The organism is Dethiosulfovibrio russensis (genome assembly GCF_021568855.1).
GTDB classification, from domain to species: Bacteria; Synergistota; Synergistia; order Synergistales; family Dethiosulfovibrionaceae; genus Dethiosulfovibrio; species Dethiosulfovibrio russensis.
This window is the reverse complement of the sequence record NZ_JAKGUG010000006.1, coordinates 57,672-115,342: the sequence shown is the minus strand read 5'-3', so window position 1 is coordinate 115,342 and position 57,671 is coordinate 57,672. Positions and strand designations below refer to the sequence as shown.

Sequence of the window (57,671 nt, the reverse complement as noted above, 5' to 3'; positions counted from 1 at the left end):
ACTTGACGCCGAAGGAATCGGCTTTCCTCTGCATGTCATCTAAATTTCCCTCCATGACCTCGATATCCACCATCAGGGACGGCGTATCGGCTATAGAAAAACTTCTTATATCGCTCACCGCCTTTCGAATACAAAACTGTACATGGCCTGAGATAAAGCCTACAATTGTTTTATACCATATCGGAGGTGATGACCGTGACCCTGGATCAAGTTTCGAATCCCACTGTCCCATCCGCATATCCGTTAAACGACGTCAGAAGAGTGGGAAGGTTGGACCGCAGAGACCGAGATGACAAATCCAACAAAGCCTACGATAATCAGGAGAAGAAAGAGATCCTCCACCGGATAGAGGACAAGATAAGCTCCATGGAGAGCTCTCTGAGGATCCAGGGAAACGGATACATATCCTCAGTGTCCCGGCGATATATGGCAGATTCGGAGGGCAACAGATACGTAGTGGGCGCGGACATATCTCTGAATCCACCAAGACACCTCATGGAAGCTCTAAACACGGCCTCGGAGGAACCTCCGTCTACGGAGATATACGAAGAGGCAACCTATGGAGAATTCGAATCCTCCGAACTTCGCCCCGTCGAAAAAGAAGATGAGACGGATAATCCCCATGAAGAGGCTTACTCCAAGAGCATGAAAGTGGGGAGGGAAATGGCCAAGAGGGACGCACTTAAGGCCTACACCAACCCATTGTTGTCTATCTACAGAGGAGCGATCCTCTCCTTAGCCGCCTGAAAAAGGAGGTGAATCGATGTTTTTCGCCCACTGGGTGGCACCGATAATATTGATGTTGTGCGGTATTTTCATGATAAGGATGGGATCCAGATGGTACCGTTCCGGACGTCCTCTGAAGGGAGTCCTAGACCTGCTGGTAGGGATCGCTTTTCTCATAATAGCGGCCATGCTTCCTACCATGAAATAAAAATCCAAAAACGCAATGAGCATAAAGACCCATGGCACAAACCCCTTATACAGAGTATCCTAAAGCCGGAGACCACTTATATAGTGAGTCTCCGGCTTTATCCTGGAGGGAGCCTCTGGTATAATGGCTCTCTGTCTCCGCTCGAATCGGCGAGGATGAGGACAAGATAAAAGAAGAAAAGGACGTGAGTAAATGGTCGGGTACATTCGCAAAAGAGACGGCAGAGAGGTCCCTTTCGAGAAAGATCGGATCCGCAAGGCCGTCATGAAGGCCGCTGCAGCCGTCAACATACATGACCAGAAAATCGGAGAGGCGGTGACCCGACAGGCCGAGTCGTACCTGGACATATTCTTCAACCATGAAGGATCTCCTTCGGTAGAACAGGTGCAGGACCTGGTCGAGAAGATCCTCATAGAAAAGGGACACGCTGATATAGCCAAGGCCTACATTCTCTACAGACAACAGCACTCCAGATTGAGAGATACCAGACAGCTTCTGGGGGGAGCAGTAGAAATGGTCGGCCAGTACCTGCATAAACTGGACTGGAAAGTGAACGAGAACAGCAACATGAGCTACTCCCTCCAGGGACTCAACAACTATATAGCCTCGGAGATCACCGCCCAGTACTGGCTCAACGAGATCTACCCGCCCTCCATAAGGGAACATCACGTATCGGGAGATTTCCACATTCACGACCTGAGCAACCTATCGGTATACTGTTGCGGATGGGATCTACAGGACCTTCTGATAAACGGATTCACCGGAGTGAGCACCAAGATAGGGAGCCGCCCTCCCAAACATTTCAGGAGCGCTCTAGGACAGATAGTCAATTTCTTCTACACCTTACAGGGTGAGGCCGCAGGAGCTCAGGCTTTCTCCAACTTCGACACCTACCTAGCCCCGTTCGTACAGGCCGACGGACTGTCCTACAAAGACGTGAGGCAAGCGTTGCAGGAATTCGTCTTCAACCTCAACGTTCCCACCAGAGTAGGGTTCCAGACGCCTTTTACCAACATAACCATGGACCTCACTCCTCCAAGCTCCTTGAGGGACCTCCCCGCTATAATAGGAGGACGTCTCTGCGACAGAAAACTGGGGGATTTTCAGAGGGAGATGGACATGATAAACCGGGCCTTCGCCGATGTAATGCTGGACGGCGACGCCAGGGGTAAGGTATTCACCTTCCCCATACCCACCTATAACATAACCACCGAGTTCGACTGGGACAACGAAACGCTGGAGCCGATATGGGAGATGACCGCCAAGTACGGCATTCCCTACTTCTCAAACTTCATAAACTCGGACATGAGTCCCGACGACGCCAGGTCGATGTGTTGCAGACTCAGACTGGACAACAGAGAGCTTCGCAAAAGGGGAGGTGGTCTCTTCGGCTCCAACCCCATGACGGGATCCATAGGGGTGGTCACGTTGAACATGGCCAGAATAGGCTACCTGGCAAAGGACGAAGACGACTTCACGAAGCGGGTATACGACCTGATGAACTCGGCCAGGGAGAGTCTGGAGATAAAGAGGAAGGTGCTGGAAAGCCTCACCGAATCCAACCTGTACCCCTACTCCAAGTTCTATCTCAGAACGGTAAAGGAGGACTCGGGGAAATACTGGAACAACCACTTCAACACCGTAGGGCTCAACGGGATGAACGAGGCCATGCTGAACTTCCTTGGGAAGGACCTCACCGACAGTGAAGCGATCGAATGTTCGAGGAGAATAATGAACGCCATGAAGGACAGAATGGCCGATTATCAAGCAGATAAAGAGTCTCTGTACAACCTGGAGGCGACCCCGGCGGAAGGGGTGACCTATCGATTTGCCAAGGCAGACAGAGACCTGTTCGGAAGCAGGATAAAATGCGCCAATCACCAGTCGACCTTGGCAGGAGCCGATCCTTACTACACGAACTCGTCCCAACTACCGGTAAACGCCACGGACGACATATTCGACGCCCTGGACCTCCAGGACGAGCTCCAGACCGTCTACACCGGGGGAACCGTATTCCACGGATTCCTGGGAGAGAGACTCCCGAACGGAGATGGAGCGAAAAAACTTGTACGTAAGATCGCCGAGAACTACAGACTACCCTATTTCACCGTCACGCCGACCTTCAGCGTCTGTCCGATACACGGCTATATAGCGGGAGAACACGAGTTTTGCCCCCTCTGTGCAGCTGAAGCCGAGGCCGAAAGAGAGAAAGAAGAAGTGATTTTGTCTTGATAATCGGAGGTATAAGGAAAACCACACTGATCGACTATCCCGGACGGATAGCCTCTATGATATTCACCGTAGGCTGTACCTTTGCCTGCCCATGGTGTCATAACGGAGCCCTTCTCGACCAAGGGGACGGGCTGGACGAGAAAGATATATTCGACTTCCTGAGACGCAGAAGAAAAATCATAGACGGCCTGGTTATCTCCGGCGGAGAACCGACAGTCCACGAAGATCTGCCCCGATTTATATCGGAGGTCAGGAAGATGGGGATCTTGATAAAATTGGACACTAACGGCAGTCTGCCAGATCGCCTAGAGCCCCTGTTGGACGAAAAACTGGTCGACTACGTCGCAATGGACGTAAAAGCTCCTCTGGAGGACTACGCCACCGTGGCGGGCGTCGGAGGGTTCGAGGATGCGATAGTCCGCAGCATAGAGATAATCATGAAAAAAGCTCTAGATTATGAGTTCAGAACGACCTTCGTTCCGGGGTTACACGACGAGAGCTCGGCGGAAGGGATTGGCCGAATGGTAAGGGGAGCAAAAATTCACTATTTACAGTATTTCAGGCCTGTAGGAACGATCCTAGACCCCGAATACAGGGACAAAAGAAGATGCACCGAGGAAGAGCTCGATAGATACTCCGACATAATCGGACGATACGTGGAGAAAGCGGTATGCAGAATCTGAAAAAGGCACAGGAAAGGACGTGAAACAAATGGAAAAAGGCAAGACGAGATGCGAGGTCTATTCGCGGGTCGTGGGTTTTCTCTCCCCGGTATCCCAGTGGAACAAAGGTAAAAAAGAGGAGTTCAAAGACAGAATCACCTTTGACGAATCGACCGGCAACGACCTATCGAAAAATAGTTAGAGGAAATCTCTAAAAAGGTTAGTCCTCAAGGAGTAAACCGGGCCGCCCGTTTTTACGGGCGGCCCGACTGGCAGGAGGCTCTATGAGAAAGAATCTCAAAATTCTTCACGTGTTATCGCAACTACCGGAATACACCGGAAGCGGACATTACGTTCAGGCTCTTTTGGCCGAAAGTGCAAAAAAAGGACATCGATGCTTTCTCCTGTCGGCAGGAATCGATCGATGGAATCTGGGAGGGAAAGATCTTCCCTACATCGAGGAGAAAAATCAAGTCGTCGTACCTTTCGAATCAAGACGACTTCCGTTTCCGATACCCGGCATGAGCGATGTCATGCCCTATGAACACAGTAGATTTGGAGATCTTACGGATAGACAGATGGAGCTTTACGAAGAGGTCTTCCGAGAAGCTCTGATCCACAGCGTAAAAACGTTCGCCCCGGACCTGATACACTGCCACCATCTATGGCTGTTGACGTCCATGACAAGGCTTCTTTTTCCGGAAATTCCTGTAGTCGCCACCAGCCACGGAAGCGATCTGAGACAGATGAGAAACCTCCCGCGTTTCAAGGGGGAGGTCCTTGAAGGTTGTTCTAAATTGAACAGGGTTCTGTCGCTGAGCTCACCTCAAAAGGATGAAATACGGGATATATACGGCATCACCTCCGAGCGAATATCGATCGTTGGAGGAGGATACCGCTCCGACCTATTCACTCCGCAGGAAAAACCGGAAGTTCCTCCCGTTACCCTTCTCTACGGCGGAAAAATCTCGTCGGAAAAGGGGATACCCTGGCTGGCTCGATCTCTCGGAAAAGTTCACCTCCCCTGGAGGCTTGTCGTTGCGGGAAAGGGAACGGGGCAGGACGGCAAAAGGTGCGTCGATATGATCAAGGCCCTTGGCTCCAAGGTCCAACTGGTGGGGCAAGTACCCCCGTCTAAAATGGCTGCTTTGATGGGAAAATCCCACTTATTCGTCCTGCCGTCCCTTCACGAGGGTCTGCCCCTGGTACTGCTGGAGGCCCTGGCCTGCGGATGTAGAGTCGTCGCCACAGCCCTGCCGGGAGTTCTGGAAATGGCGGAGGGAATCGCACCCTCTACCCTGGAGACCGTGCCTATGAAAGTATCGCCCGACACCGTGTGGAACCCTGACCAGGAATCGCTATCCGACATGGCGTTAGCCATAGAGAGACAGATTGGAAGAGCTCTGAGCGGAGAATATCCGTCCATACCCCTGGAAAAACTGAAAAACTACACATGGGAATCGGTCTTCGAAAAAACAGAAAAAGCTTATTTTACGGCCCTGGAGGAAACTTCCCCGCTATAGGTCCAGCTCTGCCTGTAATCCGACGGGATGGGACAGTCCCATGATCGCCTGCATGGAGGCGGCGCTACGGACGGAATAGTCGGACCAACAGTTGTTGAACATCACGAAGGTCCTGTCCACACTGGAGGACATCTCGCTTATCCTCTCGCGCCACGGCCTGAGCTCTTTTTGAGAATAGAGATATCGAAACCGCTCTCCCACCGAGATACCCCTTCGCTCCCAAGCAGCCTCGTTTCTGCCATGAAATCTGACTACAGATCCCCAGGAAGCCGTTACGTTAACCTCCGGAGGCACTGTCCAGGAAAGCCGGGGCTCATCCACAACTACGTAGGCGACATCGTGGGCCCTGAGACGATCGAGAAAAACCGCCTTGTTGTCGCCGGAAAGCCAGCTCCCGTTTCGAACCTCGAAGGCTATCCTGAAGGGATGGGCCTCCTCCACGACCCGATCCAGATAACGTATCATCCTTTCAGAAAAAACAGCCCAAGGGGGGATCTGAAACAAAACGTACCCCAACTTGCCTATCTTGTGAAGTGGCATTATGGAGTCGGAGAACTGGCGCCACAGCTCAAGACGTATCGTTCTGGGAACCCTTTTGAAATCCACCCGGCTGTCTCTGTCTCCGACCTCGTCCCTCACCCATCTGGGCAAGGCGCTCCATTGGACCGAGTGGAAGGTGAAAAGCCCGTAGGCCTTTATGCCGAACAGAAAGTCAGGAGGGGTCCAGGACGCCCATCGGTACACGTCGGTTATGTCCGGTATAGCATAAAAGGTGCTGTCTACCTCTACGGTGTTGAAACGAGACGAGTAAAAACCTAACCTTCTCTCACCGTCTTTGGCCTCCGAAGGATACCAACCGCTGGATAGAAGCTGTCTGTCCGCCCATGAACAGGTACCGATTCTGACCTCCCTCATCTGCAACCTCCTAACGATATCCCATCAAAGCCGGTTCAGAAAGCGCCTTTACCCTTCGACACCAAACGTAGGTCCGCCAGGCCCTTATCAGACTGACAATGGAATAGGTCTCATCGGGGGAACTGCCACAGGCATCGGAGGCCATGCTCCTGCCGTATACGTGGTCGGGCATCTCGAATATCATATCCCCATCGTGAAGGGAGGTCCTGCCGTTGCCCTTACAACCGATAGCTATATGGCCCTCTCCGTTATCGTAGACCGTCACGACGTAGGAGATATCCCCTAACTGCCCCTGAGGTATATCGAATCGTCTCTTTCTGGAATAGCCGCGTTCCTTAAGATCTCCCTCGGAATCGTAATGTTCCCTGTATTCCAAGGCTTGAAGATAGGGCCAGTGACGAACCAAGGACACCAGGGCCATAGCCATCTTGGAGGCCTGTACCTTGGCCTGACCCTCCAGATCGTCGACCTTTCGCAAAAAGGATTTCTTGTCGTATCCCCTCCATAGAGAGTCGGCAAAATCTATGCTTTCCCCGCCGACAGCGGAAAATCCCATCAGAACTCCCATCGCCCCTATCTGAAAAGGCATATACCAACGGACCGGATCCACCGCCGTGAGCTTCGAGACTATGGAAGTGGATCTTATATCTCTTATGTCCGCTCCCTTGGGCAAATCCAGATAGAGCTCATCTCCGTTTTTGAGAAACAGCTCGGACTCCTCGTCGGTCACGTCGAAACAGGGAAGGAAAGCCCCGTTGTTCTTCCCATCGGACAGATCGGTCAGCCAAAGAGACCGTCTTTTTGTCTCCGGCAGCAGGGCAAAATCCTTTTTATCCATTACGACCTTCGGGACTATGGCCATATCCTGAAGCAGGACGGCGGTCCTCAGACACATAGAGCGAAATGTCAGATCCCTCGACATGGACTCAAGAAGTCCCCTGACGATCTTACATATGGAGTCCATATCGTACTCAGTGGATTGCCCACGACCATGCTGCATTTTCAAGACTCTAGATGGATCCTCCAACCATGAAAAACGAACCGGCTTCATCCTCTCTTTTGTCTTGTTGTATATTCCAAGACGGGGAGCTCCCTCTCCTCTCCAAATCTGAAGGGAGACATTATCGTCCAGATCCTGGGAGCAAAGTATCCCTCCGCTGCCTTGATTCCCCATAAAACATCACCTTTCTCCACCACCGAATATACTTATCTCTAAATTCTAAATCAGGAAAGAGATAAAGCCCTCCAGGTTCTCCTCGGAAAAAACCGTCACCCCCATATCCATAAGGGCGGAAGAGAAGATCCCTCGTCCCTTTATAACCCTTCCGGAAAAAGACCCGTCGTAGACCAGAGAGGAACCGCAGGAAGGGCTCTTCTCCTTGAGCAAGGCCACTGTAACGTTGAATTTCGACATCTCCTCGAGTGCCAGTGCTGCTCCCCTACGGAAATATCCGGTACGATCGATACCGTCCTTACCCATCACCACACCGTTTACTATCTCGCAGGGAGTCCTTGGGGTAGGAAGCCCACCGAGCTGCTCGGGACAGAGAGGCAGAACATCTCGTCCCTCCAGAATTTCCATTATGTCTGGGCGACGAAACCCTGATCCGTCGTATCTACAGGGTATACCCAAAAGACAGGAACTGACGACTATCATAAAACTGAGCCTCCAATTCGATTCTCGACCATATTATACATTGTACGACCGATAGCTTCCACGACACTTGTGAAACGGGGAAGTTGGGTGTATCATCACTTTTTTGGGATCTCAAGAAAACTAAGATCCTACATAGGAGTGGTATAAGTGCATGCGGTAGAAAAAATACGTAACGTAGCAATAATAGCCCATATCGATCATGGGAAGACCACGTTGATCGATTCTATATTCCGAGCTACCAGGGTCTTCCGTGAAAACGCCAGGATCGAGGAAAGGGTTATGGACAGCGGAGAGCTTGAGAGAGAAAGAGGCATAACCATAACCTCGAAACACTGTACCGTCGAATGGGCCGACTATCTTATCAACATAGTGGACACCCCGGGACACGCCGATTTCTCCGGCGAGGTAGAGAGGGTCCTTTCCATGGTCGACTCGGTCCTTCTATTGGTGGACGCCAACGAGGGGCCCATGCCACAGACCCGTTACGTTCTATCCAGAGCTCTAAGTCTGGGATTGAACCCCATCGTGGTCATCAACAAAGTCGACCGTCCCAGAGCTGTCCCCGACCAGGCCCTCGATAAGACCATCGACCTGTTCATCGAGCTTGGAGCAAACGAGCACCAACTCGAGTTTCCCGTGCTGTACGGATCTGGGCTGGACGGTTGGCTGGTGAAGGACCTGGATGACGAGAGGGACGAGATGAACCCCCTCTTCGAGACCATAGTGGAAAGCGTCAAGGCCCCTGAGGCCAAACTTGACGAGCCTTTCCGTATGCAGATAAGCACCCTGGGCTGGAACGACTATGTAGGCCAGATAGGCTGTGGAAAGATAACCTCGGGGATAATAAAACAGGGAGAACCGTTCCTCCAGACCAAGACAAAATGGAGACATCCGTCCGAGACCTCCGAGGGTTGGGACGTGTTGGGATCCTCTCAGGAAAAGGCATCCCATATATGGGTGACGAGAGGACTCGACAGGGTAGAGGTCGAACAGGCCTGTGCAGGAGATATCGTATGGATAACGGGGCCAAAGGGAATCGACATAGGAGACACCTTCGCTTCTCCCGCCTCGAAGCAACCTCCCTTTCCTCCTTTGATGATAGAGGAACCTACCGTATCCATGTTTTTCCTGGTCAACAACGGCCCCTTCGCCGGAAGAGACGGATCACCTTTGACCTTGAGACAGCTCAAGGCGAGACTTGAGAGGGAGACCCACAGCAACGTGGCCCTCAGGGTAGAGGACCTAGGGAGACCGGACGGAGTCAAGGTATCCGGCAGAGGCGAGTTACAACTGGCCATTCTGATAGAGGAGATGATCCGGGAAGGATCGGAGCTCTGCGTATCCAGGCCGGAGGTCATAACCAAAAAGGACGACCTGGGGCATAGACTGGAGCCGCTGGAACAATTGGTGATAGAGGTTCCTGAATCCTATCAGGGAGTCGTCATAGAGAAACTGGCCCAGAGAAAGGCCGACCTTACCGATATGGCCGTTTTGGACACAGGAGTCGTCAAGATGACTTTCGACATCCCCACCAGGGGGCTGATCGGCTACAGAGGTGAGTTCCTCACCGATACCAGAGGCCTTGGGATAATGGCCTCCAGGTTCGTGGGATACGGTCACTGGAAGGGAGACATAACCTCCAGGAACAGGGGGTCGATGGTCAGCATGGACACCGGCTCAGCGACGGGATACCAGTTGGAGAACCTCCAGGAAAGAGGAACTCTCTTCATCGCACCAGGAACGGAAGTATACAACGGACAGGTCGTAGGGGAGAATTCCAGACCGGGGGACATACCGTGCAACCCGACCAAGAAAAAACAGACCTCCAACCACCGTTCGGCCACCAAGGACATGGGCATAAAACTCGACGTGCCCAGATCGGTCACCTTGGATAAGGCTCTCGAATGGATCGGAGACGACGAGCTGGTGGAGGCTACGCCGAAGGAAATTCGAATCAGAAAAGCCATCCTCGACATGAACGAGAGGAAAAAAGCGTCAAAGAAAACAGCTTAGACTGAAGGGGAGGGCATATGCCCTCCCCTTCTTCATTTATCCCTCAAGGTCTCATCAAGCAATTTTATAAGCTCCCCAACGGACCCCTCATTTAACCTTAACCTATGCTGCATCCTTCCCAGGTCGTCCAACACGAACAAAACAAATTGCCTAGTTCCGTCCTCCTGATGCCTTACGTCCACGGTAAAAGACGCGTCGGGGGCGACGGGATGGCAGGCTCCGTCGTCCACGTTGACGGTGGAACGAGCTAAGAAATCCAAAGCCGACGCCTTATGAGTCATCGACGTCACAGATCTTCACCTCCTTTGAGAGGAATCGTCAACCTTACGACGGTTCCACGTCCGGGAGAGCTCTCTATAGACAAAGATCCTCCTGCCAACTCTGCCCTTTCGTTCATGCTCCTCAAACCGTAGGACCCCCTCCTATCCGCCTCCAGCCTAGCCTTCTCAACGTCGAACCCTATTCCGTCGTCGGAAAGCTGCGCCCTTAAGCACTCTTCTCCCACCGAAATTCGAAGTGATATACTAGACGCCTTGCCGTTTCTGATGGCGTTTATCATCCCCTGGTAGAGTATCTTGAATATGTTGGCCCTCATGTAAAGGGGGATCTTCCACCCCATACCCTCCACCGAGACATCTATCTCGACTCCATGCCTATCCGAAAGCCTCTCTGTCAATCCTCCTATGGCTACATCCAAGCCCTGATCGAGTCCAGGAGGGGTCAGCTGATGCAAAACGGCCCTAACGTCTCTATCCGACTCGAAGATAGCGTCCTTTAGGCTGGAGATTTCCTTAATGGCATCGTCGTAGGCCCCCTCGGATATATAACGTTCCACCAGCTCGCTGATCATTACAGCATCGGCAAACTTTTGAGCCGGCCCGTCGTGGAGGTCCCTGGCCATATGGGCGCTCTCCCTCTCCGCCATGGCGATAGCCGCAGCCAGGACTCCGTGCTGTTCCGGGGTCTCGACCTTCTTACCGCTATCGATGATCTCCATTGCCATTCGAAAACGGGATCCCAGTTCCTCCGTCCTCTTCAGCATGGCTTCCTTGTGTCGTATCTCCCTGGCCAGGTGGTCTCTCATAGCGCGGAGATTTCTCTCCCTCTCCTCCAGACTACCGTGAAGCTTCATCAAGTGCTCAACCCGAAAATAGACCTCTTTCTCGTCTTTCTCCAGGTTCCCCTTAGCAGCTACCACAAGCTCTTTTCGAGCTTTTCTGCACTCTTGGCCACAGTTTTCACAGGCCTCGACCACTTCCTCCACCTGCTTTTGAACCGATCCGAATTCCTTACGGAAGGCCAAATAGGCCTCGTACTCCTCCATTCGAATCTGGGTCAACTCGTCCATACCTTCCGAGAGAATATCGGTCACGTCGGTAAAGATACGGTCGATTCGATTGATCGAGTTCTGATCCATGTTCTCTAGCCTCCAAAAATGTGCAATCCACGTCCTTGTAGTATATTAGTATCGACCAGCATTCAGTCAAGTAGCATGAGGATGTTCGACGAAAGGAGGGCGACTTATGAGAGATGAAAGCCGACGCCCGAAACCAGTGAATATAACCGTCATGGGATCCGGAAGCTGGGGAACCGCTCTAGCGAAGGTGGCTGCAAACAAAGGACATTCGGTCGTTCTATGGTGTAGAGACGAAAAACAGGCCGAACTCATATCGAAATCCGGCAAAAACGATCGGTATCTTCCAGACGTAGATCTACCACCAAATATAACACCTACAAGCGATCTCGTGTCGGCAATGAAACACTCCAATATGTGGATAATGGCGGTTCCGACCCAGGCATCCAGATCGTTGCTCTCGAAACTAAGATCTATCGAGAACGATATGGACGAGATATCCATCTGTAACGTAGCCAAGGGAATAGAGATAAATACACTAAAAAGGGTCAGCCAGATCGTCCAGGAACTGACGCCTAAGTGTAAATACACCGTATTGTCCGGCCCTAGCCACGCGGAAGAGGTGGTAAAGGGGCTGCCTACCGCGGTCGTCGTGGCCTCCGACCATCAGGAAGAGACCTCTTTATGGCAGGACATCCTGACCGGAGAAACTTTCCGGATATACTCCAGCGAGGACGTATGCGGCGTCGAGACCGGAGGAGCGCTTAAAAACGTCATAGCCATAGCTTCCGGGCTAGCCCATAGAATGGAGATGGGAGACAACGCCACGGCGGCCCTGGTCAGTAGGGGCTTGGCCGAGATAATGAGATTGGCCGTTGCCATGGGATCTCACCCGATAACCTTGGCTGGTCTGGCGGGAATAGGAGACCTCATGGTGACGGCATACAGTCGACATTCGAGAAACTTCCGTCTCGGTATGGCCTTGGGAGAAGGGTTATCCCTGGAAGAGGCCATCGAAACTCTAGGACAGGTGGCGGAAGGGGCATACACGGTCAAGGCTGCAGTAGAGCTAGGCAAGAAGCTCAAGGTAGAGCTTCCAATATCAGAATCGGTATACCAGGTTCTTTACGAGGGGCTATCCCCTAAAGAAGCCATTCGAGAGCTGATATCCCGAGATCCCAAGCCAGAATACCCTCCACACATATTTCAAGAATAGTATTGAAAGAGAATATCAAAAGGGGGGGGTTGCTATAACCCCTCCATGTATTGTATAGTTTGGTGGGAGTTCAATAAACATGGAGGAGGGAATTTTCATGGCAGCGAAAGTAGATAAAGAAACCTGCGTAGGTTGTGAGAGCTGTGTGGGCACCTGCCCCGTAGAGGCTATCGAGATGAACGACGGCAAGGCCGTCGTCGAAGAAGGCAAGTGCGTCGAGTGCGGAGCCTGCGTATCCGCCTGCCCGGTGGATGCAATCAGCCTCTAAGATAGAGACTGCTTTTACGGGAGGCCACCTCTTTTAGAGGTGGTCTCTCTGTGTGTAGGTCCAGGAGGAGGATGCCGTTTATGTGGATAAAGATATGCGAGGGAATAATGTTGATATGTTTCGGCATGGCCTGGCCCGCCTCTATATGGAAAAGCGTGACGTCCAAAAGCACCAAGGGAAAAAGCCTGTCCTTCATGCTGATAATATTGGTGGGATACGCCGCTGGGATAGTTAAAAGTCTCATCGAACCTGAGATATCGTGGCCGGTTCTGTCTCTCTATTTGCTCAACACTGCCATGGTAACGGCCGACACAGCACTGTACTTCAGAAACAAAAGGCTGGAGGAAGGAGCCCTCCCCGCCTAGACCGGAATATCCCTATAAATTAAAAAGGTCGGAGAACCGTCTAAATAGACGAGCCTCCGACCTTTTTATCATTCGAGAAAATCCCTGAGCTTCTTGCTCCTGCTGGGATGACGAAGCTTTCTGAGAGCCTTGGCCTCTATCTGACGAATACGCTCTCGAGTGACGCCGAAACGACGCCCGACCTCTTCCAAGGTGTAGGATCTGCCGTCCTCCAGACCGAAACGATATCGCAGAACTTCCCTCTCCCTGTCGGAGAGGGCATCCAGCATATCCTCGATCTGCTCGTGGAGAAGATTGCAGGACGCGGCGTCTTCCGGGCTCGGCATATCTCGATCCTCTATGAAATCGCCTAACTGGCTGTCCTCTTCCTCGCCGATCGGGGTCTCCAAAGAGACGGGCAACTGGGCGATTCTACGGATTTCCTCGACCTTGGTGGACTCTATCTCCATGGCCTCGGATATTTCCTCGTCGGTAGGCTCTCTCCCCATCCTCTGGACTAACTGCCGGGAGACCCTAACCATCTTGTTTATCGTCTCAACCATGTGGACCGGTATCCTGATGGTCCTGGCCTGGTCCGCTATGGCCCTGGTGATAGCCTGACGTATCCACCATGTAGCGTATGTGCTGAACTTAAAGCCCTTACGGTAGTCGAACTTCTCTACCGCCCTTATAAGCCCTAGGTTTCCCTCCTGGATCAAATCCAAAAACAACATCCCTCGGCCTATGTATTTTTTAGCTATGCTGACCACCAGACGTAGGTTGGCGTCTATTATCTTCTGTTTGGCTACCTGATCTCCATCCTCCACCCTCTTGGCGAGCTCCACCTCTTCGGAGGCATCAAGAAGGTCTACCTTACCGATCTCCCGGAGATACATTCTCACGGGATCGGTCAGAGGGATATCGTCAAGTTTGCCCAGTTCGTCGACATAGACGTGCTCCTCGTCGGAGGAGGCAGCCGCCGATTTATCGGACTTCAGCCTGGGATCTCCGTCCTCTATAACCTCTATCCCTAACTCCATAAGGTTATCGAAGACGTTCTCCAGCACCTCTGTACTCCAGAACTCTATCGGTATGAACTTCTCGATATCCTTCTGAGTGACATAACCGTTCTTACGACCCTGCATTATGAGCTGTCGGATACGCTCCATGTACATCTTAAGGTCGTCACGGGAAATTTTCATCTTTTTAGGCGATTTACTCTTTGACCCAGCCATATATCCACTACTCCCCCTGCTTTTTATCAAACCTCGAGAGCCTGACGTCTAGTATCATCTTACATCAAAAAAGTCCGATCTCAATGGCTCATAGACTTTTTGAGACAAAACGAAAAGCACCACGACAAGAGAGAGGGGACGCATAACATCCCCTCTCTCCGATACCTAACACCTACAGGAACTCATATTGTAACACGACTACGTAAATTATCCAAAGAGATCATCCTAAAGCCAGACGAAAATCGAATATAGGAGGCATGGATACATCCGGAGGGGGGCCTACGACGTTTCTCGTCTCGCTCATCTCGAAGGAATGCAGTACCGTAGCGATTCGGAGGTCCATCACATCGTCGGTTTCGTAGGGCACCGAGGAGCGTCTGAATCCGAATTTCTCCGCATAGTAGGGAATTAAATGATCGACGGAGCAGTGACGCCCCATAGCAAACAACAGATCATCGATAAAACCGGCTTCATCTTTCAGGGGCAGAGGAGTGGCCATCATTATTATCTTTCTGGTCCCTCTAGGCATGGAGGAGCTCCTGAAAACACACTCTGTCACACCGGCTATAAGGGCACTGTCGCCGCTTTCCTCCCCCTCCTCCAATACACCGTAGACTACATCCTCCATCGCCGGAGAATATCCGAACATCAAGGTAAAACCCAGGGAAAATCCGGCCATCCCCTCAGGATCTCCGTCCCAGGTCATGGTACCGGCTATCCCGGAACCCAGACCACTGACGTAGAGGAACTCGCTCCCCAAGGCCAGGGCACCCTGAGCCAGCCCCACCATTTTATCCCCGTAAAAACTGTTCACCGAGACCGGACGCCAATCCATATCGTAGGGGAACAGGTCTGACACCTCGAAGTCGAGGTCGTTTTCCCAATAAGGTAGGCGATTCATCCTAGTCCCCTCCCCTCTGTGAAGTTCGTCCTATTCAAAAATGGCGGCCACCGACGTGACCGCCACGGAAATCGACCGATATCAGTCTGAAGACTTCCCGGAACTTCGTTCCAGGAGAAGTTCGCAGACCTTTTCAACCAGGCCGCCGATCTCCGGCTTGGTTATCTGAGCCTCAGCTCCGATGCTGGCGGCCTTTCGTCTTATGTCGTCCGCCATTATGGACGAGAATATCACGACAGGCATATCCCTCCGCTCCTCGTCCTGCTTTACCAGTCGAGTAAGGGCGAAGCCGTCCATCTTGGGCATCTCGATGTCGGATATCAACAGATCGAAGTGACCTGGATCCTCCTCGCTGATCCGATCCCAGGCCGCCTTTCCGTGTCCGACGCTCTCCACGTTGTGAAACCCGCCGTCTGCCAATACGTCTATGACCTGTCTGCGGATAAGGGGTGAATCCTCCGCTACAAGTATACGGTAACGGTCCAGGTCCCCCAGCCCAAGTGTCAATTTGGCCGCCTTGACCTCGTCGAGACGATATTGAGACATCAAGGAGGGATTCACCGTCTGGACTATCCTCTCGTAATCGAGAAGTATTATGTTTCGATCGTCCCTTTTTATGACGTAGAGGGAGTTCTCTCCCAGAAACGTCCCGGTAAGGGATGCATCCAGCTCGTCGGAATTGATCCGATATATCCGTTCCACTCCCTCGACGACGAAACCGAGCTTTATCTCGTTGAATTCGGCTATTATGATCTTGCTGTTCTCCAGTTCGACGTCCGTATCGATCTTGAGATATCTGCCCAGGTCCACCAGGGGGAGGACCTCTCCTCTGACAGTGGTGATCCCTATCATCGCTGGATTGGCGTCCGGAACGGGACGGCAACCGGTCCACCTTAAAATTTCCCGAGTCTTGTCGACGTTGATGGCAAAAGCCTGCTGGCCGAGGTAAAAAACCACGACCTGCCATTCGTTGGTTCCGACCTCGGTGAGGATCTTTTCGTTAACCCGCATAGTCACTACCCCCATTCACACAGGTCGTCTCATATTTTCTACAGTTTACCATAAAACCCATAGAACCGAACGCCACGAGACAAAAGGAAGACGGCGTGTTATAGTCTCGCCATGAATTTATACGACCCCTTCAAAAACGAAGTCAAGATCAAAGGGACCTTTATAGTTCGATCCAACCGTTTCGTCGTTAAATGCGACATCGACGGCGAAATCTTCGATTGCCACCTCCCCAATCCCGGACGCCTGTGGGAGCTTCTCTTCCCGGGGGTAACTCTTTTTCTCGTCGAGAACAGGGGCGGAAAGACCGCCTACACGGCGATAGCGGTGGATACCCTCGAAGGTCCGGTCTTGCTGCACACCCATAAGGCCAACGACCTAGTGGAAGAACTGTTGAAAAACAGGGAGATCCCGTCTTTTCGGGAAAAAAAACCGATCAAGAGGGAGATTTCCGTAGGTAAAAGCAGATTCGACTTCCTGCTCAAGGGAAACTCAAGACCGACCCTTCTCGAGGTAAAATCCTGTACCCTTTTCGGCAAACGAGGCTCCATGTTTCCCGACGCGCCGTCGGAGAGAGCGGTCAGACACGTGAAGGAACTGGAACATCTTTCTTCCGAGGGCTACGACGCCGCGGTGATCTTCGTCGTCCAGTCGAGAAAACCCGAATGGTTTCTACCCGATTTCCACACCGATCCCAAATTCGCCGACGCCATATACCACGCCAGAGACCGCATCGAAGTGGTGGCTCTCTCCGTACCCTGGAGGTCAGATCTGACCCTATCGGAAAGCCCGGTGGAACTCCCGATACCCTGGGAAAAGATGAGATACGAAAACGAGGACAGAGGAACATCCCTGATCGTGTACGACCTGACCGGGGCGGATGAACTGCCTCCGGGACATTACGTGCTCGTAGTCGAAACCGACGAGAATCTATCGTCAGCCACGACAAAGGCAGTCAGGAAAAGGCGGAGGATCGTGGACTTGGAGGACCGTCTGAACAGCCAGAGGCGATCGGTCAAGACCATACCGATAAGATCTTCGAAAAAACTGGGAAGACGGATCTACGAACAGCTCTACCCACTGTCCTCGATGGATGAAGGCATAGCAAAACTATCGTACGACGGACGGTGGCTGTTGAGATTCGAGGAGTCGCCCTTCTTGTTGAAAGACTTTGTGGACGTCGTCGTGGCAAACAGGATCGATAGACTATCCTAATTAAGAGGAGAGAGTGGATATGCTACACGAGATGATAACTTGGTTGGTCTCGACGGTGGGATCCATGGGATACCCCGGAATAATTTTTCTGATGTTTCTGGAGTCCTCGTTCTTTCCGTTTCCCAGCGAGGTAGTCATACCTCCGGCGGGATACCTGGCCCATCAGGGTGAGATGCATCTATCGCTGGTGATACTCGCAGGAATAGCAGGAAGCCTGCTGGGAGCCCTATTCAACTACTGGCTCTCCATAACGGTCGGGCGGTCGTTCTTCGAGAGATACGGTCGTTACTTTCTCGTCTCCCGATCGAGCCTGGACAAAGCGGAAGAATTCTTCGATCGGCACGGACACATAAGCACCTTCATAGGCAGACTGATCCCGGGAGTCAGACAATACATATCCCTACCTGCAGGGGTGGCCAAGATGCCTCTTCTGCCTTTTTGCGTGTTCACCGCCATAGGGGCCGGCATATGGGTCGTCATACTGGCCCTGGTCGGCTACTGGCTGGGCAGCCAAGGAGACCTAGCGCTCAAATATGTGCATAAGATCTCCCTGGCATTGATATCGATCTGTTCAGTAACGGTGATAATATACGTCGTCGCAGTAAGACGCAGAAACTCCGATAAAAATCGATCCTAAGGCAGAACCCTCGACAGTGCCGTCAGAAGATGAGAATAACCTCCGGGAACCCGTTTCACCCCGTCTCCGAAGGAAGTTATCACCTCGACGGCCCTGTCTCTATAGCTCTTTTCCTCGGTACACTCCCACAATGTAACCAGATTGTTCGCCATAACGGCGTTGCCGGAGGGATACAGACCGTCCCGTCCGTGAGACCGGGAGAATAGGATCCCCTCTCCGGCATTTTCTGAGAGGATATATCCCCTTCCTTCAAGGCCGAAAAGTTCCTCGCATCGTACTAAGAGTTTTTTCGCCCTCTCCCTCCAGACCATATTGTCCGTCGACCTATAGGTCTCCAGAAAAGCCCATATAACCGCGGCATAGTCGTCCAGAGTGGCAGGAATATCTCCTATATGAAATAGTTCCCCCTCGCTCCATATCCTGGAACACTCTCTCTCCGCGAGAACCACGTAATTTCTTCGGTCCATGACCCGTCCGCAACGAGCCAGAGCGGCGATAAAAAAGCCGTTCCAGTCCGACAGTATCCGTCCGTTCTTTTCGGGCTCCATCCGTTCCCGCCTGAGAGACGATAGGACCTGCCTCCCCTTGGCCAACAGGTCCTCAAGGTCCTGTTCGTCCTCCATCCCCTCATCCTCGGCCAGTCGATCCAGAGGTGTGGTCAAAAAAAGGACGTTCTTGCCGGAGGGACTACCGGTGGTCTCTTCGATGTAGTTCCCTTCGTCCGTTATGCCGTAAGCCCTCTTGAAAAGCCCGGCGTCTTCTCCCAGAGCGGAGTCTATCTCGTCGGACGTCCAGAGATAATAGTCCATATCGCCGTCTTCCGTCTCGTAGCTTTGAGATGCAAAAAAGCCCCTGCCCGGAGAATAAAGGTTCAAAAGGGTGTAGGCCAAGGTCTCGTCGGCCCCCCTCCAGTAGGACACCTTTCCATATCTGTCGAACCCCTCGGCGAAGGCCATGGCCGCCATGGCCTGGTCCACCAGTAGCTTTTCAAAACGGGGTCTACGCCATTCTCTGTCGAGAGTGCAGCTGTGGAAGCCTCCTCCGAGATGATCTCTGATGGCCCCCATGGACATACCGTCCAAGGACAGACGAAAAGCCTCGTCGCATCTCTTACATCCCGTTCGACGGTCGTATTCGGACAAGAACAGCAGCTCCTGGACGGAGGTAAACTTGCCCCCCTGGCCAAAACCGCCCCAAAGCTCGTCCAGATCGTTCAACAACTCCTCGGATGCGACCTTCAAGGTCGACTCGGGTATGTCGGATGTCCCGGTTACCGTCGATTTTTTTAAAGACTCCAAAACCTCCTCGGACGCCCGAACCAGAGCTTCGTTTTCGGTTAGCCAAAGCCACTTTATCCTTGGCAGACAGTCCAAAAAACCGGGACGATCCGGAGTCCCTTTCAGAGGCATGTAGGAAGATACGAAAAAAGGCTTCAGATCGGGGGTCAGGAATAGATTCAAAGGCCACCCTCCGGAACCGTTCATTATTCGATTGACCGACATAGCGCTGTCGCTCAAGATCGGGAAGCTTTCCCGCTCCACCCTGACCGGGACGAAGTCCTCGTTGAGCAACTTAGCCACCTCGTCGTTAGCGAAGCTCTCCCTGTATTCGATATTACAGAGACGACAGGTGGGAGATCCGATGTACAGAAAAAGCGGCTTATGCTCTTCCTTGGATCGCCGGACGGCCTTTTCTCCCCAGGAAGACCACCGGATCAGATCGTCGCATCCCGATCCACACATATCAGTCCCTCCTCCTCTAATAGCTCAGGCAAATCGCCTATCCCGTTCAAAGTCCTCCATGCGCCGGCGGCCTCCAGATCTTCCCTGGAGAAATTCCCGGAGGCCAGGCCGACTCCTTTCATACCGGCGGCCACTGTGGTTCTCATGTCTATGTCGGTATCCCCGACGTAAAGGGTCCCATCGGGGCTTCCTCCCAATTCTTTCATGGCCGCAAGGATCATGTCGGGCTCCGGTTTGGGACGATAGAGATCGCCCAACCCCATTACGAGATCAAAACGGTCGAAGAGCCCCACTGCCTTGACCACAGGCTCTGCGACATGCCTGTTGGTGGCTACCCCGACCCTAAGGTTCATAGCCCTGAGTTTTTCGATGGCGGGAATCGTTTCCGGGAACGGCACTATTCCCGCATACTCCGTCTCGCTGAAGATACGACGATATTCGGAGAGACAATTTTCGTCGTACTCCCCCCATAGGGAGTGAAGTCCCTTAGCCAGAGGAATGCCGATTATCCCCAAAACCTGCTCCCTCGTAACCTTTGGGAGCCCCATATTTTCGGCCACGGCGTTCATACAGTCGGTTATACCCTGACTGCTGTCGACCAGGGTCATGTCAAAGTCAAAAAGGACGACCTCGATCAAAAAAATCACCTATCTCTCAATTTGAATTATATATAACTCGAGGGGGAACCGGAAAACTCATCCCGGTTCCCCCGAAAACCCCTTCTACCCATAGATGGAGAGTCACAGAAAGGAACGCTTATTAATTGACAGACCTCAAAAACGCAGGCCCTCCGTGATTTTTCTTCAAACCCTAGAGGGACGGTAAAAATCCACGTGAACCGACTCCCGTAACACCATTCCTCCATCCATAGCCTCGTCCAAAAAGGATGCGAAATCATCCAATTTTTCCGGGGTGTCGACTATATCTATTACTATGGGAAGATCTTCGGAAAGACGGAGAACCTCGGCAAAGTGAATTTTGGATCCAGCTCCGAAACCAGCAAGCCCCTTGAAGACGGTGGCTCCTGCCAGACCCCTTCGCCTAGCTTCCTCGAGAAGATACCTATACAGAGGGCGACCGTTTCGATAATCGCTCTCGCCGATATAGATTCTAAAACGCTCCCATTCTTCGTGTCGAACAGTCATATCTCCAAACCTCCTCAGAGCAACCTAGCCAGGACGACACCGCCCCAAGCGGCACCGATGCCCAGGAGCTGACTTCCAAAAAGGTAGAAAAGGGCCGCACCGACTGCGGAGGAAGACAACAACCGGAAACCCTCGAAGGTCATGGTTGAAAAAGTCGTGAAGGATCCAACGAAACCGGTCAAGACCATAAAGGCCAAAGGACCGGACAAAAGATAACGTTCGTTGGCCAAGGTCCACAGAAACCCGAAGATCAGACACCCTATAACGTTAACAGCCATCGTCCCCAGAGGAAAGGTTCCTCCGAAACGTTCCTGAACCCACCCTCCCAGACCATACCGGCAGAGAGCTCCCAAAGCGCCTGCTCCCATCATACAGGCTATTTTCGACATCGTCATAACCACCTTTTCAGCATGCCCGAAAGAGGCCTCTTAACACCGGATCACAGTGTACCATAGCCAAGGGGGAACCGGAAAACTCGCTCCGGCTCCCCCCTTTTTACCTAACCTATATCTTATTTACAGAGCCCCGGATAAAGGGGCTTAGATCCACAGAGATCTAGAACCTCGGCTCTTACCGCCTCCAGATTAGAGGGGTTTTCGACATCGGAGATCACCCTACCTATCCAATCGGCGATTTTTACCATCTCGTCCGGGCCGAATCCCCTGGTGGTAACTGCCGGAGTCCCCACCCTTACTCCGCTGGTCACGAAGGGACTGAGGGTCTCGAAGGGAACCGTGTTCTTGTTCACCGTTATCCCCGCCTCGTCAAGTGCCAACTGGGCGGCCTTTCCCGTTACTCCCTTACTGGTAAGGTTCAAAAGCAGGAGATGGTTGTCGGTTCCGCCGGAGACGAGATGAAAATCACGTTTTTTCAATTCCTTCGCAAGAATAGAGGCGTTCTCGATAACTCGCCTCTGATAATCCTTGAAATCCGGCTTTAAAGCCTCGGCGAAAGACACCGCCTTGGAGGCTATCACGTGCATCAGAGGACCACCCTGCATCCCCGGGAAAATCGCCGAATCGATCTTCTTGGCGTGTTCGGCCTTACACATTATCATACCGCCCCTGGGCCCCCTGAGGGTCTTATGGGTCGTGGTGGTCACGAAATCGCAGAAGGGAACCGGATCCTTGTGGTATCCCGCGGCTATCAACCCGGCTATATGGGCGATATCGAACATTAGATAGGCTCCTACCTCGTCGGCAATCTCACGAAACCTCTCCGCGTCGATCTCCCTGGGATAGGCGCTGGCGCCGCAGACGATCATCTTCGGGTTGTGCTCTTTGGCCAGACGGCGGACCTCGTCGAAATCGATGGTCTCGGTTTCCTTGTCGACTCCGTAGGGTATCACGTTGTAAAGCTTGCCGGAGAAGTTCACCGGTGAACCATGAGTGAGGTGACCGCCATGGGACAGGTTCATGGCGAGAATCGTATCCCCCGGCTCCAGCACGGAGAAATAGACACCCATGTTGGCCTGGCTCCCCGAATGGGGCTGAACGTTCACGTGATCGCAACCGAAAAGCTCTTTGGCCCTCTCTATGGCCAGCTTTTCCGCCTTATCGACGATCTCGCAACCTCCGTAGTACCTCTTATCAGGGTATCCCTCAGCATACTTGTTCGTGAGAACCGACCCCATGGCGGCCAATACCGCAGGAGAGACGAAATTCTCCGAGGCGATAAGCTCTATCTGTCTTTCCTGGCGACGAGCCTCCTCACAGATAATCTCGGATATCTCCGGATCCACCTGGCGTATAACCTCTGCTCCATCGATAGTCATTTAAAAACCACCTTTCACCGTCAAGGTAAAGCTATTCTGAACAAACTCCTCGACAGACTTTCGTCTATTATAACAAAAAGCCTATAGGACAAGAAGAGATCTATTATTGAAGTTCCTGAGGTCTCCCATAAAAAAATAAAATCCTCCCTTACATTAGCGACAAAGTCGACTAGCTTTTCAGCCTTTTATGGATACACCTTCGCTTCAGTGTGCTATAGTATTGCAAGTCGACGCAGAAAAGCCAGAACCTGCGAGAAAAAAGGAGGGATCTCTCTTGGAACTGAATTCCATAAAAAGATCGATATGCGAAGCTATAGACAGTGATGCGGAGAGAGTCATATCCCTGGCAAAGGATATAGAGATGGAACCGGAGCTGGGATTCAAAGAACACAAGACCTCCGTCAAGGTGGCCAATTTCATGAAAGGGCTGAACCTAAACCCGATGGAAGGGCTGGCCGGAACCGGAGTGAAGGCCAAACTCAAAGAGGACTCCTCTGGCCCCAACGTAGCCGTCTTAGGGGAATTAGACGGAATAATCTGTTCCGACAGCCCTAAGGCAAACCGTGAGACCGGCGCCAGCCATACCTGCGGGCACCACCTTCAGATAGGCACCCTTATGGCTGTAGCCTCCGGTTTCGCTAAATCCGACGTGGCCCGACACCTAGGTGGTAACGTCACCTTCTTCGCAGTCCCCGCCGAGGAGTTCATCGAGATAGGCGAGAGAAGCGACATGAGAACCAGAGGGGAAATAGGCTTTCTAGGAGGCAAGCAGGAACTTATCAGGATAGGAGCGTTCGACGATATAGACATGGCCATGATGGTCCATGCCGGAACGGATATGCCAGAGCCCTCCATCGGAATAGGAGAGACCGGAAACGGCTTCGTGGCCAAGACGATAAGGTACCTGGGGAAGGCTACTCACGCCGCCGCTGCTCCCGACGAGGGCATAAACGCCCTCAACGCCGCGGTGCTGGGAATAAACGGAGCTCACGCCATGAGAGAGACCTTCAGGGACGACGACCACGTCAGACTCCATTTCATCATCACCAAGGGTGGAGACACTGTCAATAGCGTCCCGGCAGACGTTCGAATGGAAGCCTATGTAAGAGGCAAGACGTTGAAGAGCATAGACGACACCCACGGAAAGTTCGACAGGGCGCTGAGGGCCGGAGGTGACGCAGTAGGAGCCAAGACCGAGATAAACACAATACCGGGATACCTACCTCTGGCCTGCGACAGCAGGCTTAACGACGTATTCGCTCGAAACGCCGGATCAGTCTTGCCCGATTCGAAAATTCTGAGGGTAGGTCACTTCAACGCTTCCACCGACATGGGAGACATATGCCACATAATGCCGGCCATACACCCCTACACAGGCGGAGTATCAGGAGCTCTTCACTCCAAAGACTTTACCGTTCACGACTATCAGGCAGCGGTGATAGTTCCAGCCAAGATAATGGCCATGACCATAGTCGATTTGCTGGCAAACGGAGCTACTGAAGGGAGGGATCTACTGGACGGATACAGACCTTTGATGACCAAGCAGGAATATCTGGAGACGTTGCAGGGGTACTTCTCTTGAAGGAGGATCCCGGAGTGGAATCGATCGAGGAGGGACGAAGTTGAAAGAAGGCATAAAAAACGTCAAAATCCACGCCATCGTGCTGATATTGGTCGTGGTAAGCGAATTTATAGGTATTCACTCTTTTAAGATAGGCCCAGGAACACTTGTACTGCTGCCGATGCTCTACGCTCTGATCATAGGCTCTCTCATGGGACCCAAGTTCCTGAAGGTGGTCAAGCAGAAGGACATGGTAGACGCTGGAAGCCTAGTCGGAGTAACCTTGATGCTCCTGATGGCAAGATACGGCACCTTGGTAGGTCCAAACCTTCCTGCCATAATCAAGTCCGGTCCAGCCCTTATTCTTCAGGAATTCGGCAACCTTGCGACCCTGATGCTTGGAATTCCTCTGGCGGTGTTCCTAGGTCTCAAGAGAGAGGCCATCGGAGCAGCCCACTCCGTGGCCAGAGAGCCTAACGTAGCCCTTATAGGGGATATCTACGGCCTGGACGGTCCAGAGGGACAGGGAGTCATGGGCGTCTACATATGCGGCACCGTTTTCGGGACCATCTTCTACGGCTTGATGGCCACCACAGCTGCCGCTTATCTGCCCATCAGCCCCAAGGCATTGGCGATGGCGTCAGGGGTCGGAAGCGCCAGCATGATGACCGCATCTGTAGGATCTCTGTCGGCCATGTTCCCCGACATAGCCGGGGAACTGCAAGCACTCGGCGCGGCAAGCAACATGCTCTCCGGATTGGACGGACTCTACATGTCCCTATGGATGGCCCTACCCATGTCGGAATGGCTGTACAGGGTAACCTACAAAGCCAAATACGGAACTGCTCCGGAACGATTCGTCAGGAAGGGAGACGAATAGGATGAAAATCTCCGAAACCATAGCGGTATTGGTAATAGTTGCCGTAATGAGCCTCGTCGGCAACCTGGTAGGCTTCCACAACGGCATAATAGAATCCCTCCCGGGAATGATATTCCTTTTAGCCCTTTGCGTAGCGGGAGTGATTATGAGAAACGTCGTCCCGGGAAATATACCCAGCGTGGCCTGGATCGTCCTGATAGGCTGCATCGTGACATACCCCGGATTCCCCGGCTCTGCCCAGCTCAGCGCCTGGGTAGGCAAGGTCAGTTTTCTGTCCCTGACCACCCCCATTCTGGCCTATGCCGGACTATCCATCGGCAAGGACCTGGACATGCTGAAGAAAACCGGCTGGCGGATAGTAGTGGTCGCCATATTCGTCTTCGTGGGAACATATATCGGATCGGCTCTCATAGCTCAGGGAGTCCTCTCCGCCACCGGACAACTTTAAAGAATAGGCCCGTTCGAGTTTTCGTCGAACGGGCCTATTCTATACCGAAATCTTCCTTAGCTCCTCTATCTTCTCCCCGAAAAGCCTCAAGGCCGACCGAACAGGCTCGGGGCTCGTCATATCAACTCCGGCCCCTCTGAGCAAATCTATGGAATTCTTGGAGCTTCCGCTCTTCAAAAAATCTATATATCTCTCTCGCGACGGTTCTCCCCCGGTAAGAATCCCCTCGGCCAAGGCGGTGGCCGCCGCATAGCCAGTAGCGTACTGATATACGTAGAAGGGAGAGTAAAAGTGAGGTATCCTGGCCCATTCGACCTCTATCTCCTTGTCCACCACTATATCGGGACCGTAATAATCCCTGTTGAGCTCTCCCCAGAGGGATGACAACGTCTCCGGTGTCAAGGGGATTCCTTCCTCCGCCATACGGTGTACCTTCAGCTCGAACTCGGCGAACATAGTCTGCCTGAACACCGTCGTACGAACCTGCTCGAGATAATAGTTCAAGAGGAAAGACCTGTCCTTAGGCCTGTTCTCCAACATATGCTCCATGAGCAACACCTCGTTGGTGGTGGAGGCTACCTCGGCGACGAATATGGTGTAATCGCCGTAAACAGGGGGCTGGAACTTATGGGAATGCCAGGAATGCAGGGAATGCCCCATCTCGTGAGCAAGGGTGAACACGTCCCTTAGGGTGCCGTTGTAGTTGAGCAATACGAAGGGATTGGTCCCGTAGCTACCCCAAGAATAAGCTCCTTTTCTCTTCCCCTGGCTCTCGTAGACGTCTATCCACCGTCCATCGAACCCCTCTTTCAAAACGTCCAGATAGCCATCCCCCAAAGGAGACAGCCCGGCCAGCACCGTCTTCTTGGCGTCTTCCCAGGATATATCCTCATCCGGTTCCTCCACTATGGGAACGTAAAGGTCGTACATATGGAGCTCGTCCAACCCTAGGGAGCTCTTTCGCAACGATACGTAGTCGTGCAACAGAGGCAGGCCCTCCCTGACGGCCTCTATGAGATTATCGTAAACCGACAGGGGGATGTCACCTCCGTCCAACGCGGCCTCCCGACTCGATCCATATCGGTGCACCCTGGCGTCGAAGACGCTCTCCTTGACGGCAGATCCGAACGAGGCAGCCAAGGTATTTCGAAAGCTTCCGTAGGTATCGTGAATTCCCTTGAAGGCTCCCTCTCTGACAGAACGGTCCTTGGACCTTATGAGACGATAGTAGCGTTCCTCCGAAAGCTCGACGGGCTCCCCACTCTCATCCTGGATCGAGGGGAATTTCATATCTCCGTTGGTGAGCATCGAGAAAATAAGCTCAGGGGCATTGGCTATCTCGCCCATTCCCGAGAGGAGCTCCTCCTCCCTGGCGCTCAAAACATGAGTCTTCTTACGGATTATCTGTTCTATATGGTATCTGTACATCTCCAACTCGGGCAAGTCGTCGAAAAACGAGGCAAGTCTCGACTCCTCGATTCCGAGGATCTCGGGAACCACGTAAGCCAACGCGGTAGAGAACCTTACGTGGAGTGCCATAGCCCTATCGGCCATGGCTTTCGCCTCTCCATCGGACGCATCCTCGTGACTTTTCATCGTGGCATAGACGAAAACCTTTCCCAGCTCCAGGCTAACTCTGTCTATTTCCTTAAGACACCCCAAAAGACAGGAAGCCTCGTCTCCCAACTTTCCTGAGAAGGATTCCAGAGGCTCTACAGACTCAGCGACCCCTCGCCAAGCGTTTTCCCACTCCTCTATTCCACCGTATATAGAGCTCAAATCCCATTTATAACTGTTCTCTATCTCCGACCTGACCGGGATAGACCTGCTACCGGATGCCATTCGATCAACTCCTTAAAAAATCCGCCATCAGGATATACCGGATATCCTAAGGACCTCCGGTTCTCCTCTATGTTCGTCGAAAGCGACCACCCGACCGTTGCCGAGGTCGGCCACATACACAACACCGTCTCTGATCGCCACGTCCGACGGAGAGAAAAGTCTCTGCCATCTTCTGTCACCATATACGGTCGAGACCTCCATAGTTCTTACGTCCAGGGCCCTAATCCTGTCGTTGTAGCTATCGGCTATATAAAGGGAGCCTCCGGATAGACACATCCCCAACGGCCTCTGTAGTAAGGCTCTCGAGGCGATCCCGTCCCTACATCCGTAAAGAGACGGTCCCTCCCCTATCAAGGTCGTAATTTTTCCCGTAGATGGATCGATACACCTTATAGAGGAAGAGCCGCTATCGCTGAAGAAAAGCAGATTACCGTATGACAGCAATGCCTCCGGCTGCCCCATCGTCGCCGTGTAAGGAGGGCCGTCGTCCATCCCGCCTCCTCCGTTTCCCGCAAAGGGCCTCGCCCCTCCTCCAGACATGGACTGAACCCAGATCTGCCTTGTGCCGGGCGATGCCAAATATAACATATCGTCACGGCAAACCACGTCTCTGACCGCTCCAAAAGATCTGGGGCCCACCAGATTGGACTTTGAAGGCTTTCCCGAATACGAGGAAATCTCCCTTCCGTTTCGGTCGAAGATCCTAACGGTCTCGGCCCCCCTGTCGGCGACGTAGATTTTTTCCGGATCGATCGAAAACCCAGTTGGACAGGATCTAAATCCGGGACGGTCCATAGGAATAGACCTTTTAAGCACCGCCGATCTTCCATCGGGATCCAGCTGGGCAAGGAGGAGCCTCCTCTCCCTGCCGTCCAACACGGCCAAGGTATCCCCCTCTACAGCCAGACGCAAGGGCAAAAAGCTCCGTCCGCTCCACAAAAACCTCTGCTGTGCCCCGGGACGGAGATCACCTGTTACCCTGGCGGTCCTCCCCATGGATTTTAAGACGGGACGGACCAACTCAGGAGGCAGTATCCCTTCCCTGGCCCAGGTCAAAGCGCCGGTGGGGTCCACAACCACGGTGGAGGGCCACCTATTTATGAGATAGGCCTTCCTTATGTTCTTCCTGGAATCGTCGTAAACCGGAAAATCTATACCGGCACAGTCGAGGACGGACAGAATTCGACGAGACTCCTTTTCGGCAGGAAAACGGGGACAATGGACCCCTATCAGATCGACCGCATCCCTGTCCTCCTCTCTGAGCCTCATCAGTCCGTCCACGACGGAGAGATCGTCATCGCTCATGGCATTGAAGAAGACCAACACCGTGACCCTTCCGACGCCGGGCAACCTGATCGAGGTTCCATCGACTATCCTATCGGGCAAATCCGGAGCCGGAGCGGCTCCTCCGTAGATCGTGACCATATGGCACCTCCTGTACTCCCGGGATTATACAACCTAATCGAGCACGCCTCGATTAGTATACCAAATACAAAAAACAAACTTCATCTCTTGGAATTGACAGAGAGACAAGGCTTAGAGTATAGTAAACTAGTGTACATATATATAGCGTCCCTCAGGGGAAGGATTGGAACGAAACATTTTAAGGAGGGGATAAGATGAAAAAATTTCTTTTAGCTTTGATGGCTCTTGCACTGATAGTGGGTACGGTAGGTACGGCCATGGCGGAGGATCCGGCACAGCTCAGGTTCATGGCAGGACCTCCCGGCGGAAACTGGTTTGCCCTAGGAGGGTCTCTTTCCGATATGTGGAGCAAGAACGGACTGCCCACCACCAGCGGAACCGGTGGCGGGGTCTCCAATATAGTCAATGCCGACAGGGCCAAGGGTGACATGGGCTTCTCGGTCACATCCATGGTGGGAGCCGCGACCAAGGGCGGAGAACCTCCCTTCAAGGACCCTCTTAGCAACGTATCCGTATTGGCAAACCTCTATACCCAGTACACCTACTTCATCGTCCGCAAGGACTTCGCGGAGGAAAACGGAATAAAGACGGTGGGAGATATCGTCGAGAAGAAGCTACCAGTCCGTTTCGCCACTTTGAAGCCTGGAACGTCCTCCGAGTTCGTCATCCGCAACGTCTTCAGCAAGGGATACGGCATCAACTACCGTAAGGCCATAAACGACTGGGGAGGAAAGGTAGAGTTCTCCTCTTATTCCGACGGCTCCAACCTCCTGGCTGACAACCATATCGACTGCTTCGCCTTCTCCGTAGGCAGAGTCGCCTCGGTGGTCATGCAGATAGAGAGCCAGACAGACATAGTCATTCTGCCGGTAGACGAAAAAGCCCGTCAGGCCATGACCGAAGCCTTCGGGACGGTCTCCTTCACCATCGAGCCCGGCATATACAAATCCGTGACCGAGCCGGTGGAGACCATCGGAGACTACACCTGTGTCGTCGTGAGAAACGATCTATCCGAAGATCTGACCTACAAGCTCGCCAAACTGATATGGGAAAACAAGGAAACCCTCGCCAAGGGAGTTAAGGATATGCAGGAACTCAGCCCCGAATCGGCGGTTCCGGCAGCAGTTCCCGCTCACCCCGGCGCCGCTAAGTTCTGGAAAAGCGTCCAGTAAAGAGAGAGACAAACCGATACGAGATCGCGGGTGACGACAGTCGCCCGCCTTTTTGTTTGACAGAAACACATCCCCTTAAGGAGAGTTGATTTCAATATGAGAAAACTGCAAGGGACCACGGCCAAGCTGTTCTACCTTTACGTCTTGGCCATGGGTTTTTTCCACCTCTACACCGCTCTCTTCGGAACCTACGAAGCCTATCTTCAGAGAGCCATACATCTGACCTGGGTCCTGCCTATGGCGTTCATCCTCTATCCCATAGGAGGCAAAAAAGAAGGCCAGGAATTGACCGACAACTCAATACCTTGGTACGACTGGATCCTTGCCGCAGCTTCCCTGGCACCGGGAATCTACATCATGGCCAACTACACCGACATAACCTACAGGATGGCACAGGTCGACCCAGTCACCACGGCACAGCTTATACTGGGATCCCTGTTGACGGTGCTCTTGCTTGAGGCCACTAGGAGGGTAGTCGGATTGCCACTGGCGCTCATCGCCGCCTTCTTCACCGCCTATATGTACTACGGAAACTACATGCCAGGCATAATGAAGGGACTTTCCTTCTCTTTCCACGAGGTCATAGAGCAAATCTACCTCATCGACGAGGGAATATTCTCGATACCTCTGGGCGTCTCCGCCACTTTCGTCATGATATTCCTCATCTTCGGAGGATTCCTGGAAAAAAGCGGCGTCGGAGCCTATTTCATGGAGTTCGCTCAGGCATTTACCGGAACCTCCCCGGGAGGACCGGCCAAGATAGCGGTCGTAAGCTCGGCTCTCTTCGGGTCCATTTCCGGAGCTGCCGTAGCTAACGTCTACGGCACGGGAACCTTCACGATCCCTCTCATGAAGAGGATCGGCTATCCTCCTTTCTTCGCAGGAGCGGTAGAGGCGGTAGCAAGCACAGGAGGACAGATAATGCCTCCCATCATGGGGGCCGGAGCATTCATAATGGCCTCCTTCCTTGGGGAACAGTTTCGCACGATAATGATAGCGGCGGTCCTTCCGGCCCTGCTCTATTATGCGGCGGTTCTGCTTATGGTCCATCTGGGAGCCCTTAAAAACAACCTGAAGGGGCTCTCTCCGGAGGATCTTCCGGACAAAAAAGTAGTCATCAAGAAACTTTACATGATGTCCCCTATAGTTGTGCTCATCTACCTGCTATTGACTGGCTACACTCCCATGCTGGCCGCGGTGATAGGCATAGGAGCGGCCTGGCTCGTTTCGATGCCCAACAAAGAGACCAGGATGGGACCCAAGGCGATCCTGGACGCTGTCTACACCGGGGCCAAGAACATACCGGTGGTCTGCATCGCCTGCGCCGCCGCCGGACTGGTGGTCGGATCGGTATCTCTGACCGGGATAGGGTTCAAGTTCGTAGGGCTGGTGTTCTCCCTCGCCAACGGAGCACCCTTCATAGCCCTCATCCTTATAGCACTGGTATCTTTGGTGCTCGGCATGGGGCTTCCCACCACCAGCGCCTATATACTCGGCGCCGCCTTGGGAGTTCCGGCCCTGGCGAAACTGGGATTCGACCCTTTGGCAGCCCATATGTTCGTGTTCTACTTCGCCATAGTATCGAACATAACCCCTCCGGTGGCTCTGGCCGCCTACGCAGCCAGCTCCATAGCTGACGCAAGCCCCAACAAAACGGGCTTCCAGGCTATGAAACTGGGAATATTGGCCTTCATCATCCCCTTCGCATTCTGTTACGACCAGGGATTGCTGCTTTCCGCCGGATTGACTAACAACGTGATCTCCGTCTTGGGAGGGATAGGAGCCCTATTCTCCATGGGGTACTCAATGTTGGCCTACACCAACCACAGGATCCACCACTGGCAGAGAGCGGTATTTCTCGTGGTAGGAGTTGCCTGTTTATGGCCTATGTTTACCGTGAAAATTGCCGGGATTATCGCGACCATCGTATTCGGATGGCTATGGAGAGCAAAAACTACTGGCTGAGCTAATCACGAAATCGTAAAAACAGGAGGAACCAGCTGGTTCCTCCTGTTTTTTTGCGAAAAAAGCTCAAAACAAAAAATAAGAGATCCTGTCTCTCCCTAAACGTAAATATAAAGCCTCGACCAACCTTGCCTGACCAATGCTGACGTATATAATAGAAGCACGGACCAAGATCAGCTAAGGTCAAATAACTTTATGGAGGTGGATCGTATGAGACGGTATTTGGTTCCTCGCAGCACAGGAAGGTCTGTCATGGATCCCTTTTCCTTCATGGACAACGCGATGAGGACGATGTTCAGGGACTTCGACGAGACATTCAGGGGAGAGGAGAACAGATCACTGGCCCCTAACATGGACCTTTATAGAAAGGAAGGCAAGATCACGTTGGTGATGGACCTTCCGGGAATCTCAAAAGAGGACATCGACCTTAAGGTCTATAAGGACAGAATAGAGGTCAGGGCACAGAGAAAGGAATACTGCACCGACGAAGAGGACTGTCTCCACAACGAGAGATTCTACGGATCCCTGGCCAGGATGATAACCCTTCCGGCCGAGATAGACTCCGATTCCGTACAGGCAAACTACACCGACGGAGTTCTCAAGATAGAGGTCGACGAGCTTAAGACAGGCGGAGAGGGAAAGACGATAGCGATCGAGGGATAGGAAATACAGAGCCGGGAGCAGCTGCTCCCGGCTCGGCTTTTTCAGTAAACCAGATTTCTAGGGTTACCGGATATCCAGGCGCAGACGTTATCGAACGCCATAACGGCCCTCTTCTCCAACGCCTCCGGAGTGGCGAAGGCCACGTGAGGAGTAAGAACGCAGTTGGGAGCTTCCAGCAGAGGGTAATCCTTAGGGATAGGAGGTTCCATGTCGAACACGTCTATCCCGGCTCCGGAAAGCCTCCCCGACGTCAGGGCCTCGGCCAATCGATCGTTATCGACTATAGGGCCTCTGGCGGTGTTGATCAGTATCGCCGAGGGCTTCATCATAGCCAATTTTTCCTCTCCGATCAGGCCGACTGTCTGATCGTTGCATGGAACGTGAATCGACACGATATCGCTGGAAGCCATAAGTTCTTCCAGGGTAACGTAGCTCACTCCCAACTCTTTGAGGTCGTCCCTCTCGGTTCGACTATACGCCAAAACCGGGCACCCCAAAACGCGGAAGATCTTCGCTACTTTACAGCCGATAGCCCCGGTTCCGACGATCCCCACGGTTTTGCCGGCTATCTCGTTGCCCAGAAGCCCCGCTTTAGTTGCACCGTCACGGACTGCGCGATCGCAGGGCAGGATGTTTCTGCATACCGCTACGGACAGCCCTAAGGCCAACTCCGCAACGGAGTCGGTGGAATATCCGGCACAGTTGGACACAGTTATGCCTCTTTCCATGCAAACCCTCATATCGACGTGGTCGTACCCTGTAAAGGCTACGGAGATCATCTTCAATGAATCGGCGCCGGCTATGACCTCACCGGGAAGGGGCATGTTGGCTATGATAGCCACGTCCACGCCGGAAAGCCTGGATATGTTTTCGTCTCGATCGTCTGACCTCGGAAAAGACGAGAAATCGTGTCCGTCCTTCGTAAGCGAGGCCGCCAGCCTTTCCAGGGAGTTTTCCGATATCCCCAGCGGCTCGAGAAGAGCTATCTTCATCTCTCGTAAACCCTGGGGGATTCCTTACCTGACATAACCCTGTAGGCTCCGTCGGCCAAAGCCTTCAGCTCGTCCTCACCGGGATATACCTTCACCGGGGCAATGAAGGCGACCCTACGTCGGATTTCATCGACGAAGACATCCGAGTAGGCTAGCCCCCCGGTGAGCAGGATGGCATCCACCTCTCCCTCCAGGGAAGCGGCTCTGGAACCTATCTCCTTGGCCACCTGATAGGCCATGGTCCTGAAGACGAGATCGGCCTTCTCGTCTCCATCCTCCATCCTTCTCTGGACCTCCCGCAGATCGTTGGTACCCAAATGGGCCACCAGACCGCCTTTTCCGCTCAGTTTCTTGCGAAGCTCCTTTTCCGTCACGGTTCCCCCGAAACAGAGCTTTACGAGTCCTCCGGTGGGAAGGGTTCCCGCCCTCTCCGGGGAAAATGGACCATCTCCGTCCAGAGCGTTGTTGACGTCTATGACCCGACCTCCTCTGTGGGCTCCTACGGATATGCCTCCACCCATATGAGCGACAACGAAGGAACAGTCTTCGTACGCTTTTCCCATCTCGTCCGCGGCGGTCCTGGCAATAGCCTTCTGGTTGAGGGCGTGAAAGATGGAACGACGCTCTATCTCGGGCAGACCGGACAGTCTGGCCTCGTCGACCAATTCATCGACCACGACGGGATCCACGATGAAGGAGTTCTCGGGGCAACCTGCCTCCTCGGCCAGACGCCTGGCGAGAGCCGCTCCGAGGTTGCTTGCGTGAGAACCGTATCTGGCCTCTTTCATGTCCTCCATCATGGCCTCGTTGACCCTGTATGTGCCACCGGGGATGGGTCGAAGAAGCCCTCCCCTTCCGACTACGCCATCCAGGTCGGATAACTCCGCACCCTTATCCTTCAACGCCTTTTTGATCTCGTCAAGACGAAAATCCTCCTGAGCTTCGACCGACGGGAATCGACCTATGACGTCGGAGTCGTATCTCTGGGTGTCGTCCCAAAGCTGAGTCCCGTCCTCGAATAGAGCTATCTTGGTGCTGGTAGAGCCGGGATTGATAGCCAACAGTCGCATCAGACAATACCTCCCTACATCGAGAAAAGGGGCCGACTGGCGGCCCCTCGACAATAGTTATTATGACCGACTACTTGCCGAAATCCGCATGGACCACGGCGGCGGCGATGGACATCAGTTTGGCTCTGGGCGAGTCGGCCCTGCTGGTGAGGATGACTGGAGCGGCGGCTCCCAGGATCATTCCGGCGGTCTCGTTCTCCGAGAAATAGACGATCGCCTTTGCCAGCATATTGCCCGCATCTATATTGGGAACCAGGAACACATCGGCCTTACCGGCCACAGGAGAGGAGATGCCCTTGGTCTTGGCCGATTCCTCGCTCACAGCGTTGTCCAGGGCGAAAGGACCGTCTACGATGCAGTTCTTTATCTGGCCCCTGGCGTTCATCTGAGCCAAGGCGGAGGCGTCCAGGGTGGCTGGCATATCGGGATTGACGACCTCTACCGCGGCGAGAACCGCCACCTTGGGGCACTCCACTCCGAAGGCCCTGGCGAGGTTGACCGTGTTCTGAACGATCTGAGCTTTCTGGGAGAGATCTGGATACATATTGAAGGCCGCGTCGGTGATGAAGAATATACGGTCGAATCCCTTTACCTGATGGAAGTAACAGTGGGAGATGGTGTTCTTTCCTCTGCGCAGCCCGACCTCTTTGTTGAGCATACCGCGAAGGAAATGATTAGTGTGGATCTGTCCCTTCATGTAGACATCGGCCTTGCCGGAGGAGACGAGCTTTACCGCCTCGAGGGCTATCTCCGGTTCGCTACAGGCATCGACGATCTCGTAGTTTGCCATGTCGACTCCGACCTTTTCGGCCGCCGCCTTTATGGCTTTCTCGTCTCCCACCAGATAGAAATCGGCTATGCCGGAAACCCTGGCTTCTTCCAGCGCGGTCAGAAGACCGGGATCGTCGGCCTTGGCCACGCTGATCTTTTTCTTGCCCTTCTCCGCACCGATTTTCTTGGCGTACTCCAACAAGGCACTCAACGAACGAAGCTGTTCCATGAGAAAAAAAGCCCCCTCTGAGATATTTGATATGACGTCTCTCTGCCCCACTTTCAGGACCTAACGAGAGACTAAACCTCCATACATTATACACCGTATCGAGAAATTCTTCAGGAAATCGCGGCTCCTAAAGCGATGGAAAGAAGCTTTGTATCCATGGAGTCGAAACGACTGGTCATAACGATAGGACGCCTAGCTCCCAGTATGACCCCTGCTGTCCTGCAACCGGCCAAGAACATGGCGGTCTTTCCGACCAGATTCCCCGCCTCTATGTCGGGAACGACCAGCAGATCGGCCTTTCCTGCCACGGGAGAATCGATTTTTTTGATTGCTGCGGCCTCGGGGCTCACCGCATTATCCAGAGCCAGAGGGCCATCTACGAGACATCCCTCGATCTGTCCTCTGGCGGCCATCATGGTAAGGGAGGCGGCATCTATAGTGGCCGTCATATCCGGATTGACCGACTCGACAGCGGCAAGCACCGCCACCTTCGGGCACTCGACCCCGAGAGAATGATAGCATCCTACGGCGTTCTTTATGATTTCCGCCTTAGCGCTGAGATTCGGGTACATATTCATCCCGCCGTCGGTTATACCTAAAACCCTGCCCAACGGTGGAACCTCTACGAATACCAGATGGGACAGCAAAGCTCCGGACCGAAGTCCCCACTCCTTGTTCAATACCGCCTTGAGCAAAGTAGCGGTCTTGACCAGTCCCTTCATGAGGAGATCGGCCTTCCCGGAAGAGACCAGCTTGACCGTCCTCTCTGTGGCGGAATAATCGTCACATTCCTCGACGATCTCGAAACCGTCCAGAGAAAGCCCAAGCTCGGAAGCCTTGGCCCTTATCCTATCGGAATCGCCCACGAGGATCGCCTGGACAAAACCTCTCCTTTGGGCCTCACAGACGGCCTCCAAAGTGTCCTCTCCATAAGGACAGGCCACGGCTATTTTCTTCACCCCCGAATCGGTACAAGCGTCGAACAAAAAATCCAGATTTTTCACGATAGATCACAGAACTCCTTTCACCGTATCTGCATAGGACCTGGCTTTCTCCTCGTCCTTCAAAACCCTCAAGGCCCCCTCCGCAAGGGCCTCCATCTCTCCCTCTCCGGGATAGACGAGACAGGGGGCTACCCACTGGACCCTTCTCTGAACGGAGGCGACGAACTCGCTGTCGTATGCTACCCCTCCCGTGAAGAGAATCGCCGACACATCTCCCGAAAGAGCGGCCGCCATAGAGCCGATAGCTCCGGCTATCTGAAACGACATGGAGTTTCGGACGAGCTCCGCCTCCCTGTCTCCGGAGCCTGCTCTCTCTGATACCTCCCTCATGTCGCTGGTGCCGAGATAGGCGAAGACCCCACCCTTGCCAGCCAACCTCTTTTTGAGATCGGACATAGGGATCTTTCCTCCGAAACAGAGTCCTACCAGGTCCCCCGCCGGCATGCCTCCGGCTCTCTCGGGAGAGAAGGGACCGAAATCGTTCCCGCTGTTGAAATCGATCAATTTGCCATCGCTATGGGCGCAGATCGTCATGCCGCCTCCCATATGGACCACGACGTACTTACTGCTTTGCCAGTCGACGCCGAGATCCTTCGCTGCCCTTCGAACCGTGGCTTTTACGTTCAGAGCATGGTTCAAGGGGATCCTTGGCAGCTCGGGCAAGCCACTCAGACGAGCCAGATCGTCCAGTTCGTCCACAGAGACCGGATCCACTATGAAAGCTGGAATGCCCCTCGAAGACGCTATGGCGTCGGCCAAGATCCCTCCCAGGTTCGAAGCGTGGTCCCAGGGCTTGCCGCTTCTCAACCTCTCCAAAAGCGCCTCGTCCACCTCGTAGGTTCCTCCGGGAATCGGATCTATTATCCCTCCCCGGCCTACCACGCAACTGAGATCGTCCAGAGAACTGCCCTTGGCCTCCACCGCTTTTTCTATCGTCTCCATACGGAAAAGATATTGATCGGCGGTCTTCGAGAAAGAGGCTATTCTATCCGCGTCGTGACGAACGGTCTCGGACCACCTCTCTGAACCATCGTCGAACCAGGCTATCTTGGTGCTGGTAGAACCAGGGTTTATAGCTAAAACCTCGTAGGACATAAAAACACCTCTCTCCGCTATCGCGATTTGAACGATAAAAACAAAAAACCCTCACGTAAACCTTACCATAAAAGTCAATGCCAGCGTTTTTCTCCCTTGGACGGTTCGGCGCAAGCCAGTATCTCCGCCTCCAGGCGATCCAGCTCCTCTATCTGATCCGGCTCCAGCATCGCCCTTACTTCCTCTCTCATGGCGGCTCCCATGGAATTTCTATCGGAGTAGGCTCCGGCCGCCACGTCGGTCCAGCTGATCTTTCTCTTCGTCTCGTAAAGATCAAAATCGGCGAATCGATCGGTTCCCTCGACGTATTCCAAACCGACTAGGGCCTTCTTAACCACCTTGGCGTCGAAAAAGGAGAAAAGTCTGATGCAGTAGACCGACACCGGCATGAGGATATGAGCGTAATCCTTACCCCATCCCTCGCCTACAAGCAATCCCAACTCCAGATCGTCCAAGGCTTTGGTAAGACGCTCCACGTGCAATCCGTACCTGCCGAAAGCATCGTATATCCTTATCTCCAGCTGTCTCCATTCGGACTTTTCCATGCTCCTGTTGAAAAGATACATGGCCCTGCGACGAAGCCTGGTTCGAAGTGTCTCGTGAGGCATGGAGACCAGGACAACGTCCTTCTCCATGTCGCCCATGGTCAAGGGTCTAGCAAGCGATTTGGACGTAAAGGATATTATGACCCCGCTGTCGGAATCCCAATCCCATATAGACTCCAAAGACGATATCTGTCCGCCGAAATCCTCGGCGATTTCCTCCATAACCGGTCGATAGTCCCCGTGAACCCTGAAAAGGATCGACCGAGGGAGCCGTCTTACCGACTTGATCATCGAACAGACCCCTTCGGTCAACATGGCCGCCAAAATCACGTCGGGGAAGCTGTCCACCGCGACATACCTTTCGCGGCCTCTCTCCCCCAGGACCAAGACCGTGCTGTCCTCCCCTATACCGTCGAACACCCTCTCCCTGGGAGATTCCGAAAAGGAAAAACCTCCTTCCAGCCAATGAAGTATCTCGGAGACATCTCCCTCCATTCTCACGACCCTGGGGCCACTCCTGACTATGGATAACATCGTCATACCTCCTCACTAAAGACCTATCCTTCTTTTAAGTTGCCTCTGATCGTCTATGTATCCAGGATAGGGGATCCTGTAAACACCTCCAGTCTTCAACGAAAACAAATGTATATCCTCTATGCCGTTGAGACAGCGAATCTCCCCGGAAGGATAGGACAGATCGTGTCCGCATAGCCCCACCATATCAGGAAGATCGGGAATCCTCCAGGAATAGTGGCTAACGACGAAATGCCATCCGGAAGAGGAGAAAAAACCGGTGCCTTCCGCTATATGGCAATGAGGAAACATCTCCTTCACCGAATAAAGATCGTCGTGATTTCCCATACATATCATGGCCTGAAAGTCCCCTCTGGCCACTGCACCATCTAAAATTTTGGACAGAGTCCTGAGTTTATTTCTATAGCATTCGATACGGGCGGGATAGACCTCCAGTTTTATCTGATCCACCAGGTCTCCCGTATGGACCACCCAGGCCGGCCTGATCTTAGATATGATCCTCCTGAGATCGGAAAAAAAGGAGGAGGGTGTGTCGGATATGTGCAACAAAAACTCCCCTGGACGATCCATAACCTCCTCCGGAACGTAAACCGTCCCCAGGAGCCTGCAGGCACCTGCAAGCCAACGCTTCATGAAAACACCTCTTTCGAACCTAAACCTAGGCATACTCGTTCATTTTAATATGAAAGATGCAAAAAGACACGTCCTATCGCTACAAATCGCCTTGACAATCGGAGGACACACTAGGATAATGCTTCCTCATGTGTCGAGAGGAAGCGAAACGTTGTTGTCATCGGTGGTGAAGACGAAGACGTTTCGTGTCGACCCACTGAGGAGGAACGATATGGGTAACACTTTAACCGCAACCGCTTTTGATCGCTACGAACTTAGAGAAGAACTGCTGAACGCACTGGCCGCAAAGGGATTCGATTCGCCCATGCCGGTACAGGAAAAGGTCCTGGAATCGGAAAACAGAGACGGAGACCTGGTCGTACAGGCCCGTACGGGAAGCGGGAAAACCCTTGGTTTTCTACTTCCCCTTCTGAACGAACTGCCCCGGGAAACAGCTACCCCTAGGATACTGGTACTGTCACCCACCAGGGAGCTGGCCCAGCAGATCGCAGGAGAAGCCGAATGGATAGGCAAATACATGGGAATAACCACCGCATCTCTGGTCGGGGGCATGGACATGGAGCGCCAGATAAAAGACCTCCGAAGAGGCTCGGCCCTCGTAGTCGGAACCCCTGGCAGAACGATGGACCACATACGGAGAAAGACCCTCAAGACCGACACAATCCAGACCATCGTCCTAGACGAAGGAGATACTATGTTGGACATGGGCTTTAGAGACGACATAGAGGCTATCCTCAACACCCTGCCCGATCCCCACAGGACATGGCTCTTTTCCGCTACTATGCCGGACGAAGTTGCCTCCCTTACGAAAAGATACCTGGACTCTCCCAGCTGGATAACCCTATGCCACGACGAGGACCAGCACGAGGATATAACCCACAGGGCCTATCTTGTCCCTTCCGGGAAGAGACAGGAAGGACTCGTGAACGTACTCCTTTGGGAAAACCCCGAGATGGGTTTGATCTTCTGCCACACCAAGGCTGGAACGGTTGAGACAATGGAGCGGCTTCAGGAAGAGGGGTTCGCAGCCTCGGCCCTTCACGGAGACATGAGTCAGCTGGAGAGAAACAGCGTCATGAACGCCTTTCGGCAGGGAAGAATCCCCTACCTGGTGGCCACCAACGTCGCAGCCAGAGGACTTGACGTACAGGGAGTGTCTCACGTCATACAGATAGGTCTGCCGGACAACCTGGAGACCTTCGTCCACAGAAGTGGTCGAACCGGAAGAGCCGGTCAGGAAGGCAGAAACATCCTCGTACTGACCCCCAGGGAGAAAGGCCGTTTCAAGGCTATGCTCCGGGCTTCGTCGATGGACCTTAAATGGGCCAATGTACCCGATGTGGCCGAAATAGCCAAAGCGCAGAGAGGACTCAGAGAAAGCGCACTTCTGGGCGGAGACGAGCCGGATCAGGAGATCCAGGCCTGGGCGGACGAGCTTCTGGAGATGATGGCCCCGAGAGACCTGGTAGCCAGATTGCTGGAAAGTTACGTCAACGGCTTACCTAACGGCTACGACCTCAGAAAATCCCTTCAAAACGAGCTCGAAAACCGCCGCTCCGGCAGGGACAGAGGGGACCGCTTCTCCGGGAGAGACCGGAGTAGATCCCCGAGACGGAACGAAAACAGAGGCAATAGAAGCTCTTTCCGTGGAAGAGCCAAATCCATAAAACTGTCGAAGGGACGGATAGATCAGGATTGGTCCGTAGGAAGAATCCTAGCGACCGTCTGTCAGGCCCTCGACGTGGACAGGAACGAGATCGGGAATATCCGCATGAGAGACAACCACACGGAGGTAGAGCTAGGACCTCTCGCTGCAGACAGGATGAACGGCAACGGAGCCAACAAACTCTCCAAATGGGGACTCATGGACGGATCTTCGCAAAATCAGGAAAGAAATACCAAACCTTCGCAAGGCCGGAGACGTTGGGAAAGATAGCTAATAGAAAAAATATAAAGAGAGGGGCGATCGCAAACGCGATCGCCCCTCTCTTTATAATATTTTACGGAGAACGCCCCCTCTATCCGTCTCTCGCAGTAGAGAGATATCCCAACATCTAGATAGCTACCTACCGATGCGATGAAATTGTAGGGTAAATTCAGGTTTTATTTGACAGTTTGAAAAAACAGATGCTAGAATGGTTCAAGTGGATCACTTCGTTGTGTTGTTTTTGTAAAATGGCCACTATACCAAATACTTAGGGGAGGCAATAAGCAAAATGAACAATGTCGTTAAAATCAACGGTCACTCCCTGACCCTAAGGGACCTTGTCAACGTAGCGAGAAACGGTTATGCCGTAGAGATCGAGGAAGAGGCCATCAAAAAGGTCAACTACGCCTCGTCTCTGATCCAAAAATGGGTGGAGGACAACAGGATAATATACGGTGTCACCACCGGATTCGGAGATCTGGCTACGGTGAACGTCGACAGGGAGAAATGCACACTTCTTCAGGAGAACCTCCTGAGGAGCCACGCGGTAGGAGTAGGAGATCCTCTTCCAGTTGAGACCGTCAGAGCTATCATGCTACTAAGGCTCAACGGACTGACAGCCGGACATTCGGGCATCACCCTTGAGACCCTCACCCAGATGGTCAACTTCCTCAACTTGGACATCATCCCCCACGTCCCCTCTCAGGGATCGGTAGGAGCCAGTGGAGACCTCTGCCCCCTCTCGCACATAGCGGTCTCGATGCTAGGAGAGGGAGACGTCTTCTACAAAGGCGTTCGCATGTCCGCCCTGGAGGCGATGAGCAAGGCCGGACTCAAACCGATACACCTCCATCCTAAAGAGGGACTGGCCCTCAACAACGGAACAGCCGCCTTGACCGGACTGGGAGCTATGGCTCTCTGGGACGCCCTTACCGTAGCGAAGACCGCCGACATAGCCGGAGCCCTCTCGGTGGAGGCCCTTCACGGAGTACCCTACGCTTTCGACGAGAGAACCCATGCCATCCGACCCCATCAGGGACAGATCGACGTGGCTTCCAACATAAGAAAGCTCATCCAGGACAGCCAGATCGTGGAGAAGTTCAAACACGAGAGGGTACAGGACGCCTACTCTCTTCGCTGTATCCCCATAGTGCACGGAGCCAGCAGAAACGCCCTTCGTTTCATAAAGGAGACCATCGAGCTGGAGATGAACTCCGTCACAGACAACCCGCTCATCTTCCCCGATTCGGAGGAAGTCATTAGCGGAGGCAATTTCCACGGTCAGCCCATAGCCCTTCCGATGGACTTCTTCGGCATAGCGGTGGCCGAGCTGGGAAGCATCTCCGAGCGTCGAGTCTCCAGGATGGTGGACAAGAGCCTCTCCAACGGTTTGCCCCCTTTCATCATCGCCGACAGCGGCGTGAACAGCGGCTTCATGATCAGCCAGTACACAGCTGCGGCGGTGGTATCGGAAAACAAGACACTGGCCCATCCCGCTTCGGTAGACTCCATTCCTACCTCGGCCAACCAGGAAGACCACGTATCCATGGGATACTGGGCCTCCCTCAAGGGAACCAGGATACTGGAGAATGTCCAGAAGGTCCTGGGAATAGAGATACTCTCCGCCTGCCAGGGAATAGACTTCTCCAAGCCTTTGACCCCTGGTAAGGGAACCAAGGCGGCCTACGATAGATTCCGGGAGGAAGTTCCCTACATAGAAAAGGACGTATTCCTCTATCCCCTCATGGACCAGGCCATCTCCGTCGTGAAATCCGGCGCCCTGGTGGAAGCGGTCGAGAAAGCAGTGGGAGAACTGGCCTAGTACAGACCAAAGAACGGCACGATGACGTTGGAACGAGACACCTCTACGGTGACTCTTATACGGTTCGTCTCAAAAAGAAAAAAAGACTAAGGGGGACGTCACCATGCTATTGCTCAATCCCGTGGTACTTTCAGTCAGCACCATGATAGTCCTGTGTCTTCTCAATCTGAACGTGATATTAGCGCTTATAATCGCCGCCCTGGTGGCGGGGCTAACCGCAGGAATACCTATAGGCGAGACCATGAGCGTCCTCATAGGTGGAATGGGCGGTAACTCCGAGACGGCGTTAAGCTACGTCCTCCTCGGAGCCCTGGCGGTAGCCATCAGCAAGACCGGACTGGCCTCCCTTCTCAGCGTCAAGCTGACCAAGGTGGTCAAGGATAAAAAACACATGCTGCTCCTCATCATCGCCGGTGTAGCCTGTCTTTCTCAGAACCTGATTCCGGTCCACATAGCCTTCATCCCCATACTGATTCCGCCCCTGCTCGGACTGTTCAACAAGCTCAAGCAGGACAGAAGGGCGGTAGCCTGTGCATTGACCTTCGGCCTCAAGGCTCCCTACATCGCGCTTCCCGCGGGATTCGGACTTATCTTCCATGGGATCATCGCCAGGGAGATGACAGCCAACGGCATAACCATGGCTGGCGGAGACATATGGCACTCCTCCTGGATACTTGGGGCGGGAATGGTCATAGGCCTTCTGGTCGCTATATTCATATCCTACAACAAGGACAGAGACTACGAGGACAGGCCTGTGGCCGGTCTGGAGGACGTCAAGGAAATACCCGAGCACATGACCACCTCCCACTGGATGACCCTCGTCGCCGTCGTGGTAGCCTTCGTCATCCAGCTCAAGACCAGCTCTCTGCCCCTGGGTGCCGTAGCGGCACTGGGCATAATGGTCGCGACCGGTGCGATTAAGTGGAAGAGTCTGGACGAGGTCATGTCCGGCAGCCTCGGCATAATGGGCATGATAGCGATAATCATGCTCGTAGCGGCCGGTTACGGCTCGGTCATAAGGGAGACCAAGGCGGTCGACCTCCTGGTCGAAAGCGTCGTGGGAATGGTAGGTGGCAGTAAAGCCTACGGAGCCCTTCTCATGCTTACGGTCGGCCTTCTGGTCACGATGGGCATCGGAACATCCTTCGGCACCATTCCGGTAATAGCCGCAATCTACTGCCCTCTGGCCATAAAACTGGGATTTTCTCCGGCCGCGACGGTCTGCCTCATAGCTGCGGCCGCGGCACTTGGAGACGCAGGATCTCCGGCCTCCGACTCGACCCTCGGGCCGACCTCGGGACTCAACGCCGATGGACAGCACGACCATATCTGGGACACCTGCGTACCGACCTTCCTGCACTACAACATCATACTAATCATCTTCGCAATGATCGGATCGCTGTTTATATTCTAATTTGAGATAAAAACGTACAAACGAGACGAACCTCTCCAAGAAAAAGCCCGGACCTTTAAAGGTCCGGGCTTTTTGGCAGACCGTCCTTATTGACAAGATATCGGGAATGGGCTAATTTATGGGTAGTCACATTTGAGACAATCTGTCCCATTTTTGGAGGTCCTCATGACAGAACGCAAAGAGAGGCTGGACGCCGTCGGGAAAGTAGCGAGAATAATGGACCTGCTCTGCTCCTCCCAGCACAACCTAAGCATAAGGGATATAGAGAGGGAGACCGATATTCCCAGAAGCACCGTCCACCGCTTTCTGGCCTCTCTGGAGGAACAGGAATGGATCTACCGCGACATAGACACCGACCAATATCGCCCGGGAATAAAGTTTTTTCTTCTTCATAGAAACGTATCCTTCTACGACGAACTTATCCGAATCTCCGACCCCGTAATGCGCAACCTGGTGGAAAAAACCTCCCAAACCTCCATAATGAGCGTCATGGAAGGTAAAGAGGGGCTCTGCATTCACACGGTGGAACCGACCATGTCGGTTAAATTCGTCGCCCACAAGGGAATGAAGATCCCCCTTCAATCGGGAGCGACCGGAAAAATTCTTTTGGCCTACTGTCGAAAGGAAGCTCGCGAGAAAATACTGCACAAATCAGGGTATGAAAAAGCGGCCAAGCTCAGAAGAGATATCGACGAGATCAGACTTAGAGGTTACGCCATAAGCAAAGAGGAATGGATCGAACACGCAGGGGACATCAGCGTGCCTCTGTTCGACTCTAAAGGTTCTTTCGTAGCGCAACTGGGCATAGCAGGTCTGGCGACCAGTTTCGACGGACGAGAGGAAGAGCTGCTCGAGGAGCTCCAAGAAGCGGCTAGAAAAATAGGGCGATCCTTGTAGAGATCGAGCCCTAAAATATCAGGAGGGAAAACCATGGCAAAACAGTTGATCGAGTGCGTACCCAATTTCAGCGAAGGCAGAAGACAGGACGTCATCGAGTCTATAGTGAAACCCTTCAAAGAACAGAAAGGCTGCTATTTATTTGACTACAGAGCCGACGAGGACCACAACCGTCTGGTGGTTAGCCTGGCCGGAGAGCCTCAGGCGATCTCCGACGCCGTGATGGCAGCATCCAAGGTCGCAGTTGATAACATAGACCTGAACACCCACAAAGGAGCCCATCCTCGCATGGGGGCCATCGACGTCATACCCTTTACTCCCATCAGCGGCATCTCCATGGATGAATGCGTCGAGCTGGCCCGTTCCTTCGGAAAAAGGTTCCACGAGGAACTGAACGTCCCGGTCTACTACTACGAGGACGCGGCGATCCGCCCCGACCGCACCAGACTGGAGGTAATACGAAAAGGACAGTACGAGGGCCTCAAGGAAGAGATAACTAAGCCCGAACGCCATCCCGATCTGGGAGAGCCCAAGCTGCATCCCACCGCAGGAGCCACGGTCATAGGGGCCCGTAAATTCCTGGTCGCCTTCAACGTCAACCTCAACACCACCGATGTCGAGATCGCCAAGACCATAGGCAAGAGGGTCCGCGCCTCCGGCGGAGGCTTCACCGCCGTCAAGGGAATCGGACTCGCCCTGGAAGACAAGGGTATGGTCCAGGTCAGCATGAACATAGTCGACTACGACAAAACCGCCATATACAGGGCCCTGGAATTCATCCGTATGGAGGCGGCCCGTTGGGGAGTCACCGTAAACGGCACCGAGGTATACGGAATGATCCCGGTAGCCGCCATGCTGGACAGCGCGGCCTACTACATGCAGATAGACGACTTCGATCCCAACCAGGTACTGGAGCTCAAGCTGCTGGAGCTTATGAGAGAGGAGAATTAAAGATGACGGCCACCCTTTTCCGCAACGCCCGTATAACCACCCCCACCGGCGGCGACGCGCCCCTGGCCGGATCCGATCAGGGCCGGGTCGCGACCTATGAAAAGGGCGCCCTGCTCTGCGAAAACGGCCTCATCGCAGCCATAGGAGACGAGAAAGATATCCTGATCAAGGCAGAGGATATGGACGTGGACATGGAGGTGGACTGCGAAGGGACCTGCATGATTCCTGGTTTCGTCGACCCCCACACACACATATGTTTCGCAAAACGCAGGGAGAACGAGTTCTCCATGAGGCTGGCCGGAACACCCTATCTGGAGATACTAAAGGCAGGAGGAGGCATCCTCTCCTCGGTGAAATCGGTCCACGAGGCCACCGAGGACGAGCTCTTCGAGACGACCCTGGACAACGTCCTCTCCGCCCTCAACTTCGGCACCACCACCCTCGAGATAAAGAGTGGCTACGGACTGACCACCGAATCGGAACTCAAGATGCTCTCAGTGATAGGTCGAATCGCCAGAGAAACCCCTCTGGACATAGCTCCCACCTTCATGGGAGCCCATGCGGTGCCCACAGAGTATAAGGAAAATCCGGACGAGTTCGTGGACATCATGGTAAAAGAGATGCTCCCTGCCGTAAAGGAACAGGGAATAGCGAAATACTGCGACGTCTTCTGCGAAGAAGGGGTTTTCACCGTGGACCAGAGCAGGAGGATCCTAGAGAAAGCCAGAGAGCTGGGCTTCCTGCTGAGGATTCACGCAGACGAGGTCCACGATACCGGAGGAGCCGGACTTGCGGCCGAACTCGGGACGGTCTCGGCGGAACACCTGCTGGCGGCCAACGAGAAAAACCTGAGATCCATGGCGGTAAACGGCGTTATAGCCGACGTCCTTCCCGCCACGGCCTACAGCCTCAAGAAACCCTACGCTCCTGTAAGAAAGATGATCGACCTGGGAGTACCGGTGGCTCTCGCCACCGACTGCAATCCCGGATCCTGTTTCACCGAGTCCATACCCTTCGTCTTCGGCCTCGGGGTTATGAACATGGACATGACCGTCGAGGAAGCTCTGGTCGCCACCACCCTCAACCCTGCCTGGTCTCTGGGACTACAGGACAGGGTGGGAAGCCTGGAGGTCGGCAAGCAGGCGGACTTTTTGCTCTTGGACGGCGAAAGTCCCGCCATACTGGCCTATCACGCAGGGGTGTCTCCCGTAGTAGAGGTCTACAAAAAGGGCGTACAGGTAGCCTAAAAACGAAAAGAAAGGGGTCTTTTAAATGAAACTCTCCGAACTCACCGTGAAGGAATTCGTGGAGGAACTAGCCTCCGACTCTCCCGCTCCCGGGGGGGGCAGCGTAGCGGCCCTGGCCGCATCTCTGGGAGCCGCCCTCAGCTCCATGGTCGCCAGTCTCACCGTCGGCAAGGAAAAATACAGGGACAATTGGGATGCCATGGAGAAGGTCCGCTCCGACGGCAACGAACTTCATCGGGCCTTCCTGAACCTGATGGAGAAAGACACGGATGCCTTCAACCTTTTCATGGCGGCACTCAAGATGCCAAAAGGAACCGACGATGAGAAGGCAGCCCGTTCGGAGGCCATTCAGCAGGCAACGAAGAAGGCCATAGAGGTTCCCTTCGAGACCATGACAAAGTGTCTGGATATGATGGAGCTGGCCAAGATCGCCTGCGAAAAGGGCAACTCCAACGCGATCACCGACGCCGGATCCGCCGCCGTCCTCGCCAGAGCCGCGGCGGTAGCGGCCTCCTACAACGTCAAAATCAACCTGATGGGCCTCAAAGACAAGGGCTTCGCCGACAAGACCAAAGTCGACATGGAGAAAACCCTGAAGCTCATCGAGGAGGGGTCTGCGTCGATAGAGAAAGCAGTCGAGGCCGCCATAAGCTAAATAACAAATCGCCGGAGCCCCGACCAAGGAAACTCCGACGACGACATTGAAGAACTTGGAGGTATTCTAACATGGACTATAACCAGATGACAGAGAAAACCATGACCATAAAGCTTGGAAACGAGCTTCCCGAGTATCCCGATTTCGCCAAGGGTATCCGCCGTGCCCCCGACAGGGGCTGGAACCTCAGCAAGGCCGAGACCGAGCTGGCTCTCAAAAACGCCCTCCGTTACGTCCCCAAGGAGCTTCACGAAAAGCTGGCTCCCGAGTTCATGGAGGAGCTTCGCACCATGGGACGGATATACGCCTACAGATACCGCCCGGCCGGAGAGCTCCACGGCAAACCCATAGACGAGTACAAGGGCAAGTGCACCGCCGGCAAGGCATTCCAGGTTATGATAGACAACAACCTGGACTTCGACGTGGCCCTCTACCCCTACGAGCTGGTCACATACGGAGAGACCGGACAGGTATGTCAAAACTGGCTACAGTACAGGCTCATAAAGAAATATCTCGAGGAGCTTACCGAGGACACCACCCTCGTCCTGGAAAGCGGCCATCCTCTTGGACTGTTCAAATCCAAGCCCGATGCCCCCAGGGTAATCCTCACCAACGGCCTCCTGATCGGCATATTCGACAACCAGGCCGAATGGCACAGGGGAATGCAGCTGGGAGTTACCAACTACGGCCAGATGACCGCCGGTGGATGGATGTACATCGGTCCCCAGGGAATCGTCCACGGAACCTTCAACACCGTCCTCAACGCCGCCAGACAGAGGCTGGGAGTCGGCCCCAAGGAAAACCTGGCCGGCATCCTGTTCGTCTCTTCCGGACTGGGTGGCATGAGCGGAGCCCAGCCCAAGGCGATCGAGATCGCCGGAGGGGTGGGAATCGTCGCCGAGGTGGACTACTCCCGCATAGAGACCCGCCACAGCCAGGGCTGGGTCAGCCGAGTCGCGAAAACCTGCGAGGAGGCCTTCTCCATGGCCAAAGAGGCGATGGAGAAAAAGGAACCTCTCTCCATCGCATATCACGGTAACATAGTGGATCTGCTGGAGTATGCGGATAAAGAGGGCATAGAGATTCCCCTTCTCTCGGATCAGACATCCTGCCACGCTCCCTACGACGGAGGCTACTGCCCCGCGGGCATGACCTTCGAGGAACGCACCGCCATGCTCCACGACGCTCCGGAAAAATTCCGCGAGAAGGTGGACGAGACCCTGCGCAGACACTACGAGGTCATAAAGAAGCTCACAGCCAAGGGGACCTACTTCTTCGACTACGGTAACTCCTTCATGAGAGCCGTCTACGACGCCGGGGTAACGGAGATATGCAAAAACGGCAAGGATACCCACGACGGCTTCGTATGGCCATCCTACGTCGAGGACATCATGGGACCGGTCCTGTTCGACTACGGCTACGGCCCCTTCCGTTGGTGCTGCCTCAGCGGCAACCCCGAAGACCTTCGCAAGACCGACAAGGCCGCCATGGACTGCATCGACCCTAACCGCAGATCACAGGACTACGACAACTGGATCTGGATCAGAGATGCGGAGAAGAACAAACTGGTGGTGGGAACCCAGTGCAGGATCCTCTACCAGGACGCCGAGGGAAGAACTAAGATAGCCCTCAAGTTCAACGAGATGGTACGCAAGGGAGAGATAGGTCCGGTCATGCTCGGGAGAGACCATCACGACGTATCGGGAACCGACTCCCCCTACAGGGAGACCTCCAACATAAAGGACGGCAGCAACATCTGCGCCGACATGGCCACCCAGTGCTTCGCCGGAAACGCCGCCAGAGGGATGACCCTCTGCGCCCTTCACAACGGCGGAGGAGTGGGAATAGGAAAGGTCATCAACGGAGGATTCGGAATGGTCCTGGACGGATCGGAGAGAACCGACGAGATCCTCAAGTCCGCCATGATGTGGGACGTCCTCGGCGGAGTGGCCCGAAGAGCCTGGGCCCGCTGCGACCACGCCATAGAGGTCGGAGGAGAGGTCAACGAAAAATACAGTGGAGACTACCACATAACTCTGCCCTACATCCCCGACACCGACCTGATAAGCTCGGTGGTAGACAGCGCCTGGAAGAAGAAGTAAAGTCCAAGACATACGAACATAGAAGGAGAGGTGCCCGACCGAGGGTGCCTCTCCCTTTTTGAAAACGAAAAAAGATCGGAGGAAAAGGACATGTTATCGATGATACCGCCGGAACCGGAGCTTTTCTACAGCAGAGACGACCCCATGGACCCTAGACTGGGAGACCTGGTAAAACCGGTTTCAAGAGATATCGACGAGGCCCTGAAATCGGCCCAGATAGCCCTGTTGGGAGTACCGGAGGACAGGGGAATAAAGGCCAACGGAGGCAAGCAGGGAGCCGCCCTGGGCCCGAAGGCCATTCGCCGGTCCTTCTATCGCCTGACCCCGGGGTTCGGGCTGGACGTCAGCGACCTCTCCATGGTGGATCTGGGCGACGTCCCCACAGGAGACGACCTGGCCGGAACCCACAGAAACCTCACCGAGACGGTAAAAAAGATCGTCTCCGCCGGGGTGTTCCCGGTGGTCTTAGGAGGGGGCCACGACCTCACCTACCCAGGGCTGCTCGGCCTGGTGGAGGGATCGAGCCTTAGGGAAGGACAGCTGGGAGTGATAAACGTGGACAGCCACCTGGACGTCAGGGATATGAGCCACGGCATAACCAGCGGAACCCCCTTTCGCAGGGCTCTCGAGGAACTGCCCGACAGAGCCTTACTTGGGCGATCCTTCGTCGAGTTCGGCATACAGGAGCAATACAACTCGCCCCATTACTACAGGTGGGTTAAGGACAAAGGAGCCACCGTGCTGACCCTCAGCTCCGTCGGGACTAGACCGATGGAATACTTTCTGGAGGCCAGTCGGGTAGCCTGCGACGGCACCAGAGCGGTGGCCCTGTCTATAGATATCGACTCGGTCCGCAGCCACGAGGCCCCCGGAGCGTCGGCCAGCAACCCCAGAGGTTTCAAGGCCCCGGAGCTGGAGAAGGTAGCCTATCTGGCCGGCAGGACCGACAGGATAAAATATCTGGACATAATGGAGATGTCCCCTCCCCTGGACGAGGGAGGTAGAACCGCCGCCCTCTGCGCCTCAACTCTGTTTTGGTTCTGCAAGGGATTCAGAGAAAGAGGCTAATACCGGCAAGAGTAATTCCCAGCGGGAGCGTTGACCCTCATAGCGGCGATCTACAACGTCAACTCTCAGCTCAACGTGCTTGGAATGCCCTCTTTGAGCGATAGACCTCTCCCTGGAAGCACCAGGGTGGAAATTCCACTCGAGCCGGAGATCGAACCTTCTAAGGTCCAGCAAATCACCATGGAAGCAGGGGCCCGATCATACAGCCCCAACTTCTTCCAGGTAAAAGCGGGAATACCGGTTATATGGGAGATAGTGGACAGGGGGTTCAACGGCTGCACCAATGCGGTGATGGTCGCAGGAACAATCGAGGTTATCCCTTAATAAACGGGCACCGACAAGGACTAAAGCAACCAATTCACCAATAAACAAACTAATTTACCTATCGATCCCATCCGATATAAAGAATGAAGGAGGGATCTTCAATGCATATAGACGGGACCAGATTAGGGTTAAGAACCTTCGCCCCCTGGAAAAAATCAGTTACAGAACAAGCTCGGCAATTTGCAGGATGCGCTCCATTAGGAACCTTTGGCGACTCACTGAAGATCTCCGACCTAGGGAAAAGACTTCAGATAAGGAGTGAGGAAACCACTCTATGTAACGATAAAACATCCTCAAACAACGCCGACCCGGCTCTCAAGCTCATGGACGAGACCATCTCCAAGCTGGGAGAGACCCTGGAAGAGATGAGAAAAATCTCCGTCCTGGCCGAGGATACAGATCTATCCGACTCCGACAGGATTCGATTGCAGATGAGGATGAGGGGGCTTCAGGAAAACGCCAAAAAGGATATATGGTCCATGGGACTGAAGATGGCGGGAAAAAGTGGCTCAGAAGCGGAGGCCTTGGCGGCGTGCGCCTCTAACCTGGTGTTCGAACAAGGCGGCGGCTATTACGGGATGCCTACCACCATGGAGGGACAGGAAAACCCCGACATGCTCCAAAGGGCCCTGACAAGAGCCAAGAATGGGCAGGAGTGGGACGTTGCCGAGGTGATGGAGTCGGTGGACCAACTATCGGAGGTCAAGGTCATACAGGGCCCGTCCATATCGGTGGAAGGATCCTGGGACGACTCTCAGCTGCCGGATGAAGTCGATCCAGATGCCCCTAGGATGTACGTAGCAAAGGCGTGGAAGACCCGTTACAAGGTGGTAGACGACCCAGAGGAACTCACGGTCCGACAACGTCTTGAGGCAGACCCAAGGGTCATCCTGATAATGGATCCAAAGTCGGCCGTAAAGGCCACGGAACGAATCGACCGGGAGATAGAGACCCTTAAAGAGTTGAGGAAGGATCTGTCGTCGGTCATAGCCTATGGTTCAACGATAGGGGGAGAGACCGAAGGGAACGCCAACCAGCCCGAATCCCGATTCCGGGTTTCAACCTCTTTAGGTATCATGGTGGCAACTCAGGATAAGCCCGGCGATTTCAGACTTACCGAACCCATCGGAGCAGCAGGAAACATGTTCGCTCACTTGGACTCGACCTTAAAAAATCAGATCGCCAGACGGTTGGGAATAGTGGCACCAGACGGCTATAGTCCCGAGCTATACAGAACCGTTCATACGTTCGTATAATGCCCAAAGGGTAAGAGAGCGGCTCTCTAGAGCTTCGCTCTCTTACCCTTTTTATAACATCATCGATCATAGCCAATAGCTAAAACTGATAGATCGGAACCTTTCGACACGAGTCTTACATATAGGTATGGAGTACACACTTGAGAGACCGGGACATCTGCCCTATACTACTTTGACAAACTAACGTGATCACAGCAACACCAAAGGGGGCTTCGAGGTGAAGATACTTAAAAGGCCAACAAAAAAAGGACAAGAAGAGAACGAATCGCTTAGAACAACGGTATCGAGAATAGTTCTATCCGTGCAGAATTCAGGAGACGAGGCCCTATTGGACTACTGTCGTCGCTTTGACCTGTCCACGAGGGGAACTCTTCGGATATCTCAAGAAGAAACGGATGCAGCTCTAGCATCCACCGATCCAGAGCTCCTGAACTATATAAAGACCGCCGCACACAACATAAGGGCTTTCGCCGAAAGGCAGAAGGAGACCTTGACGGACCTACCGGAGCAGGAACTATCGCCCGGCGTCTTTCTGGGACACAGGGCCATCCCGGTTGAATCCTGCGGCTGCTACGTCCCGGGAGGGGGTTATCCCCTCTTCTCCACCGCCCTCATGCTGGCCATACCGGCCTCGGTCGCAGGGGTTAAGAGAATCGTGGCCTGCTCTCCTGTCATGAAGGGCACCGATAAAATCCACCCAGCGACCCTGTCTGCCCTTTCCATAGCGGGAGTGGACGAAATATACGCGATAGGCGGAGCTCAGGCCATAGCCGCCATGGCGTTCGGCACCGAGCAGATAGCCCCGGTGGACGTCATAGCCGGCCCCGGAAACCGCTACGTCACGGAAGCGAAAAGACAGTGCTACGGCCAGGTGGGTATAGACTTCGTGGCGGGCCCCAGCGAGGTGCTCATAATAGCCGACGAAAGCGTCGATCCGGAGATACTGGCGGCGGACATACTGGCACAGTCGGAGCACGACCTCAACGCCAGGGGAATTCTTCTGTGTACAGACGAGGAAACCGCCAATGCCACAGCATCGGCGGTGGAGAGACAGCTGGAGGAACTCGCCACCGCCGAGATGGCAGGAAGAGCCTGGCGGGAAAACGGCGAGATCGTCATAGTAGACTCGCTGGAACAGGCCTGTGAGATATCGAACCGCTACGCCCCGGAACATCTGGAGCTGGCCATCCGAGACCCGGAAACCCTCATACCGGCACTGACGAACTACGGAGCCCTGTTCATCGGGGAGATGTCCGCCGAGGTGTTCGGAGACTACGTATCCGGCAGCAACCACACCCTGCCCACCCTTAGGGCGTCTCGCTACACAGGCGGGGTCTGGGTCGGGACATTCACTAAGATCTGCACATCTCAGAGGATGACCCCAGAGGGAGTAGCCCGGCTCGCTCCAGTCGCCGAAGCCATGGCCAAGGCCGAAGGGCTTGAGGCTCATGGTAAAGCCGCATCGATAAGGCTCAAAAACAAATGACCCTATAAAAAAGCGGAGGCCGCTATGAAGATCGACGGTCTCCGCTCATCTTTTCTATCTCCACCAGCAGATGTAGAAGATAGAGCAAGGTAACTCCGTTCAGGCTCAAGATAATCCCGATAACCGTTCCGGGCAGAAGCCGGGATATCAGCATAGAGGCTCCGAAGAGTATCGAGAACATGTTCACCGCCACCTGGACTCTACCCAACCTCTTCAAGATCGCAAAATCGGGGCCTCTTCCCCTTATCGACCACAGCTTGAACATGCCGATCGCCCCGCCGAACACGTTCAGGATCCCCACAGCCACGGTCAAGAAGGGCACCAGAAGCTCGGGAACCATACAGGAAGCCGTTCCCAACACGGTGAACAACAACCCAACGAGAATGACTGCCGGGGTTCTGGAAAAAGAGCCCACCGGAGTGTTGCCGAAAGCCAGCATCTGTACGGCGAATATAACCATCAGCAGACCTAGCTGAGCTCCTGCGGAAAAGGGCAGTAACCCCAAGCTCACCGGAATCAGCAGCACCCCAAGCAAAACCATGAAGACCCCCACCAGGAGGATCATTGATTTATCCGGTGACAGATTTCCGGTACGAGCGGGGGGATGATCCCGATAGACCGGCACCAGCACGAATGCCAGATATACCAGAGAAGCTCCATAGGCCATCAGAAGTACCGAATACTGCTGAGCGGAGAGCAACTCCCGAGACCACAGGGACAGACCTATCGACATGGAGAGCAGATAGGCGGCCCCGCAGGCCGCCGCCAGATGGACGAACACCCCCCCTAGCCTCAACCAGGTAGCCAGCCTCCTAACGTCCAGACACAGACGGACGAACATGGCCGCTCCGCCCACCCCCATCGAGACCAGAAGCACCAACCTGGGAACGACGCGAAACAGACCGGGGATAAAGCAGGTCACAACACCTATCCCGGCCAGGACTACCCCCAGGACGGTCCATAGAGGTCCGCGCCCCACGTCTCCGAAAGGGGCCTTCCCCAAAGTGATGATCTGCACCGCCATGACGAACATGAGCAACCCCAGAAGACCGTTCTCGTAGTAGGGCAGAGTTCCTTTAGAAATGGGAAACAGCAGGGCCGACGCGGTAAGGGAAATAATCCCGGCCGTCAATAGCACCGCGGATTCGGTGGAGACTGCTATCTCAGCCCGTAAAAAATCTCTCATATCCATCGGGAAAATCCACCCATGCTAAAAATAGGTTCCCTTCGTCCTGTAGTTCTCCCTACGAACCGAGGCCAACTCCCTGGCCAGTTTATCAAAATGATCACGGTCCTCCCGATAAAGACGATCCACATCCCTTATCGACTGGGGGAAAACGATCAACAACATTTTATCTTCCACCTCCTGAAGGACGTAGTCCACAGCTTCGTCCACCGAGATGGAATCCGGCGGTGGCTCGAGACCGTCGAAAATAGCGGTACGAACGTTCCCTGGACAGAACACGCTGAAACTCAGTCCTTCGCACTCCAGCTCGTACTGTAGACACTCGGTCATCGATATGACCGCGCTCTTGGTAGCGGCGTACACTGCCTGATATGGTATCGGAACCTTCCCGGCCACGGACCCCGTGTTGACTATATGTCCGAAGCCCTGAGACCTCATGATAGGAATTGCCGTGTAGGTTCCGTGCACCACCCCCATGAGGTTCAGATCCACGACGGACCGCCACATCTCGAAGGTAACCTTCTCCACCGGCAAGGTCAGACCGACACCGGCGTTGTTGAACAGAAAGTCCAGATGTCCGTCCAGATCCCTGGCCCTTTCCAGAACGAGCCTCACCTGATCTAGAGACGTGACGTTCGTAAGGGCGGAGAAGACCCGCCCCGGATACCTGTCGTCCAGTTTACCCGACTCTCTGCTGAGGTTCTCCTCGTTGAAATCGGCCATGAAGACCGCCCTCGCCCCTCTGGAAAGAAGCCCCTCCGTCAGACCGAGTCCTATGCCGGAAGCCGCCCCCGTAACTACCGCTACCTTGCCCTCGTAATATCCGTTCATGACAACACCCTCGAATCGGCCACGTTTAACCTGGCGGATCCCTGAAACATGGAGGCTTCCATCCATCGGACCACCGGCAACCGGGCAAGTTCGCGAATTATGGGAAACTGCCCCGGATGTCGTTCTTCTCCTAAGTCGGTCCAGTTAAGGCTTCCCTCTCCGGTCCACATACGCACCACATCCATCTCCTGAGGATAGAGAGTCGCCTGGCTGAGGGCGGCCCCTCCCTTTCCCAAATCGGGAATATATCGCCAGCCCAAGAAGTTGATCTCCCGATGACTCTCGACAGCACCGGATTTCAATTCCACCTCTTCTTGCCTGTGAAAGTCCATGGAGAGAAAGGTACAGCCCTCGTAGGAAGCTCCCGTGTACCAATGCTCTTCCTTGTGCCGCTCCGACGGGATATCGGCGTAAAGCTTGGGCATACCGTCCTCCTCTCTGCCACCTATGATGGGACAGGCCTTGTTCTCCCATATGACCAGGACGTAGTCTCCCTCGAGCCCCTCTCCATTTCCCATATATCTCACGGGAACGGAGGCCTGGATCAAACGGTATTCCCCTCCGGCCATCCAGTCCACGTCGCGGCAATTTGAATACTGGACGTCGACCCTGGGTTTCAACAGCTCGAAAGCCTCCGGAACAAACCGGGCGATACTTTCCGGATCGGTCTCGAAGGGCACGGAGATACAGGTCATATCCCCATAGACCACCCTCACTGGATAGAACGGATGGCCGGAGAAATGAACTGGCATCTTATACACAAAGTCATCCTTGAAACGAAACTGACCTCTCATGACTCACCTCCATACGGCAAAAAAAATAGACCGACTTTAAGAGTCCAACAGAGCTACCGCCCGAACAGGTGCCCCGTCGGAATCGGCTATTTTCAGAGGAAGACAGC

General features: G+C 53.9%; 57 protein-coding genes (2 of these 57 cut by a window edge). 30 read left to right on the top strand and 27 right to left on the bottom strand.

From position 1 onward, the window contains the following. Nucleotides 1-118: the beginning of an alanine racemase gene (locus L2W48_RS08450; RefSeq protein WP_236099675.1), read on the bottom strand. 1,004 nt of this gene lie to the left of the window's left edge; the window shows 118 of its 1,122 coding nt (coding positions 1-118); the start codon lies at nt 116-118; its stop codon lies off the left edge, out of view. A gap of 77 nt (nt 119-195) precedes the next feature. Between L2W48_RS08450 and L2W48_RS08445 the strand changes: the two genes are divergently transcribed. The 6 genes from L2W48_RS08445 (at nt 196) to L2W48_RS08420 (ending at nt 5,351) form a co-directional block, all read left to right on the top strand. Continuing rightward, nucleotides 196-747, top strand: a complete 552-nt coding sequence (locus L2W48_RS08445; protein WP_236099676.1) for a hypothetical protein — start codon at nt 196-198, stop codon at nt 745-747. Between the two features lie 16 nt (nt 748-763). Next, nucleotides 764-934 (top strand): hypothetical protein, encoded by a 171-nt coding sequence (locus L2W48_RS08440; RefSeq protein WP_236099677.1) that lies wholly within the window; start codon nt 764-766, stop codon nt 932-934. Between the two features lie 192 nt (nt 935-1,126). Continuing rightward, entirely contained in the window at nt 1,127-3,166 is a 2,040-nt protein-coding gene (locus L2W48_RS08435) for a ribonucleoside triphosphate reductase (protein WP_236099678.1), read from the top strand. Further along, the gene (locus L2W48_RS08430; protein WP_236099679.1) at nt 3,163-3,849 is read left to right on the top strand and encodes an anaerobic ribonucleoside-triphosphate reductase activating protein; all 687 of its coding nucleotides are present in this window, start codon (nt 3,163-3,165) and stop codon (nt 3,847-3,849) included. Before L2W48_RS08435 ends, L2W48_RS08430 begins: the two co-directional genes overlap by 4 nt. 28 nt (nt 3,850-3,877) lie before the next feature. Continuing rightward, nucleotides 3,878-4,030 (top strand): anaerobic ribonucleoside-triphosphate reductase, encoded by a 153-nt coding sequence (gene nrdD, locus L2W48_RS08425; RefSeq protein ID WP_236099680.1) that lies wholly within the window; start codon nt 3,878-3,880, stop codon nt 4,028-4,030. Between the two features lie 82 nt (nt 4,031-4,112). Then, nucleotides 4,113-5,351, top strand: coding sequence for a glycosyltransferase family 4 protein (locus tag L2W48_RS08420; RefSeq protein WP_236099681.1), 1,239 nt, complete (start codon nt 4,113-4,115; stop codon nt 5,349-5,351). On the opposite strand, the gene L2W48_RS08415 is transcribed toward L2W48_RS08420, so the two are convergent. Genes L2W48_RS08415 through L2W48_RS08405 form a run of 3 tightly spaced genes read right to left on the bottom strand, consistent with a single transcriptional unit; the run spans nt 5,346 to nt 7,923 of the window. Beyond that, nucleotides 5,346-6,266 carry a DUF72 domain-containing protein gene (locus tag L2W48_RS08415; RefSeq protein WP_236099682.1) on the bottom strand — a complete coding sequence of 307 codons (921 nt, stop codon included), beginning with the start codon at nt 6,264-6,266 and terminating at the stop codon, nt 5,346-5,348. The two genes, L2W48_RS08420 and L2W48_RS08415, sit on opposite strands and share 6 nt — an antisense overlap. 10 nt (nt 6,267-6,276) lie before the next feature. Beyond that, nucleotides 6,277-7,440 (bottom strand): hypothetical protein, encoded by a 1,164-nt coding sequence (locus L2W48_RS08410; protein ID WP_236099683.1) that lies wholly within the window; start codon nt 7,438-7,440, stop codon nt 6,277-6,279. 45 nt (nt 7,441-7,485) lie between these two features. Further along, on the bottom strand, nt 7,486-7,923 hold the full coding sequence (locus L2W48_RS08405) for a 2-thiouracil desulfurase family protein (protein WP_236099684.1): 438 nt from the start codon (nt 7,921-7,923) through the stop codon (nt 7,486-7,488). A gap of 147 nt (nt 7,924-8,070) precedes the next feature. Between L2W48_RS08405 and typA the strand changes: the two genes are divergently transcribed. After that, the gene (gene typA / locus L2W48_RS08400) at nt 8,071-9,936 is read left to right on the top strand and encodes a translational GTPase TypA (RefSeq protein ID WP_236099685.1); all 1,866 of its coding nucleotides are present in this window, start codon (nt 8,071-8,073) and stop codon (nt 9,934-9,936) included. Nucleotides 9,937-9,968: 32 nt separating this feature from the next. On the opposite strand, the gene L2W48_RS08395 is transcribed toward typA, so the two are convergent. After that, nucleotides 9,969-10,226: a hypothetical protein gene (locus L2W48_RS08395; protein ID WP_236099686.1), complete on the bottom strand. Its 258-nt coding sequence runs from the start codon at nt 10,224-10,226 to the stop codon at nt 9,969-9,971. After that, nucleotides 10,223-11,353, bottom strand: coding sequence for a sensor histidine kinase (locus tag L2W48_RS08390; protein WP_236099687.1), 1,131 nt, complete (start codon nt 11,351-11,353; stop codon nt 10,223-10,225). The genes L2W48_RS08395 and L2W48_RS08390 overlap by 4 nt, the downstream gene beginning before the upstream one ends. 106 nt (nt 11,354-11,459) lie before the next feature. On the opposite strand from L2W48_RS08390, the gene L2W48_RS08385 reads away from it, so the two are divergent. The 3 genes from L2W48_RS08385 (at nt 11,460) to L2W48_RS08375 (ending at nt 13,139) form a co-directional block, all read left to right on the top strand. Continuing rightward, nucleotides 11,460-12,506: an NAD(P)H-dependent glycerol-3-phosphate dehydrogenase gene (locus L2W48_RS08385; RefSeq protein ID WP_236099688.1), complete on the top strand. Its 1,047-nt coding sequence runs from the start codon at nt 11,460-11,462 to the stop codon at nt 12,504-12,506. Between the two features lie 97 nt (nt 12,507-12,603). Continuing rightward, nucleotides 12,604-12,774: a 4Fe-4S binding protein gene (locus L2W48_RS08380; RefSeq protein ID WP_236099689.1), complete on the top strand. Its 171-nt coding sequence runs from the start codon at nt 12,604-12,606 to the stop codon at nt 12,772-12,774. A gap of 80 nt (nt 12,775-12,854) precedes the next feature. Beyond that, nucleotides 12,855-13,139, top strand: a complete 285-nt coding sequence (locus L2W48_RS08375) for a hypothetical protein (protein ID WP_236099690.1) — start codon at nt 12,855-12,857, stop codon at nt 13,137-13,139. 68 nt (nt 13,140-13,207) lie between these two features. Here L2W48_RS08375 and rpoD read toward each other — a convergent pair whose 3' ends face one another. The 3 genes from rpoD to L2W48_RS08360 form a co-directional block, all read right to left on the bottom strand. After that, nucleotides 13,208-14,353 (bottom strand): RNA polymerase sigma factor RpoD, encoded by a 1,146-nt coding sequence (gene rpoD, locus L2W48_RS08370; protein WP_236114912.1) that lies wholly within the window; start codon nt 14,351-14,353, stop codon nt 13,208-13,210. A gap of 220 nt (nt 14,354-14,573) precedes the next feature. After that, on the bottom strand, nt 14,574-15,254 hold the full coding sequence (locus L2W48_RS08365) for a hypothetical protein (protein WP_236099692.1): 681 nt from the start codon (nt 15,252-15,254) through the stop codon (nt 14,574-14,576). 81 nt (nt 15,255-15,335) lie between these two features. Beyond that, nucleotides 15,336-16,265, bottom strand: coding sequence for a chemotaxis protein CheV (locus L2W48_RS08360; protein ID WP_236099693.1), 930 nt, complete (start codon nt 16,263-16,265; stop codon nt 15,336-15,338). A 111-nt stretch (nt 16,266-16,376) separates the two neighbouring features. Here L2W48_RS08360 and sfsA point away from each other — a divergent pair, with 111 nt between their 5' ends. Continuing rightward, nucleotides 16,377-17,477, top strand: a complete 1,101-nt coding sequence (sfsA, locus tag L2W48_RS08355) for a DNA/RNA nuclease SfsA (protein WP_236099694.1) — start codon at nt 16,377-16,379, stop codon at nt 17,475-17,477. Between the two features lie 19 nt (nt 17,478-17,496). Beyond that, the gene (locus L2W48_RS08350) at nt 17,497-18,114 is read left to right on the top strand and encodes a DedA family protein (protein WP_236099695.1); all 618 of its coding nucleotides are present in this window, start codon (nt 17,497-17,499) and stop codon (nt 18,112-18,114) included. Here L2W48_RS08350 and L2W48_RS08345 read toward each other — a convergent pair. The 5 genes from L2W48_RS08345 to glyA form a co-directional block, all read right to left on the bottom strand. Then, nucleotides 18,111-19,856, bottom strand: coding sequence for a thioredoxin domain-containing protein (locus L2W48_RS08345; protein WP_236099696.1), 1,746 nt, complete (start codon nt 19,854-19,856; stop codon nt 18,111-18,113). The two genes, L2W48_RS08350 and L2W48_RS08345, sit on opposite strands and share 4 nt — an antisense overlap. Further along, nucleotides 19,829-20,503, bottom strand: coding sequence for an HAD family hydrolase (locus L2W48_RS08340; RefSeq protein ID WP_329606902.1), 675 nt, complete (start codon nt 20,501-20,503; stop codon nt 19,829-19,831). Before L2W48_RS08340 ends, L2W48_RS08345 begins: the two co-directional genes overlap by 28 nt. A gap of 156 nt (nt 20,504-20,659) precedes the next feature. Then, entirely contained in the window at nt 20,660-21,001 is a 342-nt protein-coding gene (locus L2W48_RS08335; RefSeq protein ID WP_236099698.1) for a DUF190 domain-containing protein, read from the bottom strand. Nucleotides 21,002-21,015: 14 nt separating this feature from the next. Continuing rightward, entirely contained in the window at nt 21,016-21,396 is a 381-nt protein-coding gene (locus L2W48_RS08330; RefSeq protein WP_236116533.1) for a fluoride efflux transporter FluC, read from the bottom strand. A 116-nt stretch (nt 21,397-21,512) separates the two neighbouring features. Next, a complete protein-coding gene (gene glyA / locus L2W48_RS08325) occupies nt 21,513-22,775 on the bottom strand; it encodes a serine hydroxymethyltransferase (RefSeq protein ID WP_236099700.1) in 1,263 nt (420 codons plus the stop codon). Nucleotides 22,776-23,049: 274 nt separating this feature from the next. On the opposite strand from glyA, the gene L2W48_RS08320 reads away from it, so the two are divergent. Genes L2W48_RS08320 through L2W48_RS08310 form a run of 3 tightly spaced genes read left to right on the top strand, consistent with a single transcriptional unit; the run spans nt 23,050 to nt 25,664 of the window. Continuing rightward, complete coding sequence (locus tag L2W48_RS08320) at nt 23,050-24,357, top strand: M20/M25/M40 family metallo-hydrolase (protein ID WP_236099701.1); 1,308 nt, start codon at nt 23,050-23,052, stop codon at nt 24,355-24,357. A 40-nt stretch (nt 24,358-24,397) separates the two neighbouring features. Then, nucleotides 24,398-25,216, top strand: coding sequence for a DUF3100 domain-containing protein (locus tag L2W48_RS08315; protein ID WP_236099702.1), 819 nt, complete (start codon nt 24,398-24,400; stop codon nt 25,214-25,216). A 1-nt stretch (nt 25,217) separates the two neighbouring features. After that, nucleotides 25,218-25,664 carry a DUF340 domain-containing protein gene (locus L2W48_RS08310; RefSeq protein WP_236099703.1) on the top strand — a complete coding sequence of 149 codons (447 nt, stop codon included), beginning with the start codon at nt 25,218-25,220 and terminating at the stop codon, nt 25,662-25,664. Between the two features lie 39 nt (nt 25,665-25,703). Here L2W48_RS08310 and pepF read toward each other — a convergent pair whose 3' ends face one another. After that, nucleotides 25,704-27,506: an oligoendopeptidase F gene (pepF, locus tag L2W48_RS08305; protein ID WP_236099704.1), complete on the bottom strand. Its 1,803-nt coding sequence runs from the start codon at nt 27,504-27,506 to the stop codon at nt 25,704-25,706. A 27-nt stretch (nt 27,507-27,533) separates the two neighbouring features. Beyond that, nucleotides 27,534-28,931 (bottom strand): hypothetical protein, encoded by a 1,398-nt coding sequence (locus L2W48_RS08300; RefSeq protein ID WP_236099705.1) that lies wholly within the window; start codon nt 28,929-28,931, stop codon nt 27,534-27,536. A gap of 194 nt (nt 28,932-29,125) precedes the next feature. Here L2W48_RS08300 and L2W48_RS08295 point away from each other — a divergent pair, with 194 nt between their 5' ends. From L2W48_RS08295 to L2W48_RS08285, 3 genes are all read left to right on the top strand, one after another. Beyond that, nucleotides 29,126-30,103: a TAXI family TRAP transporter solute-binding subunit gene (locus L2W48_RS08295; RefSeq protein WP_236099706.1), complete on the top strand. Its 978-nt coding sequence runs from the start codon at nt 29,126-29,128 to the stop codon at nt 30,101-30,103. 96 nt (nt 30,104-30,199) lie between these two features. After that, nucleotides 30,200-32,068 carry a TRAP transporter permease gene (locus L2W48_RS08290; protein ID WP_236099707.1) on the top strand — a complete coding sequence of 623 codons (1,869 nt, stop codon included), beginning with the start codon at nt 30,200-30,202 and terminating at the stop codon, nt 32,066-32,068. Nucleotides 32,069-32,278: 210 nt separating this feature from the next. Further along, nucleotides 32,279-32,731 carry an Hsp20/alpha crystallin family protein gene (locus tag L2W48_RS08285; RefSeq protein ID WP_236099708.1) on the top strand — a complete coding sequence of 151 codons (453 nt, stop codon included), beginning with the start codon at nt 32,279-32,281 and terminating at the stop codon, nt 32,729-32,731. Between the two features lie 41 nt (nt 32,732-32,772). Here the strand turns inward: L2W48_RS08285 and L2W48_RS08280 are convergent, their stop codons facing one another. From L2W48_RS08280 to L2W48_RS08250, 7 genes are all read right to left on the bottom strand, one after another. Further along, nucleotides 32,773-33,723 (bottom strand): 2-hydroxyacid dehydrogenase, encoded by a 951-nt coding sequence (locus L2W48_RS08280; protein WP_236099709.1) that lies wholly within the window; start codon nt 33,721-33,723, stop codon nt 32,773-32,775. Beyond that, nucleotides 33,720-34,793: a butyrate kinase gene (gene buk, locus L2W48_RS08275; RefSeq protein WP_236099710.1), complete on the bottom strand. Its 1,074-nt coding sequence runs from the start codon at nt 34,791-34,793 to the stop codon at nt 33,720-33,722. Before buk (L2W48_RS08275) ends, L2W48_RS08280 begins: the two co-directional genes overlap by 4 nt. Nucleotides 34,794-34,863: 70 nt before the next feature. After that, complete coding sequence (locus L2W48_RS08270) at nt 34,864-35,793, bottom strand: bifunctional enoyl-CoA hydratase/phosphate acetyltransferase (protein ID WP_236099711.1); 930 nt, start codon at nt 35,791-35,793, stop codon at nt 34,864-34,866. A gap of 110 nt (nt 35,794-35,903) precedes the next feature. Beyond that, nucleotides 35,904-36,797 (bottom strand): bifunctional enoyl-CoA hydratase/phosphate acetyltransferase, encoded by an 894-nt coding sequence (locus tag L2W48_RS08265; protein ID WP_236099712.1) that lies wholly within the window; start codon nt 36,795-36,797, stop codon nt 35,904-35,906. Nucleotides 36,798-36,803: 6 nt separating this feature from the next. Next, on the bottom strand, nt 36,804-37,892 hold the full coding sequence (gene buk, locus L2W48_RS08260; RefSeq protein WP_236099713.1) for a butyrate kinase: 1,089 nt from the start codon (nt 37,890-37,892) through the stop codon (nt 36,804-36,806). 74 nt (nt 37,893-37,966) lie between these two features. Next, entirely contained in the window at nt 37,967-38,971 is a 1,005-nt protein-coding gene (locus L2W48_RS08255; protein ID WP_236099714.1) for a hypothetical protein, read from the bottom strand. Between the two features lie 15 nt (nt 38,972-38,986). Then, a complete protein-coding gene (locus tag L2W48_RS08250; RefSeq protein ID WP_236099715.1) occupies nt 38,987-39,604 on the bottom strand; it encodes a metallophosphoesterase in 618 nt (205 codons plus the stop codon). A 211-nt stretch (nt 39,605-39,815) separates the two neighbouring features. Here L2W48_RS08250 and L2W48_RS08245 point away from each other — a divergent pair, with 211 nt between their 5' ends. The 12 genes from L2W48_RS08245 (at nt 39,816) to hisD (ending at nt 54,753) form a co-directional block, all read left to right on the top strand. Continuing rightward, entirely contained in the window at nt 39,816-41,540 is a 1,725-nt protein-coding gene (locus tag L2W48_RS08245; RefSeq protein ID WP_236114916.1) for a DEAD/DEAH box helicase, read from the top strand. Nucleotides 41,541-41,820: 280 nt separating this feature from the next. Further along, nucleotides 41,821-43,353, top strand: a complete 1,533-nt coding sequence (gene hutH, locus L2W48_RS08240; RefSeq protein WP_236100027.1) for a histidine ammonia-lyase — start codon at nt 41,821-41,823, stop codon at nt 43,351-43,353. 103 nt (nt 43,354-43,456) lie between these two features. Continuing rightward, complete coding sequence (locus L2W48_RS08235) at nt 43,457-44,767, top strand: Na+/H+ antiporter family protein (RefSeq protein WP_236100026.1); 1,311 nt, start codon at nt 43,457-43,459, stop codon at nt 44,765-44,767. Nucleotides 44,768-44,932: 165 nt separating this feature from the next. Further along, nucleotides 44,933-45,664 carry an IclR family transcriptional regulator gene (locus L2W48_RS08230; protein ID WP_236100025.1) on the top strand — a complete coding sequence of 244 codons (732 nt, stop codon included), beginning with the start codon at nt 44,933-44,935 and terminating at the stop codon, nt 45,662-45,664. 33 nt (nt 45,665-45,697) lie between these two features. Next, complete coding sequence (gene ftcD, locus L2W48_RS08225) at nt 45,698-46,615, top strand: glutamate formimidoyltransferase (RefSeq protein ID WP_236100024.1); 918 nt, start codon at nt 45,698-45,700, stop codon at nt 46,613-46,615. A gap of 2 nt (nt 46,616-46,617) precedes the next feature. Continuing rightward, entirely contained in the window at nt 46,618-47,862 is a 1,245-nt protein-coding gene (hutI, locus tag L2W48_RS08220; protein WP_236100023.1) for an imidazolonepropionase, read from the top strand. A 25-nt stretch (nt 47,863-47,887) separates the two neighbouring features. After that, nucleotides 47,888-48,517 carry a cyclodeaminase/cyclohydrolase family protein gene (locus tag L2W48_RS08215; RefSeq protein WP_236100022.1) on the top strand — a complete coding sequence of 210 codons (630 nt, stop codon included), beginning with the start codon at nt 47,888-47,890 and terminating at the stop codon, nt 48,515-48,517. Between the two features lie 71 nt (nt 48,518-48,588). Then, nucleotides 48,589-50,619, top strand: a complete 2,031-nt coding sequence (gene hutU, locus L2W48_RS08210) for a urocanate hydratase (protein WP_236100021.1) — start codon at nt 48,589-48,591, stop codon at nt 50,617-50,619. A gap of 90 nt (nt 50,620-50,709) precedes the next feature. Then, the gene (locus L2W48_RS08205; protein ID WP_236100020.1) at nt 50,710-51,687 is read left to right on the top strand and encodes a formimidoylglutamase; all 978 of its coding nucleotides are present in this window, start codon (nt 50,710-50,712) and stop codon (nt 51,685-51,687) included. 30 nt (nt 51,688-51,717) lie between these two features. After that, on the top strand, nt 51,718-52,011 hold the full coding sequence (locus L2W48_RS08200; protein WP_236100019.1) for a hypothetical protein: 294 nt from the start codon (nt 51,718-51,720) through the stop codon (nt 52,009-52,011). A 101-nt stretch (nt 52,012-52,112) separates the two neighbouring features. Further along, on the top strand, nt 52,113-53,267 hold the full coding sequence (locus L2W48_RS08195; protein WP_236100018.1) for a hypothetical protein: 1,155 nt from the start codon (nt 52,113-52,115) through the stop codon (nt 53,265-53,267). A 217-nt stretch (nt 53,268-53,484) separates the two neighbouring features. After that, complete coding sequence (gene hisD / locus L2W48_RS08190; protein WP_236100017.1) at nt 53,485-54,753, top strand: histidinol dehydrogenase; 1,269 nt, start codon at nt 53,485-53,487, stop codon at nt 54,751-54,753. A gap of 22 nt (nt 54,754-54,775) precedes the next feature. Here the strand turns inward: hisD and L2W48_RS08185 are convergent, their stop codons facing one another. The 4 genes in view from L2W48_RS08185 to L2W48_RS08170 are tightly spaced (at most 36 nt apart) and all read right to left on the bottom strand, a layout consistent with a single transcriptional unit that may run on beyond the window. Next, a complete protein-coding gene (locus L2W48_RS08185) occupies nt 54,776-55,945 on the bottom strand; it encodes a hypothetical protein (protein WP_236100016.1) in 1,170 nt (389 codons plus the stop codon). A gap of 18 nt (nt 55,946-55,963) precedes the next feature. Further along, complete coding sequence (locus tag L2W48_RS08180) at nt 55,964-56,770, bottom strand: SDR family NAD(P)-dependent oxidoreductase (RefSeq protein ID WP_236100015.1); 807 nt, start codon at nt 56,768-56,770, stop codon at nt 55,964-55,966. After that, nucleotides 56,767-57,564 carry an acetoacetate decarboxylase family protein gene (locus L2W48_RS08175; protein ID WP_236100014.1) on the bottom strand — a complete coding sequence of 266 codons (798 nt, stop codon included), beginning with the start codon at nt 57,562-57,564 and terminating at the stop codon, nt 56,767-56,769. Before L2W48_RS08175 ends, L2W48_RS08180 begins: the two co-directional genes overlap by 4 nt. A gap of 36 nt (nt 57,565-57,600) precedes the next feature. Then, nucleotides 57,601-57,671 carry the 3' end of a cyclase family protein gene (locus L2W48_RS08170; RefSeq protein WP_236100031.1) on the bottom strand. Its footprint extends 556 nt past the window's final position, so the window shows 71 of its 627 coding nt (coding positions 557-627); its start codon lies off the right edge, out of view — the gene reads right to left on this strand; the stop codon is at nt 57,601-57,603.

Excerpts from the sequence above, each read along its gene's own strand:
- L2W48_RS08415 (WP_236099682.1), bottom strand. The coding sequence starts at position 6,266 with ATGAGGGAGGTCAGAATCGGTACCTGTTCATGGGCGGACAGACAGCTT.
- hutI (WP_236100023.1), top strand. The coding sequence starts at position 46,618 with ATGACGGCCACCCTTTTCCGCAACGCCCGTATAACCACCCCCACCGGC.
- L2W48_RS08375 (WP_236099690.1), top strand. The coding sequence starts at position 12,855 with ATGTGGATAAAGATATGCGAGGGAATAATGTTGATATGTTTCGGCATG.
- L2W48_RS08245 (WP_236114916.1), top strand. The coding sequence starts at position 39,816 with ATGGGTAACACTTTAACCGCAACCGCTTTTGATCGCTACGAACTTAGA.
- L2W48_RS08185 (WP_236100016.1), bottom strand. The coding sequence starts at position 55,945 with ATGGATATGAGAGATTTTTTACGGGCTGAGATAGCAGTCTCCACCGAA.
- glyA (WP_236099700.1), bottom strand. The coding sequence starts at position 22,775 with ATGACTATCGATGGAGCAGAGGTTATACGCCAGGTGGATCCGGAGATA.
- pepF (WP_236099704.1), bottom strand. The coding sequence starts at position 27,506 with ATGGCATCCGGTAGCAGGTCTATCCCGGTCAGGTCGGAGATAGAGAAC.
- L2W48_RS08180 (WP_236100015.1), bottom strand. The coding sequence starts at position 56,770 with ATGAACGGATATTACGAGGGCAAGGTAGCGGTAGTTACGGGGGCGGCT.
- L2W48_RS08420 (WP_236099681.1), top strand. The coding sequence starts at position 4,113 with ATGAGAAAGAATCTCAAAATTCTTCACGTGTTATCGCAACTACCGGAA.
- buk (WP_236099710.1), bottom strand. The coding sequence starts at position 34,793 with ATGCGACTGTTGGCTATCAATCCCGGCTCTACCAGCACCAAGATAGCT.
- L2W48_RS08385 (WP_236099688.1), top strand. The coding sequence starts at position 11,460 with ATGAGAGATGAAAGCCGACGCCCGAAACCAGTGAATATAACCGTCATG.
- L2W48_RS08405 (WP_236099684.1), bottom strand. The coding sequence starts at position 7,923 with ATGATAGTCGTCAGTTCCTGTCTTTTGGGTATACCCTGTAGATACGAC.
- L2W48_RS08295 (WP_236099706.1), top strand. The coding sequence starts at position 29,126 with ATGAAAAAATTTCTTTTAGCTTTGATGGCTCTTGCACTGATAGTGGGT.
- L2W48_RS08175 (WP_236100014.1), bottom strand. The coding sequence starts at position 57,564 with ATGAGAGGTCAGTTTCGTTTCAAGGATGACTTTGTGTATAAGATGCCA.
- hutH (WP_236100027.1), top strand. The coding sequence starts at position 41,821 with ATGAACAATGTCGTTAAAATCAACGGTCACTCCCTGACCCTAAGGGAC.
- buk (WP_236099713.1), bottom strand. The coding sequence starts at position 37,892 with ATGTCCTACGAGGTTTTAGCTATAAACCCTGGTTCTACCAGCACCAAG.
- L2W48_RS08365 (WP_236099692.1), bottom strand. The coding sequence starts at position 15,254 with ATGAATCGCCTACCTTATTGGGAAAACGACCTCGACTTCGAGGTGTCA.
- L2W48_RS08235 (WP_236100026.1), top strand. The coding sequence starts at position 43,457 with ATGCTATTGCTCAATCCCGTGGTACTTTCAGTCAGCACCATGATAGTC.
- rpoD (WP_236114912.1), bottom strand. The coding sequence starts at position 14,353 with ATGGCTGGGTCAAAGAGTAAATCGCCTAAAAAGATGAAAATTTCCCGT.
- ftcD (WP_236100024.1), top strand. The coding sequence starts at position 45,698 with ATGGCAAAACAGTTGATCGAGTGCGTACCCAATTTCAGCGAAGGCAGA.
- L2W48_RS08335 (WP_236099698.1), bottom strand. The coding sequence starts at position 21,001 with ATGACTGTTCGACACGAAGAATGGGAGCGTTTTAGAATCTATATCGGC.
- L2W48_RS08300 (WP_236099705.1), bottom strand. The coding sequence starts at position 28,931 with ATGGTCACGATCTACGGAGGAGCCGCTCCGGCTCCGGATTTGCCCGAT.
- L2W48_RS08435 (WP_236099678.1), top strand. The coding sequence starts at position 1,127 with ATGGTCGGGTACATTCGCAAAAGAGACGGCAGAGAGGTCCCTTTCGAG.
- L2W48_RS08205 (WP_236100020.1), top strand. The coding sequence starts at position 50,710 with ATGTTATCGATGATACCGCCGGAACCGGAGCTTTTCTACAGCAGAGAC.
- L2W48_RS08285 (WP_236099708.1), top strand. The coding sequence starts at position 32,279 with ATGAGACGGTATTTGGTTCCTCGCAGCACAGGAAGGTCTGTCATGGAT.
- hutU (WP_236100021.1), top strand. The coding sequence starts at position 48,589 with ATGGACTATAACCAGATGACAGAGAAAACCATGACCATAAAGCTTGGA.
- L2W48_RS08255 (WP_236099714.1), bottom strand. The coding sequence starts at position 38,971 with ATGTTATCCATAGTCAGGAGTGGCCCCAGGGTCGTGAGAATGGAGGGA.
- L2W48_RS08310 (WP_236099703.1), top strand. The coding sequence starts at position 25,218 with ATGAAAATCTCCGAAACCATAGCGGTATTGGTAATAGTTGCCGTAATG.
- L2W48_RS08345 (WP_236099696.1), bottom strand. The coding sequence starts at position 19,856 with ATGTGTGGATCGGGATGCGACGATCTGATCCGGTGGTCTTCCTGGGGA.
- L2W48_RS08330 (WP_236116533.1), bottom strand. The coding sequence starts at position 21,396 with ATGACGATGTCGAAAATAGCCTGTATGATGGGAGCAGGCGCTTTGGGA.
- L2W48_RS08360 (WP_236099693.1), bottom strand. The coding sequence starts at position 16,265 with ATGCGGGTTAACGAAAAGATCCTCACCGAGGTCGGAACCAACGAATGG.
- L2W48_RS08410 (WP_236099683.1), bottom strand. The coding sequence starts at position 7,440 with ATGGGGAATCAAGGCAGCGGAGGGATACTTTGCTCCCAGGATCTGGAC.
- L2W48_RS08380 (WP_236099689.1), top strand. The coding sequence starts at position 12,604 with ATGGCAGCGAAAGTAGATAAAGAAACCTGCGTAGGTTGTGAGAGCTGT.
- L2W48_RS08250 (WP_236099715.1), bottom strand. The coding sequence starts at position 39,604 with ATGAAGCGTTGGCTTGCAGGTGCCTGCAGGCTCCTGGGGACGGTTTAC.
- L2W48_RS08290 (WP_236099707.1), top strand. The coding sequence starts at position 30,200 with ATGAGAAAACTGCAAGGGACCACGGCCAAGCTGTTCTACCTTTACGTC.
- L2W48_RS08270 (WP_236099711.1), bottom strand. The coding sequence starts at position 35,793 with ATGGAACAGCTTCGTTCGTTGAGTGCCTTGTTGGAGTACGCCAAGAAA.
- sfsA (WP_236099694.1), top strand. The coding sequence starts at position 16,377 with ATGAATTTATACGACCCCTTCAAAAACGAAGTCAAGATCAAAGGGACC.
- nrdD (WP_236099680.1), top strand. The coding sequence starts at position 3,878 with ATGGAAAAAGGCAAGACGAGATGCGAGGTCTATTCGCGGGTCGTGGGT.
- L2W48_RS08195 (WP_236100018.1), top strand. The coding sequence starts at position 52,113 with ATGCATATAGACGGGACCAGATTAGGGTTAAGAACCTTCGCCCCCTGG.
- L2W48_RS08350 (WP_236099695.1), top strand. The coding sequence starts at position 17,497 with ATGCTACACGAGATGATAACTTGGTTGGTCTCGACGGTGGGATCCATG.
- L2W48_RS08230 (WP_236100025.1), top strand. The coding sequence starts at position 44,933 with ATGACAGAACGCAAAGAGAGGCTGGACGCCGTCGGGAAAGTAGCGAGA.
- L2W48_RS08440 (WP_236099677.1), top strand. The coding sequence starts at position 764 with ATGTTTTTCGCCCACTGGGTGGCACCGATAATATTGATGTTGTGCGGT.
- L2W48_RS08280 (WP_236099709.1), bottom strand. The coding sequence starts at position 33,723 with ATGAAGATAGCTCTTCTCGAGCCGCTGGGGATATCGGAAAACTCCCTG.
- L2W48_RS08215 (WP_236100022.1), top strand. The coding sequence starts at position 47,888 with ATGAAACTCTCCGAACTCACCGTGAAGGAATTCGTGGAGGAACTAGCC.
- L2W48_RS08390 (WP_236099687.1), bottom strand. The coding sequence starts at position 11,353 with ATGGATCAGAACTCGATCAATCGAATCGACCGTATCTTTACCGACGTG.